Source organism: Paraburkholderia sp. IW21 (assembly GCF_041321145.1).
Classification (GTDB): Bacteria; Pseudomonadota; Gammaproteobacteria; order Burkholderiales; family Burkholderiaceae; genus Paraburkholderia.
The window spans coordinates 1-57,671 of record NZ_JBGGWA010000016.1 but is presented as its reverse complement, the minus strand read 5'-3'; the positions used below and the strand labels follow the sequence as shown (position 1 = coordinate 57,671).

At 62.6% G+C, this 57,671-nt stretch carries 46 protein-coding genes and 1 pseudogene (1 of these 47 running past the window's edge); 23 read left to right on the top strand and 24 right to left on the bottom strand.

The features are described from left to right. The 8 genes from ACAX43_RS29155 to ACAX43_RS29120 all read left to right on the top strand — a co-directional run. Positions 1–166 carry the 3' portion of a ribbon-helix-helix protein, CopG family gene (locus tag ACAX43_RS29155; protein WP_069263260.1) on the top strand. Its footprint begins 35 nt before the window's first position, so the window shows 166 of its 201 coding nt (coding positions 36–201); the start codon falls outside the window, past its left edge; it ends in the stop codon at positions 164–166. Positions 167–175: 9 nt separating this feature from the next. Next, positions 176–589, top strand: coding sequence for a very short patch repair endonuclease (locus ACAX43_RS29150; RefSeq protein WP_370711809.1), 414 nt, complete (start codon positions 176–178; stop codon positions 587–589). Next, on the top strand, positions 576–1,769 hold the full coding sequence (locus ACAX43_RS29145) for a DNA cytosine methyltransferase (RefSeq protein WP_370711808.1): 1,194 nt from the start codon (positions 576–578) through the stop codon (positions 1,767–1,769). Before ACAX43_RS29150 ends, ACAX43_RS29145 begins: the two co-directional genes overlap by 14 nt. 113 nt (positions 1,770–1,882) lie before the next feature. Beyond that, positions 1,883–4,255 carry an ATP-binding protein gene (locus tag ACAX43_RS29140; protein ID WP_370711807.1) on the top strand — a complete coding sequence of 791 codons (2,373 nt, stop codon included), beginning with the start codon at positions 1,883–1,885 and terminating at the stop codon, positions 4,253–4,255. Position 4,256: 1 nt separating this feature from the next. After that, positions 4,257–5,930 (top strand): DEAD/DEAH box helicase family protein, encoded by a 1,674-nt coding sequence (locus ACAX43_RS29135; protein ID WP_370711806.1) that lies wholly within the window; start codon positions 4,257–4,259, stop codon positions 5,928–5,930. Beyond that, on the top strand, positions 5,927–6,454 hold the full coding sequence (locus ACAX43_RS29130; protein WP_370711805.1) for a hypothetical protein: 528 nt from the start codon (positions 5,927–5,929) through the stop codon (positions 6,452–6,454). The genes ACAX43_RS29135 and ACAX43_RS29130 overlap by 4 nt, the downstream gene beginning before the upstream one ends. 21 nt (positions 6,455–6,475) lie before the next feature. Next, positions 6,476–7,600: a PIN domain-containing protein gene (locus ACAX43_RS29125; protein ID WP_370711804.1), complete on the top strand. Its 1,125-nt coding sequence runs from the start codon at positions 6,476–6,478 to the stop codon at positions 7,598–7,600. A gap of 230 nt (positions 7,601–7,830) precedes the next feature. Then, positions 7,831–8,598 carry a GIY-YIG nuclease family protein gene (locus ACAX43_RS29120; RefSeq protein ID WP_370711803.1) on the top strand — a complete coding sequence of 256 codons (768 nt, stop codon included), beginning with the start codon at positions 7,831–7,833 and terminating at the stop codon, positions 8,596–8,598. A gap of 814 nt (positions 8,599–9,412) precedes the next feature. Here the strand turns inward: ACAX43_RS29120 and ACAX43_RS29115 are convergent. Further along, complete coding sequence (locus tag ACAX43_RS29115; RefSeq protein WP_370711802.1) at positions 9,413–11,137, bottom strand: methyl-accepting chemotaxis protein; 1,725 nt, start codon at positions 11,135–11,137, stop codon at positions 9,413–9,415. Positions 11,138–11,599: 462 nt separating this feature from the next. On the opposite strand from ACAX43_RS29115, the gene ACAX43_RS29110 reads away from it, so the two are divergent. The 7 genes from ACAX43_RS29110 to ACAX43_RS29080 all read left to right on the top strand — a co-directional run bounded on the left by ACAX43_RS29110 (position 11,600) and on the right by ACAX43_RS29080 (position 20,693). Continuing rightward, complete coding sequence (locus ACAX43_RS29110) at positions 11,600–12,172, top strand: TetR/AcrR family transcriptional regulator (protein ID WP_370711801.1); 573 nt, start codon at positions 11,600–11,602, stop codon at positions 12,170–12,172. A gap of 347 nt (positions 12,173–12,519) precedes the next feature. Then, positions 12,520–14,031: a diguanylate cyclase gene (locus ACAX43_RS29105; protein WP_370711800.1), complete on the top strand. Its 1,512-nt coding sequence runs from the start codon at positions 12,520–12,522 to the stop codon at positions 14,029–14,031. Positions 14,032–14,177: 146 nt separating this feature from the next. Then, the gene (locus tag ACAX43_RS29100) at positions 14,178–14,792 is read left to right on the top strand and encodes a DUF2239 family protein (protein ID WP_370711799.1); all 615 of its coding nucleotides are present in this window, start codon (positions 14,178–14,180) and stop codon (positions 14,790–14,792) included. 408 nt (positions 14,793–15,200) lie between these two features. Then, a complete protein-coding gene (locus tag ACAX43_RS29095) occupies positions 15,201–16,766 on the top strand; it encodes a methyl-accepting chemotaxis protein (protein ID WP_370711798.1) in 1,566 nt (521 codons plus the stop codon). Positions 16,767–16,993: 227 nt separating this feature from the next. Continuing rightward, positions 16,994–18,301 (top strand): solute carrier family 23 protein, encoded by a 1,308-nt coding sequence (locus ACAX43_RS29090; RefSeq protein ID WP_370711797.1) that lies wholly within the window; start codon positions 16,994–16,996, stop codon positions 18,299–18,301. Between the two features lie 377 nt (positions 18,302–18,678). Next, positions 18,679–19,956 (top strand): EAL domain-containing protein, encoded by a 1,278-nt coding sequence (locus ACAX43_RS29085; protein WP_370711796.1) that lies wholly within the window; start codon positions 18,679–18,681, stop codon positions 19,954–19,956. A 35-nt stretch (positions 19,957–19,991) separates the two neighbouring features. After that, complete coding sequence (locus tag ACAX43_RS29080) at positions 19,992–20,693, top strand: copper homeostasis protein CutC (RefSeq protein ID WP_370711795.1); 702 nt, start codon at positions 19,992–19,994, stop codon at positions 20,691–20,693. 70 nt (positions 20,694–20,763) lie between these two features. Here ACAX43_RS29080 and ACAX43_RS29075 read toward each other — a convergent pair whose 3' ends face one another. From ACAX43_RS29075 to ACAX43_RS29035, 9 genes are all read right to left on the bottom strand, one after another. Beyond that, a complete protein-coding gene (locus tag ACAX43_RS29075) occupies positions 20,764–24,351 on the bottom strand; it encodes an indolepyruvate ferredoxin oxidoreductase family protein (RefSeq protein WP_370711794.1) in 3,588 nt (1,195 codons plus the stop codon). A gap of 298 nt (positions 24,352–24,649) precedes the next feature. Then, positions 24,650–25,639: an ion channel gene (locus ACAX43_RS29070; RefSeq protein WP_370711793.1), complete on the bottom strand. Its 990-nt coding sequence runs from the start codon at positions 25,637–25,639 to the stop codon at positions 24,650–24,652. 35 nt (positions 25,640–25,674) lie between these two features. Then, positions 25,675–25,920, bottom strand: a complete 246-nt coding sequence (locus tag ACAX43_RS29065; protein ID WP_370711792.1) for a hypothetical protein — start codon at positions 25,918–25,920, stop codon at positions 25,675–25,677. A 61-nt stretch (positions 25,921–25,981) separates the two neighbouring features. Continuing rightward, complete coding sequence (locus ACAX43_RS29060; RefSeq protein WP_370711791.1) at positions 25,982–26,212, bottom strand: hypothetical protein; 231 nt, start codon at positions 26,210–26,212, stop codon at positions 25,982–25,984. A 121-nt stretch (positions 26,213–26,333) separates the two neighbouring features. Beyond that, complete coding sequence (locus ACAX43_RS29055; RefSeq protein ID WP_370711790.1) at positions 26,334–27,242, bottom strand: carbohydrate kinase; 909 nt, start codon at positions 27,240–27,242, stop codon at positions 26,334–26,336. Next, entirely contained in the window at positions 27,239–28,525 is a 1,287-nt protein-coding gene (locus ACAX43_RS29050) for an AGE family epimerase/isomerase (protein WP_370711789.1), read from the bottom strand. The genes ACAX43_RS29055 and ACAX43_RS29050 overlap by 4 nt, the downstream gene beginning before the upstream one ends. Then, entirely contained in the window at positions 28,522–29,508 is a 987-nt protein-coding gene (locus ACAX43_RS29045) for a LacI family DNA-binding transcriptional regulator (protein ID WP_370711788.1), read from the bottom strand. Before ACAX43_RS29045 ends, ACAX43_RS29050 begins: the two co-directional genes overlap by 4 nt. 296 nt (positions 29,509–29,804) lie before the next feature. Further along, on the bottom strand, positions 29,805–31,655 hold the full coding sequence (locus ACAX43_RS29040; RefSeq protein WP_370711787.1) for an EAL domain-containing protein: 1,851 nt from the start codon (positions 31,653–31,655) through the stop codon (positions 29,805–29,807). Positions 31,656–31,936: 281 nt separating this feature from the next. Next, positions 31,937–32,962: a bile acid:sodium symporter family protein gene (locus ACAX43_RS29035; protein ID WP_370711786.1), complete on the bottom strand. Its 1,026-nt coding sequence runs from the start codon at positions 32,960–32,962 to the stop codon at positions 31,937–31,939. Positions 32,963–33,512: 550 nt separating this feature from the next. Between ACAX43_RS29035 and ACAX43_RS29030 the strand changes: the two genes are divergently transcribed. The 4 genes from ACAX43_RS29030 (at position 33,513) to ACAX43_RS29015 (ending at position 40,260) form a co-directional block, all read left to right on the top strand. Then, positions 33,513–33,851: a hypothetical protein gene (locus ACAX43_RS29030; RefSeq protein ID WP_370711785.1), complete on the top strand. Its 339-nt coding sequence runs from the start codon at positions 33,513–33,515 to the stop codon at positions 33,849–33,851. Between the two features lie 515 nt (positions 33,852–34,366). Next, the gene (locus ACAX43_RS29025; RefSeq protein ID WP_370711784.1) at positions 34,367–35,455 is read left to right on the top strand and encodes a porin; all 1,089 of its coding nucleotides are present in this window, start codon (positions 34,367–34,369) and stop codon (positions 35,453–35,455) included. Between the two features lie 187 nt (positions 35,456–35,642). Further along, positions 35,643–36,581, top strand: coding sequence for a LysR family transcriptional regulator (locus tag ACAX43_RS29020; protein ID WP_370711783.1), 939 nt, complete (start codon positions 35,643–35,645; stop codon positions 36,579–36,581). A gap of 64 nt (positions 36,582–36,645) precedes the next feature. After that, positions 36,646–40,260, top strand: coding sequence for a methylmalonyl-CoA mutase family protein (locus tag ACAX43_RS29015; protein WP_370711782.1), 3,615 nt, complete (start codon positions 36,646–36,648; stop codon positions 40,258–40,260). 61 nt (positions 40,261–40,321) lie between these two features. On the opposite strand, the gene ACAX43_RS29010 is transcribed toward ACAX43_RS29015, so the two are convergent. Next, complete coding sequence (locus ACAX43_RS29010) at positions 40,322–41,281, bottom strand: NAD(P)H-dependent flavin oxidoreductase (protein ID WP_370711781.1); 960 nt, start codon at positions 41,279–41,281, stop codon at positions 40,322–40,324. 326 nt (positions 41,282–41,607) lie between these two features. Here ACAX43_RS29010 and ACAX43_RS29005 point away from each other — a divergent pair, with 326 nt between their 5' ends. After that, positions 41,608–42,498, top strand: a complete 891-nt coding sequence (locus ACAX43_RS29005) for an alpha/beta fold hydrolase (RefSeq protein ID WP_370711780.1) — start codon at positions 41,608–41,610, stop codon at positions 42,496–42,498. 10 nt (positions 42,499–42,508) lie between these two features. Here the strand turns inward: ACAX43_RS29005 and ACAX43_RS29000 are convergent, their stop codons facing one another. Beyond that, positions 42,509–42,979 (bottom strand): Lrp/AsnC family transcriptional regulator, encoded by a 471-nt coding sequence (locus tag ACAX43_RS29000; protein WP_370711779.1) that lies wholly within the window; start codon positions 42,977–42,979, stop codon positions 42,509–42,511. Positions 42,980–43,093: 114 nt separating this feature from the next. Here ACAX43_RS29000 and ACAX43_RS28995 point away from each other — a divergent pair, with 114 nt between their 5' ends. Beyond that, positions 43,094–43,993, top strand: coding sequence for a DMT family transporter (locus tag ACAX43_RS28995; RefSeq protein WP_370711778.1), 900 nt, complete (start codon positions 43,094–43,096; stop codon positions 43,991–43,993). 312 nt (positions 43,994–44,305) lie between these two features. Here the strand turns inward: ACAX43_RS28995 and ACAX43_RS28990 are convergent, their stop codons facing one another. The 6 genes from ACAX43_RS28990 to ACAX43_RS28965 all read right to left on the bottom strand — a co-directional run bounded on the left by ACAX43_RS28990 (position 44,306) and on the right by ACAX43_RS28965 (position 48,460). After that, a complete protein-coding gene (locus ACAX43_RS28990) occupies positions 44,306–45,226 on the bottom strand; it encodes an MBL fold metallo-hydrolase (protein ID WP_370711777.1) in 921 nt (306 codons plus the stop codon). Further along, positions 45,223–45,714 (bottom strand): MaoC family dehydratase, encoded by a 492-nt coding sequence (locus ACAX43_RS28985; RefSeq protein WP_370711776.1) that lies wholly within the window; start codon positions 45,712–45,714, stop codon positions 45,223–45,225. Before ACAX43_RS28985 ends, ACAX43_RS28990 begins: the two co-directional genes overlap by 4 nt. Further along, a complete protein-coding gene (locus tag ACAX43_RS28980) occupies positions 45,711–45,947 on the bottom strand; it encodes a DUF1289 domain-containing protein (RefSeq protein WP_370711775.1) in 237 nt (78 codons plus the stop codon). Before ACAX43_RS28980 ends, ACAX43_RS28985 begins: the two co-directional genes overlap by 4 nt. Before the next feature lie 4 nt (positions 45,948–45,951). Next, positions 45,952–46,473 (bottom strand): YbaK/EbsC family protein, encoded by a 522-nt coding sequence (locus ACAX43_RS28975; protein ID WP_370711774.1) that lies wholly within the window; start codon positions 46,471–46,473, stop codon positions 45,952–45,954. Between the two features lie 52 nt (positions 46,474–46,525). Next, positions 46,526–47,452, bottom strand: coding sequence for a hydroxymethylglutaryl-CoA lyase (locus ACAX43_RS28970; RefSeq protein ID WP_370711773.1), 927 nt, complete (start codon positions 47,450–47,452; stop codon positions 46,526–46,528). 66 nt (positions 47,453–47,518) lie between these two features. Further along, positions 47,519–48,460, bottom strand: coding sequence for a 2-hydroxyacid dehydrogenase (locus ACAX43_RS28965; RefSeq protein WP_370711772.1), 942 nt, complete (start codon positions 48,458–48,460; stop codon positions 47,519–47,521). Between the two features lie 348 nt (positions 48,461–48,808). Between ACAX43_RS28965 and ACAX43_RS28960 the strand changes: the two genes are divergently transcribed. Both ACAX43_RS28960 and ACAX43_RS28955 read left to right on the top strand, forming a co-directional pair. Continuing rightward, positions 48,809–49,411 (top strand): RBBP9/YdeN family alpha/beta hydrolase, encoded by a 603-nt coding sequence (locus ACAX43_RS28960; protein ID WP_370711771.1) that lies wholly within the window; start codon positions 48,809–48,811, stop codon positions 49,409–49,411. 38 nt (positions 49,412–49,449) lie between these two features. Next, positions 49,450–49,572, top strand: a pseudogene (locus ACAX43_RS28955) (sulfate ABC transporter substrate-binding protein); the annotation flags it as partial. Between the two features lie 111 nt (positions 49,573–49,683). Here ACAX43_RS28955 and ACAX43_RS28950 read toward each other — a convergent pair. From ACAX43_RS28950 to bioA, 6 genes are all read right to left on the bottom strand, one after another. Next, positions 49,684–50,058 carry a hypothetical protein gene (locus ACAX43_RS28950; protein WP_370711770.1) on the bottom strand — a complete coding sequence of 125 codons (375 nt, stop codon included), beginning with the start codon at positions 50,056–50,058 and terminating at the stop codon, positions 49,684–49,686. 1 nt (position 50,059) lies between these two features. After that, positions 50,060–52,459 carry a DUF6531 domain-containing protein gene (locus tag ACAX43_RS28945; RefSeq protein ID WP_370711769.1) on the bottom strand — a complete coding sequence of 800 codons (2,400 nt, stop codon included), beginning with the start codon at positions 52,457–52,459 and terminating at the stop codon, positions 50,060–50,062. 443 nt (positions 52,460–52,902) lie between these two features. Next, on the bottom strand, positions 52,903–53,991 hold the full coding sequence (gene bioB / locus ACAX43_RS28940; protein WP_370711768.1) for a biotin synthase BioB: 1,089 nt from the start codon (positions 53,989–53,991) through the stop codon (positions 52,903–52,905). Positions 53,992–54,025: 34 nt separating this feature from the next. Continuing rightward, positions 54,026–54,745 carry a dethiobiotin synthase gene (bioD, locus tag ACAX43_RS28935; protein WP_370711767.1) on the bottom strand — a complete coding sequence of 240 codons (720 nt, stop codon included), beginning with the start codon at positions 54,743–54,745 and terminating at the stop codon, positions 54,026–54,028. After that, complete coding sequence (bioF, locus tag ACAX43_RS28930; protein ID WP_370711766.1) at positions 54,742–55,926, bottom strand: 8-amino-7-oxononanoate synthase; 1,185 nt, start codon at positions 55,924–55,926, stop codon at positions 54,742–54,744. The genes bioD and bioF overlap by 4 nt, the downstream gene beginning before the upstream one ends. Then, a complete protein-coding gene (bioA, locus tag ACAX43_RS28925; RefSeq protein ID WP_370711765.1) occupies positions 55,926–57,275 on the bottom strand; it encodes an adenosylmethionine--8-amino-7-oxononanoate transaminase in 1,350 nt (449 codons plus the stop codon). Before bioA ends, bioF begins: the two co-directional genes overlap by 1 nt. Positions 57,276–57,671 lie beyond the last annotated feature (396 nt).

Below are 57,671 nucleotides of genomic sequence, written 5' to 3'. Positions count from 1 at the left end.
AGTCGAGCCGAAAATGCCCCGGGCGTCGGTCAGTTTTCCGCCCGAGCTGTATGCGACGCTGGAGCGCATCGCCAAGGAAAAGAAGGTCTCGGTGGCCTGGGTAGTGCGCGAAGCCGCCGAAAAGTACGTCAGCGACCAGTGGCCCCTGTTGGCGGAGAAGGGTTAAGGCGGATGAATGGACACCCTCACCCCGGCAGAACGCTCGGCGCGCATGGCGCTCGTGCGCGCCAAAGACACCAAACCCGAACTGCTGGTGCGCCGCCTCGTGCATGGCATGGGCTACCGCTACCGGCTGCATCGGCGCGACCTGCCCGGCACGCCCGACTTAGTGTTCCCCGGCCGCAGCAAGGTGATCTTTATACATGGCTGCTTCTGGCACCGGCATGCGCGCTGCGCGCTCGCCAGGCTGCCGAAGTCACGCGGCGATTTTTGGTTGCCGAAGTTGACCGCGAACGCGGAACGCGACGCGCGCAACGTGCGCGCGCTGCGTCGGCTCGGATGGAGCGTCTTGACGATTTGGGAATGCCAGCTCGGCGACACCGCCAATTTGGCCAATAGAATTAGGAGGTTTCTTGATGCGCAGCGTTGAACTGTTCGCCGGGGCAGGCGGACTCGCGATGGGGATGGGAAGGGCTGGCTTCAATCACGCCGCCGTCGTCGAGTGGGACCACGATTCCTGCGAGACCTTCCGCTTCAATCAACAGAACCACGCGCATGACGTGGAGCGCTGGCCGGTGTTCGAGGGCGACGCGCGCGCATTCGACTACGGCACGATCGGCGGCGAGGTGATGGTGGTGTCCGGTGGACCACCCTGCCAACCCTTTTCGATGGGTGGCAAGGCGCGCGGCCATATGGACGAGCGCGACATGTTTCCGCAGGCGGTTCGCGCGGTGCGCGAGCTGAAGCCCAAGGCCTTCATTTTCGAGAACGTGAAGGGACTGCTGCGCCAGTCGTTCGCTTCGTACTTCGAGTACGTCCACCTGCAGCTTTCGCATCCCGAACTCATGCGCAAGAAAGGCGAGACCTGGGAGAAGCATCACGCGCGACTGGAACGCCACCACACGAGCAATCAAGGTGCCGCTCGATACAACGTGGTGTACCGACTGTTGAATGCCGCGAACTATGGAGTGCCACAACGGCGCGAGCGCGTGTTCCTGATCGGCTTCCGTTCCGATCTCGGCGTCGAGTGGTCATTCCCCGAGGCCACGCACTGCGAAGACGCGTTGCTGCGCGACCAATGGATCACGGGCGACTATTGGGAGCGCCACCGCGTAGCGAGGCGCAACCGGCCGACCATGTCGCCCAAGCTGGAGCGGCGTATCGCGCGGCTGCGCGACGGGGACATGTTCATGGGCCTGCCTTGGGTCACGGTGCGCGACGCGATTTCCGATCTGCCGGACCCCGAGAAGAACACAGGGAACGGCATTCCCAATCACGTCTTCAATCCCGGGGCGCGCAGCTATCCCGGGCACACGGGAAGTCCGTTGGATGAGCCGGCCAAGACTTTGAAGGCCGGCGACCACGGGGTGCCGGGCGGCGAAAACATGCTGCTGCGACCCGATGGCTCGATCCGCTATTTCACGGTGCGCGAAGCCGCGCGCCTGCAGACCTTCCCGGACGATTACATCTTCCGCGGTTCGTGGACCGAAACCATGCGCCAGCTCGGCAACGCCGTGCCGATTCGCCTGGGAGAAGTCATGGCGCGATCGGTGGCCGAAACCCTGAACGCTGCGGGACGGCCGCGGCGCACCATCGTGCGCGCGGCCTGACAGACGCCCGCCCGCGATCCAACGCATCATCAAGAAGGAACACGCGAAGCGCGAACGCGTAGGTAGCAGTTGCACCTCGCCACGCCCGGCGCGCCAAGCCTAGGGAACCGCACATGACAACAACCGCCGGCGCAACGACGGACTTCGACCTCACCCCCGACCCTCGGGTATTGCAGATGCTCGGCGAGATCAATCTCGCTCAGTGGCGCTGCCTCGCGGAACTCGTTGATAACAGCATTGACGGGTTCATGAGCGCGCAGCGACTGGGCAACGTCATCGCCAATCCCGAGGTCGTGATCACCGTGCCGCGGACGGACACGGCTGCCGCTCGGGTCTCCGTCCGCGACAACGGGCCGGGCATGTCGTCCGAAACGCTCGAACACGCGGTGCGGGCGGGCTGGTCCGGCAACAGCCCGATTGGAAGTCTGGGCCTGTTTGGCATGGGTTTCAACATCGCGACGGCCCGCCTCGGCCTGGTGACCGAGGTTTGGACATCGCGCGCTGGCGACCCCCACGAAATCGGCGTGCGCATCGATCTTGACGAGCTGAAGGCGCAGCGAAACTTCCGCGTGGCACGTCAGACCCGCCCCAAGGCCGATCACACCGCGCATGGCACCGAGATCGTCATCTCCAAGCTGAAGCCGGAGCAGCGCGGATGGCTGGCGCGCGGCCAGAACACGACGGCGATGCGCAAGCATCTCGCCAAAGCCTACTCGGCCTTGCTGTCGCCGGAGAGCGGTGATGCCGTTTTCCGTCTTGAACTCAACGGCACCCGGATTCAGGCGCGAAGGCATTGCACCTGGAGCGCCGAGCGCCATGTCGAAACCAGCAACGGCACGGTTCACGCCGTCGAGCGCTTCAACGTTGCACTGCCCGCGCGCCGCTACTGTGCCACCTGCATGCAGACATTGCCGGATGGCGAGACCGCCTGTCCCACGGGTAGCAGTTCCTGCCGCGTGGTCACGGACGACCGACGCGTGCGCGGTTGGGTGGGCATTCAGCGCTATCTGCACGACACCGATTTCGGCCTCGACATCATTCGCAACGGCCGCAAAATCGAGCTGGGCATCAAGGACCTGTTCGAGTGGAGGGAAGGCGATAGCTCGGAGATTGAGTACCCCACCGACGATCAGCGCAAACGAGGCCGGTTCGTCGGCGAGATCCATCTTGATCATTGCCGGGTGAGCTACACGAAGGATCGGTTCGAGCGAGACGATCCGGCGTGGGACGAAATGGTGCGCTTGGTGCGTGGCGATGGTCCGCTGCAACCACTCAAGGCCAAGACGCTGGGTTACGGCGCCAACAATAGCCCGTTGTTCCGGCTGTTCCAGGCGTTCCGGCGCACGTCGCCGCAAGGTAAAAACGGTCTGTGGTCGCGCATCCTCGTCGTGAAGAACAACGAGCGCGCGCTTGAAATGGCGGGCTTATTCGAGAACAACGAGCCGGACTACCTCGGTGACGAGCGCTGGTGGCAGCTAGTCGAGGAACAGGACGCCACGGCGCTCGGGGCACCGGCCCCCGTCCCGCCGGGCGGCGCGCCCGCCCCCGGCGACATTCCCCCGGGCTTCCTCGATGACGATTCCGGCGGCGGTGGCGCGGCGCCAACCCCGCCTCCGGTGCCGGGCACGACCATTTCACCGTCTCCGCCCGCGCCACCACCGGTGCCCGACCGCAAGCCCCTCTTCGAGTTGACGCGGAAATACATTCACCCGACCTATCGGGTTGAATACGATGTGCAGGGGTTCGCGGTCGATCGACGCGACCCTGATCTTGGAACTGGCCATCCCTGGGCTTTGCCACTCGTTGATGTCGCGACGCGCACCTACGCGTTCCTGACCGACACGACGCATGACCTGTACCGCTCGACCACGATGACACCACTCGACGCGTTGCTGATCGAGCTGTCGCATCGCACGATGGACTTCCTGCGGCAAACGGCCCCGGACGTGACCTTCGCTTCGATCTTGGCCGATTTCCGCCGGGAGTATTGCGCCGATTCGCGGCTCGACGCCGGGGAAATCATCGTCGAGGCGACGAACACGCTGGCGCAGATCGCGGCATCGCTGCAAGGCAAGCTCGCGGACGGCAAGGGGACGGCGCTGCACGACGCGCTGAGCGCGCCCGCTCGGGAAGCCATCGGACGCAGGATGGTCGCGCGCGGCGTGGCCGCGCCGCGCGACGCGATCGCCTCCGGCGCGTTTCTCACCTACGCCGATCCGCAAACAATAAGGGATTTCTTCGCCGCGCATCCGGAGCTATTCCTCGATGGCAAGTATTGGGACGATCTCTACGTCACGCTCGACTATGGTTCGCCCGACGTGAGCGAAGAAGCACGCCGTGTCGTGCGCGCGCGGTACGACGGCTACTTTGCGGACGCCGTCTGGCTCGCGAGCCAGTCCCCGATGGACCTGGAACGGACCGGGCGCGACGCCCTGATCCGGGCAAGCCTGTCCTTGAAGCTCCTCCGTCCCGACACAGAGGATTGAGATGGAGACCTTCCTCGACACGCGACGCCTTCTGAACGGACCGTGGCAAGCGTTCGAGCGCGACGTCGCGCGGCTGCTGGTGGCGAACGGGTTCGAGGACGTGCGCCTGGTCGGCGGCAGCGGCGACAAGGGCGCCGACGTGTTGGGTGTCAAGGCCGGCGAGCTTTGGGTATTCCAATGCAAGTTCGTGTCGAACCAATACCCGACGCCCGATGCCGTTGACGAGGTCGTGGAGGCGGCGCGGTTCTACGAGGCGGATCGCATGGTCGTCGCGGCGTCCCGAGCATTCGGGCCGGCGACGTTCGCCGCAGTGAAGAAGTGGGCCGCGCTCGGCATCAAGGTCGAGTTGCTGCCAGCCGCGACGCTGATCGAAATGGCGTGTCGCTCGCCGGAGTATCCTCGCGCGCGGCGCCAACTCCGGCCCTATCAGTCGGACGCGGCCGAACACTTCATGGGAGCGCTGCGCGAGACGGGCAAGGGGCAAGTAGTCCTTGCCACCGGGCTCGGCAAGACTGTCGTCATGGCGGAGGTGGTCTCGCAGCTCTATCGGGAACAAGCGATCCCCGAAGGCAAGGTTCTCGTGATGGCCGGCACACGCGAGTTGGTTGACCAGCTCCAACGGTCCTTCTGGGAGCAGTTGCCGAAGTCGGTTTCGACGCATCGCCTGATGGGCGGTGAAGAGCCCTCTTACTGGGACGGCATCACGTTCGCCACGGTGCAAAGCGTCGTGTCCCGCCTTGACGACCTGCCGCGATTTGGACTCGTCCTGGTGGACGAGGCTCACCACGTCGGGTCCGAGAGCTTTCGCACGGTCGTCAAGGCCCTGAACGCGCCAATGCTTGGCGGCGTGACGGCGACACCCTGGCGCGGCGACGGGTACGACATCGACCGGGTTCTCGGCCAGCCCGTGGTCCGCATGGGCATCGCCGAGGGCCTGCGCAGGGGCTTTCTGTGCGAAGCGGACTACCGCTTGCTCGCCGACAACGTGGACTGGGAATTCGTGCGCGAACGCTCCGTTCACAACTATTCCCTGCAGCAGCTCAACCGGAAGCTGCTTATCCCGACTCGGGACGAAGAGGCAGCGAAGATCATCCACGAATCCTTCACGGCCGAGGGGCGCCGTGCCGGCGTCGTCTTCTGCTCCACGGTGGTCCACGCGCGCGCCTTCGCGGCCATGCTGCGGTTGTTCGGTTTCCGCGCAGAGGCCATCACCGGCGACATGGCACCTCGGACACGCGACAAGACCATGGCGGCGTTCCGGCGGGGCAATCTCGACATCGTGACGACGCGCGATCTCTTCAACGAGGGTGTGGACGTTCCCGACGTTGACATGATCGCGTTCATGCGCGTGACTCATAGCCGCCGCATCTTCGTCCAGCAACTCGGCCGCGGGCTGCGGCTGAGCCCGGGAAAGGACAAGGTCGTCGTGCTGGACTTCGTCAGTGATCTGCGGCGCATCGCCGAAGTCATCGAGCTGGAGCGCGCCGCGAAGGGCGATGTCGAGTTACTGCGTCTCGGCGGCCGCCTCGTCCAGTTCCGCGATATCGGCGCGAGCAGCTTCATGCTGGATTGGATGAAAGACCAGGCGGACCTGTTCAATCGCGAAGGCGACCCGACGCTGGAACTGCCCGAGTTCGATTTTCCACCGACCGGTCCGCGAGGGAACGTCCAATGAAGCTGCCCGACGACGTGCGCGACCGCATCCGCGACCTTCTGTGGGAACGTGCGACCGATATGGGCTGGTCGGGACTGGCCGACACCGAGCGGTCGCGCTATTACGAGCAATGGACCCGGGAAATGGCGATCGGCGGCACGCTGGCGCACTACATGGACCCGCGCAAGGTCCGTGTGTATATCAAGGATTCGCTGCTGAAGCCCTACGAACGTGCCCGAGTGTCTGGCACGGAGCAGGACATCCTCGCCGTTCTGAACGTTGACCCGACCCTCGAAGTCGTGCATCGCTATATAAAGCCGCACGGCCTGCGCTTCATCGGTGGCCAGATCATCGCGTGGGGCAAGAGTCGGGACTGGAAGCTGATCCTGATGGCGATGTACGAGCGGACGACGCTGAACCATGGCGCCTCTTCCTTCGGCACGGTGTTGCTGGAAAGCGGCAACACGGCAGACGACAGCACGCGCATCCTGGTGCGGGGCGCGGCCACGCGGTTGGGCATAGCGCGTGTTGAATGGATCGACTGACGCGAGCTGGAGCGGATATCAATGAGAACAACATTCGTCGGCTGGTACACGAAATCGCCCGAGCAACTCGAGGCGCTCTGGGATGCGGCACTGATCGTCCCCGACACGAACATCCTTCTGCACCTACTTCGTCACTCCGTCGAGGTCCGTGGCCAGCTCATGGACGTTTTCGAGCGCAAAAAGGCGTCGCTGTGGATTCCGTATCAGGTAGGGATCGAGTTCCAGCGCCGCCGGCTGGATGTGCAGCAGCACGCGCTCGATGCCTATGACCGCCTTGGGACCGACCTGACCAAGTTCGTGAATCAGGCCAAGGACAGCATCAATCAATATCGCGCGCATCCGGTAATCGACGTCGAGCGCGAGCTGTCGGCGCTTGACCTGTACCAAGGCGATTTCCAGCAGCGCATCGCGGGGGCCAAGGCCCAGCACTCCGCAGAAGAATTCAACGCGAGCTTCACCAAGGTGACCGAGCTGTTCGCGGGCAAGGTGGGCGCGAAGCCGTCTGCCGAGCGCATCGCGGCGATCCACAAGGAAGGCAATGATCGGTACGCGAAAAAAATCCCGCCGGGCTTCGAGGACGCGAAGAAGGCGGCCGATGGCGGTGACAAGTTCGGCGATCTGGTGATCTGGATGGAAATGATCGAGAAGGCCAAGGCGGACAAGCGGCCGATCATCTTCGTCACCGACGACGGAAAGTCCGACTGGTGGCATATCCACCGCGGGAAAAAGATGGGGCCACACCCTGCGTTGATCGAGGAATTCCTAGCGATGACGGAGCAGGAGTTTCACATCTACGAGCTGCTCCAGTTCCTTCGCTATGCGGCCGGCACGGGATCACAGATCAAAGAAGCGTCCGTTCAGAAGATCGCCGACTCCATCGCTGCGGAGTCAGAGACCGAGACGCCCGGCTATGCTGCGGAACAAGCCAAGTCGCAGCGCGCCCTGCGGGCCGAGCTGCGCAGCAAGGAAACCGAGCTCGACGGGTTGATCAAGTCGCTCATCGACTTGCCGCCGACGCCGCAGCAAGCAGCGACCGCTGGCGAGGATGCCAAGCAGGTGCTGAAGGCCCGGATCAGCGAACTAACCGGCCTTGTGAACGCGATACGCGAGCAACTGGCCGCGCTGGAGGGCGATTCAGGCTCGTAGCCGCTGTTGGCGCGGCAGCTTCAATCGCAACGGCCAAGGATGGCAAGCCCCGACGAATCGGGGCATTGATAATCGTTTGTGTGTGTCCCAACCGGAGGAAGCCATTTGAGCCAAGAACCCTACAACGTGATGGCAAGAATCAGCTTTGGGGAAAGCGTCGGCGGAGTCTGCTCCGCGTACCGGTGCGGCTGGTCACGTGACCTGCGCGCTTTCGAAAGGGCTGGCGCGTGATGATTGGATTCAAGGAATTCGAGTTCGACCTTCCGCGCGCGCTCAAGGCTGAACTAATCAGCCTGCTCGATGGGATGGAAACCGGCCCGCTGCAGCCCGAGGTGACGGCGGAAGTCCCTGAGGCCCAAGGCGTCTACCAACTGTTCTACGAAGGCACGCTCGTTTACGTCGGCAAGACCGACGCGGAGGCAGGCCTGCGCACGAGGCTAACGCGCCACGCGCGCAAGATCATGCACCGTCCGACGCTGACCGGCGCGGTGCGGTTCAAGGCGGTGCGCATTATGGTGTTCACCGCTATGGACTTGGAAACCCAGCTCATCAAGTATTACCGCGCACTGAACACCGGCGCGGCGGCTTGGAACGGCAGCGGCTTCGGCTCCAACGACCCCGGGCGCGAACGCGAAACCACCAATCGCCAGCCTGAAGGCTTCGACGATCAGCACCCCATCAACATCGACTTGCCCGGCGACTATCTGGTGCCGGGCATCGTGCCCGTGGCGACGGCGCTGGCGGCTCTGAAAGCCATTCTGCCGTACACCTTGCGCTATGAGACCTTGCGCAACGAACGAGGCAGGGCGCAGCGTGGACAGCCGCATCCGGACTTGCTAGCCACCAACGTCACCATTCCGCCGACACCGCAAACGGTGCGTAGCTTGATGCGGACCATCGAGGTTGCTCTCGGGGTGGATTGGCAAGCGACGGCCTTCGCGAGCCATGTCATCCTGTACAAGGAAAATCGCCCATACCAATACGGAACGGTCCTCTAGCCGCTCAGCTTGGCGCACAGATTGGGGGCACTTCTGGAGGCGCGAGGCGAGTCGCAGACTGCTTCCGGCCTTCGCTGACGGGCGTAGCGCGGATCTAGTTCATTCCTGCAGCCCCAGCAAGTCGTCCTCACGCACGCATGACCACCACGGCGACGCGCTGTCTTCTGGGCTGACGATGTGGGGCTTGGCAAGACTATCGAGACCGCGCTGATTCTGCGCGCGCTCGCAAGTTGTGGCGAGCTCGAAGGCGCCTTGAGGTGGTTTCCACACCTTGGTCAACAATTGGCACCGTTTGTTGACCGCCTCATTGCGAACGTCGAGACATTTAAGCGCGAAGAGGGCGAAAATGTTTGAAGAGGGAGCCAAGTACTTGGTGGTGTTCGCGAAGCCACGGAGCCCACCACCTGACGGCGTTCAAGTCCGGCGGGAGTCCCTGCGGATCACGGTTTTGAACTGACCGCGCAACGGCGCCGGTTTAGACGCTTAGATGGTCGTTAGAGGTAATTCGACCGATTCCTATACCAGTTCCGAGACGTTGGGGGCAACTTTGGGGGCAACTCATATAAGAGTTTTCCCGCTATCGCAATATTGCAACGATCTTCGGGGTTAGTTTGATAGTCCTCCTCACCAAGAGGATTTTGTTTTACGTGAGAACCGGCTACGCGCCGGTTTTCGCGTTTCTGGCCTCGGCTTTTCCCGAACGGATCGGTAAGCGGCCTATTAGTGCAGCCCCATGCGGGGCAACACCAACAGACCGGCAAGAAAAAAGTCGATAAACGTCGCCCGCTCACGACGCGTTAGCAGAAGCCCTCGATCAGAACTTATCCCACCCGCTATCCGCGCCGGCGGCAGCCGTAGCAAGCACAGCAACCGGCGCCACCGCAGTAGCTCGCGCGCCAGGTTTAGCAGGAACGGCAACAGCAACCTCGCGCCGCGGCGTTTCCTTCCCGGCGGGAACGGCCGCTGCCGCAGGTGCACCATCCTTCAACTGAAAAAACGCCACGGCTTCGTTCAACTGCTGCCCCTGATCCTCCATGGACCGCGAAGCGGCCGCAGCCTCTTCCACCAAAGCCGCATTCTGCTGCGTGACATTGTCCATCTGGGTAATCGCAAGATTGACCTGCTCGATCCCGCGGCTTTGTTCGGTCGATGCCGCCGCGATCTCCGACATGATGCCGGTGACTCGCGCGACAGCCTGCGTCACTTCGGCCATCGTCTTACCCGCCTCGCCGGCAAGCGCCGACCCGTTGCGGATCTTATCCACGGAATTGGCGATCAGATCCTTGATCTCCTTGGCCGCGCTCGATGAGCGTTGAGCCAGGCTTCTGACTTCGCTCGCGACCACCGCGAAACCCCGCCCTTGTTCGCCGGCACGCGCGGCTTCGACGGCCGCGTTCAGCGCAAGAATGTTCGTCTGGAACGCAATGCCCTCGATGATGCCCGTGATGTCCGCGATCTTGGTCGAGCTGTCGCTGATGTCGTGCATGGTGTTCACCACCTGGCCGACGACCTCGCTACCCTTTTGCGCCACCGACGACGCATTCGCAGCCAGCGTGCTGCCTTGCTGCGCGTTGTCTGCGTTCTGCTTAACAGTGGAGGTGAGTTCCTCCATGCTGGAAGCGGTTTCCTGCAACGATGCAGCCTGCTGCTCAGTACGCTGGCTCAGGTCCATATTGCCCGCCGCGATCTGACGCGCCGCGCCGGCGATGCTGGTGCTGCTGTCGCGCACCCGTCCAACGATCGCTGTCAGCCGGTCGTTCATCTCGCGCAGCGCGGCGAGCAGCTTGCTGGTTTCGTCGCTGCCGTCGACGCTGATGCGCGTGCGCAGATCGCCTTCCGACACGGTGCGCGCGACATCGATCGCGAAACGCAGCGGTCCGGTCACCGCGCGCGTGATCACCACGCACGCGCTGACGGCGAGCGCCAACGCGATGAGGCAGATCGCAATCAGCAGATTGCGCTGGTTCTCGTAATGCGTGGCGTAGTCGTTGATCAGTTGTTCCTGGCGGGTGTGCGTGTAGTCGGCATAGGCGTCGGTCGCGCGAATCAGCGCGGCGAGCAGCGGCCGGCAATGATTGTCCATCTCGACGATTGCCTCGTCACGCTTGCCGGCAAGCGCGAGATTGACGATGTTGAGGGCGACGGGACCATACTCGGACTCGACCCGATTGATCTCGGCGACGAGGTTGCGCGCTTTCTCCGACGTATCGGTTGCATTCGCAGTCATGCCGTTGAGCTTTTTCAGATCGGCCTGTACATCCTCGTGCGCGCGCGTCACGTCGGCTTTCTCTATGTCGAGATCCTGAGGTTTGGTCACGAGCACAAGATTGCGCGCCGCGATTGCCCGGCGGTCGACTGCGGTTCGAACCTGCACCGCCATGTCGGCGCGCGCGTTGATGCCATGTACAAAGTTGGAAAAACCATCGGTGGAGTCGCTCAGCGCCTTCAAGGAAAGGCCCGAAACCGCGACGACGAGGAGAGACAGCATGCCGAAACCGGCAATGAGTTTGGTTTTAATGGTGAGATGCTTGAGTGTCACGATTTTTCTCCAATAACGAAACGTTAAAGCGTTCGTAATGGACTCTCAGGTCCGGGCATGGGAGCGTCTATGTGGCTGCTTATTGTCGAGGCTGCCCCGCGCTGTTTCCCCTCATGCCTGACTTGCGGCGCATTGCTAACTCCGCATCGAATGTCAGGCGCTAAATGGGTATCCCATTTACCGGTTATCGGATCGGGTTCTCGCGTACTTAAGGCATAGCTGGTATTTTTCGACAAAGCTTGCACGTGATGCACGTAAGACTGTCCGTTGTTCGAAAAATGGATATATTCGGGCGCATGATGCAAATACGCGTTTTCCGGTTGCTTTTCATTTGCGACTGCGCGTCGGACCCAAAAGGGTCGGGCGGCCCTTAAGCAGTAAACCGACTTGACGCCCAAGGGCCAAAGATATGATTGAGCAATCACTCATTTACTAGCGCCAATCAAACCCAACCGAATCCGCATGGCCCGTCCCAAGAGTGAAGACAAACGTAACGCCATCCTCGCCGCGGCAGCCGAGGTCATCGCCGAGCAGGGCCTCGGCGCGCCCACCGCACGCATAGCGAAGCTTGCGGGCGTGGCTGAAGGAACGCTGTTCACCTACTTCGATAATAAGGACGAGCTGCTGAATCAGCTCTACCTGGACATCAGGGCGGAGCTGCGCGAAGTGATGATGACGGCCTACCCGAAGCACGCCACCCTGCGGGAGCGCGCGCAGTACGTATGGAACAAGTTTGTCGACTGGGGCGTGGCACAACCACAGAAACGCCGGGCCATGGCGCAGTTGGCCGTGTCTGAACGCTTGACCGAACACACACGGGCGACCGGCATGCAGTCCCTCGCGGACATCAACGCGATGATTCAGGCGAGCGTGGCGAGCGGCGCGTTGCGTGATCATCCGCCGGCTTTTCTGTCGGCGATCATGGCGGCGCTGGCGGAAACCACCATGGATTTCATCGCTCGCGATCCGGCTGAAGCCGACCGCTATCGTAAGGCCGGCTTCGAGACGTTCTGGCACGCGATTGCCCAGAAGTAAATTTTTATCCGATTTTCGCGCTCGAACTGCAACGCCGCCCGCACTGATCTGATTGCCAACGGCCCGGGCGCCGACACGCGCGCTGGCCGGACGTCGCCATGGAGCAGGCGTCGTGAAGGTTCCGATATTCGGCGCGACGGGCAGGGTCGGATAAGGCGCCGCCGCGGTGGTCCCCTCGGTCCGAAGGGCGTCCTCACGAAATTCTGGCTCTAACCGCCAAAAACCTGTCTTTTCGAGCGTTTGATGCGCCGCAGCGTCTGGTAGGCTACCGGTTCACGGTACGCGCCTTCTGGACGCGGCCAATTTCTTCACGCGCGTGGGTCAGCGCATGCTCGAACGAAACGCCAATGGTGACGCGCCGACCGAACCTCGTGATTGTGATCAGTATCGTGCTCGCCAGCGCGATACTCGCGATTGCTATCTGGCTGCTCGCGCAGATGCACGAAGACGCGCTGCGGCGCGCACAGGATTCCGTCTCCAATGTCTCGCTGCTCGTCGAACGCGACGTGTCGCGTAATCTGGAGATCTACGATCTGTCGCTGCGGGCGGTGATCGAGGGGCTGAAACAACCCGGCGTGCTGAACTTGCCGCCCAAGATCCGTCAGATGGTGCTGTTCGACGGCTCGTCCAGCGCGAAAGACCTGGGCTCGATCCTGGTGATCGACGCAACCGGCAATATCGTGTTCGACTCGCAAGCATCCCCGCCGCGCCGCGTCAATCTCGCCGATCGCGATTACTTCCAGGTCCAACGCGACTCTCCCAATGTCGGGCTATATATCAGCCATCCGTTCACGCCCAAGGTGAGCAGCAGCAACGTAAGCATTGCGTTAAGCCGGCGCATCTCGCAGCCGGACGGCAGCTTCGGTGGCGTGGTGGTCGGCACGATGCGCCTCACCTACTTCCAGCGTCTGTTCGCCGGCATGAATCTGGGCGCGGGTGGCTCGATGGCGCTGATGCTGACCGACGGCACCATGCTGATGCGGCGCCCCTACGATCCGAAAATCATCGGTCGGAGTCTGACTGGCACCTCGAACTATTTACGTTTCCTCCAGCAGCCGAGTGGGAACTTCTTCGGCACGGCGGCGATTGATGGCGTCGAGCGCTGGTACGCGTTCCGCCATATCGACATGTATCCGCTGATTCTCGACGTCGCGCTGTCCTCGCGGGATATCTACATGGAATGGCGGCGGCGTGCGTGGATCATTGGCACGCTGATCGCCGCGCTCGACATCACCATCATCGCGCTCGCCGTCCTGTTCTCGCAGCAACTGCGGCAGCGCCGCGCGGCCGAAGAAGAGTTGCGCGTGCTGGCCCGCACGGACGGGCTGACCGGCCTGAATAATCGCCGCACCTTCGAGGAACATGCGGAAGAGGAATGGCACCGCGCGCAACGTAACGCGTGGCCGCTGTCGATGCTGCTGATCGACGTCGACAGTTTCAAGGGCTTCAACGATTTATATGGCCATTCGGCCGGCGACGATGCGCTCGTCGATGTGGCGCGCTGCATCGGGCAGAGCGTGCGACGCCCCGGCGATACCGCGGCGCGCTACGGCGGCGAAGAATTCGCTGTGCTGCTGCCGGATACCGACGAAGCCGGGGCGACGCGCATCGCCGAGCAGATTCGCTCCGCGATTCAGGCACTCGGGCTGCACCATGTCGCGAACTCGCACCATGTGCTGACTGTCAGCATCGGCATTGCTTGCACCAAAGGGCAGACATTCGCGACGAGCCGCGCATTGGTCAATGCAGCAGACGAGGCGCTCTACGAAGCCAAGGACGCGGGCCGCAATTGTGTGCTGTGCTATCCGGTGGCGGCGCGCGCCGAGCGCCGTAGTGTTGTGGGGCTGCCGGCGCGTTGAGGCAGGACAATCTCACAGGTGTATGGGATGTGATGGGGCAGGGCCTTCCGCGAGCATGACCGCCCCAAATAATTTACCCGGGTAATATATTGCCAATAAATTATACCCGGGTATAATTGGACAAATTCTTCCTTTTGGAGTTTGTCATGACCCCCCATCTTGCAACCTGCACCGCTTTCGAAGGCCACCGCTGTATTGCCTCAGGCACGCTATCGGAGGTGGCGCTGGCGGTACGAGAGGTGCTGGCGCGCGGCGAGCAGGCGCCGGTACTGATTTTCGACGACATCAGCGGCCGCCCGGTCGAGTTCGATTTACGGGGCACGCCTGAGGAGATTCTGGCGCGGCTGCCGGGCCAGGAGCCCGGCGAGCAACCCACGCCAACCGCTGACACCGCGCAAGACGATACCCCGCGTGGCCGTGGCCGGCCCAAACTTGGCGTGGTGGCCAGAGAGGTGACGTTACTGCCGCGTCATTGGGATTGGCTCAACGGCCAATCGGGCGGCGCATCCGTCGCGCTGCGCAAACTGGTGGAAGCGGCACGGCTTGCCGGCGAGGACAAGGATCGCAAACGTGCGGCGCAAGAGACGGTGTACCGCTTCATGACTGCGCTGGCCGGTAATCTGCCTGATTATGAAGATGCAACGCGCGCGCTCTACGCTGGCGATCGAGCACGTTTTGACGAGATCGTGGGGAAGTGGCCCGAAGACGTGCGCCATCACACGCTCCGGCTTGCTGCCGCGGCTTTCGTCACGCGTTCATGAGTTCGAAAGGACACTTGGGAGCGCGCGCAGCGAAACGTACGGACGAAAAAAAACCGCTCACGCCGGGGAGCGTGAGCGGGAAGTCGGAGAGTTACAACATCGCGTGCGCTTACTCATGGGGGTGAACGCAGCAAAGAAAGTCTAAGAGTTCGTCTCGTCTCCATATATCAGACAAATCCCAATCGCCTCGCCCATGCGCAATCCACATTGAGCCGCGCGATCTGGCCCCCTCCCATAAGGATTGCTTACATCATCCTGTCCCGGTTATGTCCGTCATTTATCGCTTCAAGTCTCCGCTATCGCCGCCGTAAAAGAGGTGGGAGCGTTGCTACGTATCTGAAAAATCGCGAAATGTTTCGCGGTGGCGTAAGCGCGAGCGTCCCGTCAGGACTTGTGAAGGATGGTGAAATGAAGTGGTTCGACCGCATGACCGTATTCAAGAAGCTGCTGCTGGCGTTTGCCGTGGTGATCGGGTTCTGCGTTGTGATTGGCGGGACTTCGCTGACCACGCTGTCGTCGATGCACGACATCACCGACGCCATCTGCGATCAGCACATGAACGGCCTCTACTGGATGGAAGAGGCGAACCGCCACAAGATCGACTCCGATCTTGCCGCGGCGAATCTCGGCTACGCAGCCGACGACGCCGGCCGTCAAAAGTTGAAGGACAACATCGTTGCGTCGCTCAAGGAGATGCACGGCGCCTATGACCAGTACCGCGCGACGATCGCGACCAGCAAGGGTCAGGAGATGTTCGACGAAGTGCTGCGCAAGTCGGCGGTGTGGGAAGGCATCGTGCATCAGCAGATCGGTCTCGAACCGATTCCGGCCGGCGTCGACAACAACGAACTCGTGCGCCGCGCGATTGCGTCGAGCGAGACGCTGCGCGATCGCATCACGGCGCTGATCGACTATCGCCGCCAGCAAGCCACTGAAGCCCAGCAGGAAGCGAGCGCCGACTATCAGCACATGCGCATCGTGATGCTCGCGCTGGTGCTGGGCGCGATCGCGGCGGGCATGCTGCTCGCGACCGTGATTGCGCGGCGGCTTGCGCGTCAACTCGGCGGCGAACCGGATTACGCGATGCACATCGCCAACCGGATCGCCGGCGGCGACCTGAGCGTGCGGGTGGAAACCCGTGCGGGCGACGCCAACAGCATGCTGTTCGCACTGCGCAACATGCGTGAGCGGCTGGCCGGCATCGTGTCCGGCATCAGCGAGTCGAGCGAGTCGATCCTGCTGGCCTCGGGCGAGATCGCGCAGGGCAACACCGATTTGTCGCAACGCACCGAAGAGCAGGCTGCCGCCTTGCAGGAAACCGCGTCGAGCATGCAGGAATTGACCTCCACGGTGAAGATGAATGCCGAGAACGCGCAGCAGGCGGGCGGTGTCGCGCATGGCGCGTCTGAGGTGGCGGCGCGCGGCAGCAGCCTGGTCGGCGATGTGGTCGAAACGATGCGCGAGTTGGCGGCCGGTTCGAAGCGCATGACCGACATCATCGCGGTAATCGAGGGGATTGCGTTCCAGACCAACATCCTCGCGCTGAATGCCGCCGTGGAAGCGGCGCGTGCCGGCGAGCAGGGACGCGGCTTTGCGGTAGTCGCCGGCGAAGTACGTTCGCTGGCGCAGCGCAGCGCGGTGTCGGCCAAGGAGATCAAGGAGTTGATCGAAAGCTCGACGGCGCGCGTGGGCAGTGGTGCTGAACTGGCCGAGCGCGCCGGTCAGACGATGGCCGAAGTCACGCACGCGGTCAAACGCGTGACCGACATCATGGGCGAGATTTCGTCGGCCTCGCAGGAGCAAAGCACCGGTATCGAAGAAGTGAACCGCGCGGTCGCGCAGATGGACGATGTGACCCAGCAGAACGCAGCGCTGGTCGAGCAGGCGGCGGCTGCGGCGGCATCGATGGCGGACCAGGCAAGGCAGTTGCAGGCGGCCGTCACGGTGTTCTCGCTGGAAGCGCGGCGCGGCTGATGCATCGGTGATATGGAGGACGCGGCTGATTGCGTCCGCAATCGTCATGGGCGTGATGTTCGCCTCGCCTTCGAGCGCGGTTTCGCTACGCCCTTCGGCGCGGCTTTCGCCGCGCTTTTCTCTGCCCTTGCCAGGGCCATTGGCACTCCGTACACTCGCGCGTAATTCACAGACAGCGCAGTTCCCGGCGCCGTCCACCATCATGCCGACAGAGGAGAACCCCCGCCATGGCCGATTCCTATTTCCCCCGCTGGCGCGCTCAGCCGGACGCAGCCGAAGGCCGCATCGTCGGCACCGACGAGCGGCTCGCGTGGCCGCAGATGTTCGCGATGGGCGTGCAGCACGTCGTCGCGATGTTCGGTTCGACCGTGCTCGCGCCGTTGCTGATGGGCTTCGATCCGAATCTGTGCATCTTCATGTCGGGGATCGGCACGCTGCTGTTCTTCGTGCTGGTGGGCGGGCGCGTACCGAGCTACCTCGGTTCGAGCTTCGCGTTCATCGGTCTGGTGATCGCGGTGACGGGATATGGCGGCCACGGCCCGAACCTGAACATTCCGGTGGCGTTGGGCGGGATCATCGCGTGCGGGGTGGTGTACGCGATCATTGGCCTGATCGTGTCGGCGGTCGGCACCAAATGGATTGAAACGTTGATGCCGCCGGTCGTGACCGGGGCGATCGTCTGCGTGATCGGGCTGAATCTTGCACCGATCGCGGTGCACGGCGTGAGCGGCAGCAACTTCGATTCGTGGATGGCGCTGGTGACGGTGCTGTGTGTCGGCGCGGTCGCGGTGTTTGCGCGCGGCATGCTGCAGCGTTTGCTGATTCTCGTTGGTTTGCTGATGGCGTATGTGATTTACGCGATCGTCACGAACGGCCTCGGCATGGGTAAGCCGGTCGACTTCGCGATTGTGGCGAATGCCGCGTGGTTCGGTATGCCGCATTTCACGGCGCCTGTTTTCAACATGCAGGCGATGACCTTGCTCGCGCCGATTGCGGTGATTCTTGTCGCTGAGAACCTTGGGCATATCAAGGCGGTGAGCGCGATGACCGGTCAGAACCTCGACCGATATGTCGGCCGTGCATTTCTCGGCGATGGACTCGCGACCATCGTTTCCGGTTTCGCTGGCGGCACAGGGGTGACGACGTATGCCGAAAACATCGGTGTGATGGCCGTGACCAAGATTTATTCGACGCTGGTGTTTGTGATCGCTGCCGTGATTGCGCTGGTTTTGGGCTTTTCGCCGAAGTTCGGCGCGGTGATTCAGACCATCCCGGGGCCGGTGCTCGGTGGTGTATCGATCGTCGTGTTCGGCTTGATTGCCGTGACCGGCGCGCGCATCTGGGTCGTCAATAAAGTCGATTTCTCGGACAACCGGAATCTGATCGTAGCGGCAGTCACCCTTGTGCTGGGCGCTGGCGATTTCTCGTTGAAGCTCGGTGGATTCGGGCTTGGCGGGATCGGTACGGCTACCTTCGGCGCGATCATTCTTTACGCGCTCCTGAGAAGGAAGCCGGCTCAGGGGCCGGTGGCCTGATTTGCCTGCGGCGTGGGTCGTTTCTTTTTTGCGATCACCGACGATGTCGCCGCATATCAGTTACGAAGGATACAAACGGCACAAGCCGAAGCTTGGCCCGATGACGCACCGCGCTATCCTCAGTCCGCCAACGCTTCCTTAAAAGCAGCCAGCAAACGCCCCGGCAGAACGACGCACCTGAACGGTGCGTGTCGCGCCCACGCGTGGCGCATCCGCCCTTTCGCCGGTGCAAGCTTCATGCAAATTTCATGGGAATGTGCGCCAGCGTGCGCATGGAGCTTGCTTAAGCAATACCGATGACGCACATTTTGAAAAACGGTGCCGAGGTTGTTCGCTTCCGCGTTCGGACCGGCCCGGCGCTCGCGTGAGAGGATTGCATGACGATTGCGCAACAGGAAAGAACGGCTGGCATGCCGCATGGCTTCGATGTCGAAGTGACGTCGGGGCTCGAGCGTTTTTCGGCGCAGCATGGCGAGCTGACGCTGACTAGCGTGTTTCAACCGATTTTCAGCCTGTCGCACATGCGGGCGGTCGGCTACGAGGGGCTGCTGCGGGCGCACGACGCGCTCGACCGGCCCGTGTCGCCGCTTGACGTGTTCGGCGAGGCGGCGCGCCTGGGCGACGTCTTGCAGGTCGACCGGCTCGCCCAGACGCTGCATCTGGAGAACTTCAAGATACTCGGCGCCGAGCGCGAATGGTTGTTTCTGAACGTCCATCCCGGCGCGCTCACCGATCCCTATCTCGCCGCTGCTTTGCTGGCCACGCTTAAGCGGCTCGATCTGCCGCCGCGGCGCATCGTGCTGGAGGTACTCGAACAGCGCGCGGAAGATCTCGAACGTCTCGCCGATGCGGTGCGCCAATTTCGCGAGCGCGGGTTCCTGATCGCGCTCGACGACTTCGGCGCGGGCCACTCGAACGTCGAACGGATCTGGCAGTTGAATCCCGATATCGTGAAGCTTGATCGCATCATGCTGTCGCACGCCACGCATCGCGCCGATATGGCGACGATTCTGCCGGGACTGGTGGCACTGCTGCACGAAGCGGGCAAGCTGGTGCTGATCGAAGGCGTCGAAACCGAGCATGAAGCGCAGATGGCGCTCGCTTGCGACGCGGACTTCGTGCAGGGTTTTTTCTTCGGCCGACCGAATCCCGGCGCGGTCGATGCGGCGCACGCCACGGCTTGCATCAGCGAGGTTACCGACCGCTATCGCGATCAGGCTGAAGCGCGAGAGCGCCGTGATGCAAGCCGTCTTGCGCCGTACTTGCGGGCGTTCGAACGGGCCGCGGAGCGGCTCGCGGCCGGCGAGCCGCTTGAGGAAGTGTGCTGGAATTTTCTCGCGCTCGATCATGCCGCACGCTGTTTCCTGCTCGACGCGAAGGGCAAGCAGGCCGGCCGCAACGTCGTGTTGCGTGCCGATCGCGCGGCTCATGAAACGCGCTTTCTGCCGCTTGCCGACGCGCAAGGCGCGAACTGGCTGCGTCGACCGTATTTCCGTGCGGCGATCAGCGCGCCGGAACGCGTGCATGTGACGCGTCCGTATCTGTCGATCAACGAGGCGTTGCCGTGCGTCACGCTTTCGGTGGCGACACGCGTCGGCGAGCAGACTTGCGTGCTGTGCGGCGATATCGATTGGGAGGATGCCGAGCGGTTCTGAGATCATGTCGTTTTTAACGACACTCAGCCGCGCTTATGTCCGTACTACTTGAAGTCATCGCCACGACCGTTGCCGACGCCCGGCTTGCCGCGCAAGCGGGCGCGAACCGTCTCGAACTCGTCACCGCGATGGGCGAGGGCGGCCTGACGCCGAGCCTGGGGTTGATCGAAGCCGTGGTTGCGGCGGTCGAGATTCCTGTGAACGTGATCGTGCGGCCGCACAGTCGCTCGTTTGTGTATGACGCCGACGACCATGCCGTGATGCTGCGCGACGTGCGTGCAGTCAAAGCGGCCGGTGCGAACGGCGTGGTGATCGGCATGCTGACCGCCGAGGGCGAGATCGACCGCGAAGGCCTCGCGCGGGCGATCGATGCCGCCGATGGGCTGGCGATCACCTTCCATCGTGCGTTCGACGAAACGCATGATCTGCAAAATGCGCTCGACGTGTTGCTCGGTTTCGATGCGATCAAAAGCGTGCTGACCTCGGGTGGCAAGCCTTCGGTACTGCAGGCGGAAGCCACGATAGGCGACCTGGTCAGGCAAGCGTCCGGCTCACATTGCACGGTGCTGGCGGGCGCGGGTTTGACCGTCGATGCGGTCGCCGGCTTCGTGAACAGGACGCGGGTCGAGGCGGTGCACTTCGGCTCCGGCGTGCGCGTCGGCGGCAATGGCCTCGCGCCGGTCGAGGCGGCAAAAGTCACGCAAGTGCGAGCGTCACTCGACGCAGCGCGTAGCTAAATCATCGCGCAAAAAAATGTCGCTTCGAGGTTCAATTCGAAGCGACATTTTTCATCCACGTGCGAAAGAACTACTTCGCGACAACCACCGGAATGCCGCGCAACTGCCCGGCGCCTTTCACCTCTTCCAGCGACTTCTTCACCGACGCGCTCGTCGCCGCTTCGATCTGCAAGCGCGCGGCGAGATCACGTTCGCCGCGCTTCACACCGGCCAGATTCGCCAGCTTCACGTGACCATAACCGCGCACGCGAGCATGCAGGTCGGCTAGCTTCGCGACATCGTCCAGATTGGTCGCGTTGAGCTTCGCGAACGCGCGCTGCAACGTGATTTCGTAATCGTCGGCGAGTTCGCGCTCCATCTTGCGCTCGAGCGTGCGGCCGAACGGATCGAGCATCGTGCCACGCAGGCCGCTGAATTTCGCCATCACGCCGAGCACTGGCCACATCCATTGGCCGAAGGTTTTCTTGGTCGGATTGACACCTGGCTTCGGGCGCGTGAGGGTCGGCGGCGCGAGGTTGAACTTGATGCCAAAGTCCTTGCCCGCCACGCCTTCGAACTGCGTTTCGAGTGCTTCACGGAACGCGCTGTCCGTATGCAGACGCGCCACTTCGTATTCGTCCTTCACCGCCAGCAGACGATAGAACGTTGTCGCCACGGCGCGTGTGATGCGCTCGCTCCTGGCATCGACCGAGAATTCCGCGCGGCGCGCCGCCTCGACCAGCGCGCGATAACGCTTCACATAATTCGCCCCGCCGTAGGTCTGGAGACGGCCTTCGCGATGCGCGATCAGTTCATCGAGTGTATCGACGCGTACCGCCTGCTTCGCCAGATGCCGCGCTTGCCACAGTGATTCGAGCGCCGCCGGATCTTCCGCCGCCACACGGCCAATCGAAAACGCCAGCTGATTCATCGGCACGGCGACGTTGTTCAGTTCGATCGCGCGCATCATTGCCGCGAACGACACCGGCACGAGCCCGAGTTGCCAGGCATAACCGAGCATCAGAATGTTCGCGCCGATGGTGTCGCCGAGAAAACGCGTGGCGAGCGCCTGGGCGTCGCACGTCGACATGCGATCTTCGCCCGCCGCGTGACGCATCTTGTCGATCAAAGCATCGGCATGCAGCGTCGCATCTGGATTCTGCACAAAGGTCGCATTCGGAATCGCATGCGTGTTGACGACGATGCGCGTGCGGCCATGACGCACCGTTTGCAGCGCATCGGCGCTGGCGCCCACCACCATGTCGCAGGCGAGCAGCACGTCGGCTTGTTGCGTGTCGATCCGGACCTGATTGAGCCATTCGTCGCGTGCGGCGAAGCGGACGAACGACAGCACCGCGCCGCCCTTTTGCGCAAAGCCCATGAAGTCGAGCACCGACGCGCTCTTGCCTTCCAGATGCGCAGCCATGCTGATCAAGGCGCCGACCGTCACGACGCCTGTGCCGCCCACGCCTGTCACCAGAATGTCGTACGGCGCGGCATCGAGATGCGTGGCGGGAACCGGCAATGCCTCGACGCGTGCAGCAAGGGCCGCCGGATCGAACGCAGCGCCAGCGGCTTTCTTCAGCTTGCCGCCTTCCACCGTGACGAAGCTCGGGCAGAAGCCGTTCACACACGAGTAGTCTTTATTGCACGACGATTGATCGATGCGGCGCTTGCGCCCCAACGCGGTCTCGACCGGTTCCACCGACAAACAATTCGACTGCACACCGCAATCGCCGCAGCCTTCGCACACTTCCTCGTTGATGAAGAGGCGCTTGTCCGGATCGGGAAACTCGCCTTTCTTCCGGCGCCGCCGCTTTTCAGCCGCACAGGTCTGGTCGTAGATCAGCACGGTCACGCCGTCGGTATCGCGCAACTCGCGCTGGACCGTATCCATTTCGCTGCGATGGTGGAACGTCGTGCCCTTCGGGAAAAGGTCGTGATGGCCGTCGTATTTCTCCGGCTCGTCGCTCACCACGACAAAGCGCGACACACCTTCGGCTTCCACCTGCCGCGCGATCTGCGGCACCGAGATGCTGCCGTCCACCGGCTGGCCGCCCGTCATCGCGACCGCATCGTTATAGAGAATCTTGTACGTGATGGTCGCTTTCGCGGCCACGGCCTGACGGATCGCGAGAATGCCAGAGTGAAAGTAGGTACCGTCGCCGAGATTCTGGAATACGTGGCGCGTTTTCGTGAACATCGAATGCGATGCCCAGTCGACGCCTTCGCCGCCCATCTGGATCAGCCCGGTGGTATCGCGCTCCATCCACGACGCCATGAAGTGACAGCCGATCCCCGCTTGCGCGATCGAACCTTCAGGCACCTTGGTCGATGTATTGTGCGGACAGCCCGAGCAGAAATACGGCGTACGCTTCACGCTATCCGCGGCGTTCGAGAGAATTTGCGGCGCGACCAGATCGACCACACGCTCGCGGCGGTCGAGCGCCGGCTTGTGCTTCGCGAGCCAGTCTGCAAACACGGGCAAGATGCGCGACGGCCGCAATTCACCCAGCGACGACAGCAGCATCGTGCCGTCCGCGGCGTTCTTGCCGATCACGATCGGACGCGTGCCTTGCGTGCGGTTGTAGAGATAGTCTTTGATCTGTTGTTCGATGACCGGGCCTTTCTCCTCGATCACCAGCACTTCGGACAAACCGGAAACGAACGCATCGATGCGCGTCATTTCCAGCGGGAACGACAAACCGACCTTGTAGATCCGCACGCCGGCGATTTCCAGATCGGCGACGGTCAGATCGAGCCGGCGCAGCGTTTCCATCAAGTCGAGATGCGCCTTGCCGCACGTGACGATACCGACGTTCGCATGCGGGCTCGGCGCGATCCATTTGTCGATGCTGTTGGCGCGCGCGAAATGGCGCACGGCGTCGAGCTTCGCGTGCATCCGCGATTCGATCGTCAGGCTCGGCAGATCGGGCCAGCGGTTGTGCAGGCCGCCAGCGGGAGCTTCGAAATCCTGTGGAATTGTCCAGTCGGTTTGCAGCGCGTCGAGGTCCACCGTCGAACCGGATTCGACCGTTTCCGAAATGGCCTTGTAGCCGACCCACGCGCCCGAAAAACGCGACAACGCCCAGCCATACAGGCCGAATTCGAGCATGTCGGCAATGTTCGACGGATTCACCACCGGCATGTGCCAGGCCATTAAGGCGAAGTCGCTCTGATGCGGCATCGACGACGACACGCAGCCGTGGTCGTCGCCCGCCACCACCAGCACGCCGCCGTGCGGCGAGGAGCCATACGCGTTGCCGTGCTTCAGCGCGTCGCCCGCGCGATCCACGCCTGGACCCTTGCCGTACCACATCGCGAACACGCCTTCGACGGTGCGTTCCGGATCCGACTCCACCCGCTGCGTGCCGAGCACGGCGGTGCCGCCGAGTTCCTCGTTGATCGCGGGCAGAAAGCGGATATCGCTTGCCGTGAGCAGCTTCTTCGCTTTCCACAACTGCTGGTCGACCATGCCGAGCGGCGAGCCGCGATAGCCGCTGACGAAGCCGGCAGTATTCATGCCTTGCGCCTTGTCCAGCGCGCGCTGCATCAGCACGAGGCGCACCAGCGCCTGCGTGCCGGTCAGGAAGATCCGGCCGCGCGTCGCGGTGAGGTTATCCGACAGCTTGTAGTCGGCGAGAGCGGGCGTGCCGTCGATGGGCAGGCGAGCGGTCATGGGTGAGTCTCCATTGTCGGTCGGAGTTAGCGCTTTAGCGCTTACTCCGATCCCATGCAAGATGATTGCGGTTTTGCATCCGCGCGCCGAGGTGTGGGACCACAAAAAGCGACGCAGCGAAAGAGACTCTATTTTTTAGCGCCGGTTGGAGTAGATTTTTTCTACTTGATCTCGCGAATAGCGAATGCGCGCGACGGGTCGCGCGTTTTAATGGAGTTTTGAGATGTATCTGCCAGGCGGCGGGCGGGTACGGGTATGCCCTGGGCGTGTGCGGAAGGTGTCAGGCGCGACTTTCGCCTCAGGAATCCGTGGCCGGTTCCACCGCCGTGGGGGACTGCACCATACTCGCGCCGTGCGCTGGGTCGAGCGGCACAACCTCGTTGAAATGCGAGTAGTCGATGTGACTCACGCCGTCTTCCTCGCGCATGACATCGACGTATTTGTGCTGCCAGTAGATCTGATCGCACGACCACATGTGTCGCGCTTGCATCGTCTGCGAGGTCGATTCGTCGATCCCTTCAAGCGTGAGCAGCAGCGACGCGTCGCGGCCTTTGAGCGTTTCCGCGGTTTCGCCGAAGAGCGGGCTGTTTTCGTCGATGACGTGCATCAGGCTCCAGCCCAGTTTGAACACCGGATGCTGGTCGCGCACCAGCGCCAGGTCGTAGAGCTTGCGCAGCGTATAGCCTTCGATGGTGGTCTCCAGCCGCATGATGCGCAGCTTCGCGCGTGCTTCCGCGATCACGTTCTGACGTGCGTTGGCGGCGCGCACCATCAGCGTCATGCGGCCTTCGAGCGGCCGGACGATCGCGTAGCGGGCAAACATGATCTTGGCGTGCGGACGCGAAAAGCGCGCGAAGATCAGCCCCGTCGCCAAGGCGATGCTGGACATGCCGACAAAGATTTCCAGCGTCGCGATCCAGTGGGCATAGACGGTTTGCGGATGCATGTCGCCGTAGCCGACCGTCGCGAGCGTTTCGACGCTGAAGAAAAATGCGCCGCCGAAGCCCGATGGAAACTGATTCGCGATCGGCGCATTGCCGAGCATATAGAGCGTGGCAAACACGGTATTGAGCAGCAGGAACAAAACCGCGAGCGACACGAAAAACATCGGCCAGCGGACGACGAGTGCCCGGTGATAGAGATCCTGCCAGAGCGGCGTCGGCATGCCGTGCGCGATGACCACGCGGTCGTCCAGACGCATTTCGCGGCTGCCGCGCGCGCGGCGTTTTTGCGCACGCGCTTCGTCGTTGCCGATGCTGGACAAGCGGTCTGACTGTTCGATAGCCATCGCGTGCTCGTGGAGAAGAGGCGCGCGCCGCGGGCCTAAGGAAATGCTCGCGGCTTTGGAATGCCGGCGCCGTGTTCGATGTCGTCGACGGCCTGCTGATGCGCTGCGGCGACGGCTTCGGCTTCGTCTGCATAGCCGTTGTCGCCGCCAATGGTGGTCCACGGCCGGACGGCTTTTTCACGATGCCGGATTTCGTATTCCGCGTCCCAGCGTGCGCCGTTGAGTCCCAGTGGGCGGACGTGAATCGAGTACACGCCGTAGAGGAAGAGCTGCTCAGCCATGATCGCCTCCAGCCGGTTGGTTCAGAGGTGGCGCGGTGCGACGGGCGCGGCGCCGGGTTGCCTAGAGTTCGATTTCCCCGAGGATGCGGTGGGCGAGGGCTTTGGCTTCCTCAAGGGCTTCTTCTGGTGTCGACGAAGTGGCTTCGACTTCGTAGACCGTGGTCTCCTGGTCGGCGCTTGCTTCACCTTCGTCGCGCGAAAGGGTGACGAGGCCCTGCCACGTGTCCCTTTGTATTTCTCTTATCGAGGCGGTGGCCGAGTAGATGCCTTTGGTGTAGGTGATGTCCTCCATGGCGACGCTCCTTGTTCCAAAGGGGTGGGTTTTTTCATCCTAGCACGATGATGGAGGTTCGGCTTTTTGCCTGCGCGGCGCTCCATGTCCGTGACACTACGCGCCGCGCAAGTCAGAAAAACTACAACAGCGCTACGACTTCATCCAACGAAGGCGCGTGGGCACCGGCGTGCCGGCAAGCCGCCGCGCCGGCGGCCAACGAAAAGGCGAGGTGCTCCGGCCACGCCCTTTGCGGCGCGGTCATCAAGCTGAACAGCAAACCACCGATCGACGCATCCCCCGCACCAACGGTATCGACCACTTCAACCCGCGGCGGCCGAGCTTCCACGATCATCGCGCCATCGATCAACACCGCGGTTTCCGGCCCACGCGTCACCAGCACGGTGGCAGCAGGATTCATCGCCCGCAACCGCGCAAGTGCTCCGGCCTCGTCGTCGGTCTTGAACAGCATCCGCAAATCCTCATCCGACACCTTGATCAGATCCGCCAGCGCAGCCATCTTCCGCAGCGTCGGCTCGTACCCATGCTCCATCAGGTTCCGGTAATTCGGATCAAAACTGATTTTCACGCCGTGCGAGCGCAACTCGGCGGCCAACGCCGCTAACGTGTCGCCAAGCGGTTGCCGCACGAGGCTGATGCAGCCAAAGTGCGCCCACTTCACCTGCCCGATCCAGCCCGCCGGCAAGCGCGCCGGATCGAAGGCCAGATCGGCGCCGTTCTCACCCATGAAAAAGTACGCCGGCGGATGCGTCTGGTGAACGATCGCCAGCAAGGGCGGGCGCTCCACCCGCTGCATGAAGCGCATGTCGAGACCCGCGGCGACACTCGCGTTCCACAGTTCGTCGGAGAAATTGTCGACGCCCAGCGACCCGGCACACGCCGTCGGCAAACCGAGCCGGGCTACGCAGCGCGCGACGTTCCAGCCAGCGCCGCCGGGGCGCGAGAGCCATTGCGAGGCGCCGGTCCGCACGAGATCGGTAAGGATGTCGCCGGCGGAAACGAACAGGGGCAATTCAGTGGTTGCGCTCATTTTGTCTCCTCCATGGATTCAGCCGCTGCGGCCTCGCCCGAAGGCAGCGCGTGCGTCAGCACCTCGTAGCACGCGCCCATCGTGTGATAGTCGGTCTTGCCGGCAGGACTCTTTTCGTCGCTGTACTTACGGTTGTCGCACGTGAGGATGCGATACCATGCGCCATATTTGTGATCGACGAAATGCGCCCAGCTGTAGCGCCAGATTTCGTCGTACCAATCCCAGAAGCGTTCGTTGCCGGTACGCTTGCCGAGTAGCGCGGCCGTCGCAAAGGTCTCGGCCTGGACCCAGAAATACTTGTCGTGGTCGCATACGGTGCCGTCCGGGCCGAAGCCGTAATACAGACCACCGTGATCCTCGTCCCATGCGTGGGTCATCGCGGCGTCGAATAGCTCGATCGCGCGCGGCAGCAGCCACGGCAACGGGCGATAGCGCTCCAGAATCAGCAGCAGCTTCGCCCACTCGGTCTGATGCCCCGGCTGGAAGCCCCACGGACGGAAGATGTTCGAGCTGTCTTCCTCGTTGTAATGCCAGTCCACCGACCAGTCCGCATGAAAGTGCTCCCACACCAAGCCCTGCGACAGCTTCGCCTGACGCAGCGTGATATTCGACGCTACCCGTTCCGCGCGATCGAGATAGACGAGGTGGCCGGTCGCCTCGTGCGCGGTCAGCAGCGCCTCCGTGGTGTGCATGTTCGCGTTCTGGCCACGGTAGGAACTGACGTGCCATTCGGGCGACGCTTCGTCGGCGTAGAGGCCGGCGGCGGCGTCCCAGAAGCGGTGCTCCATCAACTCGAAGGTTGCGCCGATCATCGGCTTCGCTTCTTCGATGCCGGCCATCGCCGCATGCGAATACGCGAGCAGCACGAACGCGAGGCCGTAGCAGTGGCGCGTCGCGTCGAGCGTGCGCTTCTTGCCGTCGTGCCATTCGAGTTCCCAGTCGTAGCCTTCGTGCTGCGCGTCCCAATGCGCTTCGCGCAGGAAGCGCAAACCGTGGCGCGCGTACTCGAGATGCTGCGGGTCGCCGAACTGGCGATACGCCATCGCATAGTTGAAGACGTAGCGGCAACTGCTCACCAGATGCCGCGTGGTCTTGTCGTAGACCGAACCGTCGTCGCGGAAGAAATGGAAAAAGCCGCCGCTCGGATCGAGTACGTTCGGCGCGTAAAAATGCAGCGTGTCCTGCACATGCGAAAGCAGAAAGTCGCGGCTGCGGAAACTGTCGACGGACGGCACCGCCGGGGCGGCGCCGTTCGTGGTTTGAAGCGGATCGGATTGCGTCATGGCGTTTTCACCAAAGTACTGGCACGGGCAATGAGATGGACGGGCAAGCGGACTTCAAGTTCGGCAGGTGAGTCTTCAAGCAGCAGTTCCACGCCGCGCCGGCCGAGCGCTTCCTTGTCGACCGAAATGGTGGACAGCGGCGGCGTGGCATGAGCGGCGGCGGGAATGTCGTCGAAGCCGATGATCGCGATGTCCTCGGGCACGCGGATGCCGCGCGCGAGGCACGCGCGCAGCGCGGCGAGCGCGGCGGCGTCGTTGTAGGCGAATACGGCATCGGGCCGTGGGCCGGGCGCGTCGAGCAACTGGTGCATGGCGCGCGCGGCGCCGCTGCCAGGGTCGAGGCCGGCGTCGATGGTGACTTCGAGCGACGGGTCGAACAGCAGTCCCGCTTCGAAAAACGCGCGCCGGTAGCCGAGCGCGCGCTGGGCGATGCTGAAGTGCGCGAGCGAGCCGCCGATGAAGGCAACGCGCTTGCGTTGCCGCTCGAACAGATGCTGCATGGCGAGCGTGGCGCCGGCGGCGTTGTCGAGATTCACCGAGCGCAGGCCCGGCGCCCACAGGTCGATCAATACGAGCGGGCGCTGCATCGCCACCAGCGTGGTCAATGTTTCAGGTTCGACGAAACCGGCGATCGCCACCGCATCGGGCGCATGCAGGCGCATCTGCTGGATCACGTCTTCGGTCGGACCGGCGGTCAGCACCGAAGGCACGATACCGCGTTCGCGGCACGCGTCTTCCACGCCGTGCAGCACGTGCGAAAAAAACGGGCTTACCGCGAAGTTGTTGTGCTGACGGTGCAACAGGAAAGTGAGGCGGCGGATGCGCGGGCGCAATTGGGCGGCGTCATAGCCGAGTTGCCGCGCCGCTTCGACGACGCGTACGCGGGTGGCCTCGGAAAGGCCCGGCTGGTTCTTCAGCGCGCGCGAGACGGTGCCGATCGACACGCTGGCCGCGCGGGCGACGTCGCGGATGGTTGTGGCCATCGAATGAAGCGGCCACGAGAAGGGTGGCCGCGCAGTGTTTGGGTTCGGGCGATTGTATAGTAAAACGTGGGTAAAACAGCCCGGATGACGCCCGAACCACACCCGGAAATACCCGTACGTGTTGAACTTGGCCCGAAATGTGTTGTTTAGTAAAAAACGCTAAACAAGGTATTTGCTCTGGCGCCTGACACCCGCCACCCGCCACGCGCCACGCGCCACGCGCCACGCGCCACCCGCCACGCGCCACCCGCCACGCGCCACGCGCCACCCGCCACCCGCCACCCGCCACCGCGCACTCAGTCGAAACGCATCGCCACCACGTCCGCCTGCCCACGCAGCAGCGCCACGCTCTCATCCGCATCGATCAGCACGAAACCGCTTGTCTCATGTTTCGCGCGCCGCTTCGCCACTGCCGCGACGGACGCAATATCCTCGCTGCTGTAAAACGACGGGCCGCCGTCCGACTCGACGCGCACGCAGCCGATCGCCATCGTCACGAAACCGAAGAAGGTCGGATTGCCGCGCCGGTCCTCACCGTGGATGCCCTCGGCCAGCCGGTCGGCGGGCGCGTAGAAGCGCTGCGCGCCCTCGTTGAACACGTGGATCGCGCGCAGTACGCGGTCCTGCCAGTCCTCGCTCTGGAACAGGATCAGGAAGTCGTCGCCGCCGACATGACCCAGAAAATCCCGGGTCGGTTCGCAGACGTCGGCGAGCACGGCGGCGGCGAATTTCAGCACTTCGTCGCCTTGCCAGTAGCCGTACTGATCGTTGAAGGGCTTGAAGTGGTTCAGGTCGACGTAACCCGCGTGGAAACCGGCGTCGTTGCCGAGCAGACGGGCAATGTGCGAACTGATCGGGATGTTGCCCGGCAAGAAGGTCAGCGGGTTCGCGTAGCGCGCGGCTTCGATGCGCACTTCGGTCACCGCGCGTACCAGGTTCTCGCCCGTGCCGAGGCCGACATATTTGCCGTTGTCGGTGATGACGAAGCCGTCGGCGAGATAGCGCTGGTCGTCGCTCGCGAGAAGCCTGGCCATCTGCTCGACGGTCATCGACTTCTCGATGATCACCGGCGACGCGTTCGCAAACAGCAGGCACGGCCGCTTGCCGAACAGCTCACGGTGATACGGCAGCGCGTAGCGGTCCATGAAGCTGCGCCGGTTGATCAGCGCGACCGGCTCGTCCTGCTCGACCACCGCGACCGCATGCAGACCGGGCAGGCGGTTGAACAGTTCGAGCACGTCGTTATTGGTCGCGTGGCGCGGCAGCGCGGGCGCATGCACCAGCATCTTGGCCGACGCCATGCCGCCCGACGGCGAGGCGCTGCTCACCGTGCGGGTGGTCTCCGGGAACACGGCGATGTGACCGGCACGCAGTGCGTCGCGGGCGTCGTCGGTGACGCTGCGGGCCGGCTGGGCATGCGGCCGGCCGAAAAAGTAACCCTGACCGCAGCCGATCCCCATGTCGCGCACCACGATCAGATCCGCCTCGTCCTCGATGCCTTCGGCCACCAGCCGCGCGCCGCTCGCGCTCGCGAAGTGCTGCATCGCGCGCACGGCTTCGAATTTGAGCGAATCGCTGGAGATGCCGTGGATAAAAAAGCGGTCGATCTTCACGACGTCCGGCTGCAAGCGCACCCATAGATTCATGCTGGCATTCGCGGTGCCGTAGTCGTCGAGCGCGAATTGCGCGCCGCCCATCCGCAGCGCCGAGATCACCGGCAAGAAGCTGCCGACATCGAGAATCGTGCTTTGCTCGGTCAACTCGATCACGATTCGTTGCGGATCGACGCCACGATGGCGCAGCAACGCGAGCGTGTTGTCGCGCGCTTCTGCCAGCTGACGGATCGCGCCCGCGCTGAAATTGAGAAACAGCTTGCCGTCGAAATCGAGCTTTGAGAAGGCGTCGATGCAGGTGCGTGCGGCGGCCTGCTCGAGTTCGATCGCGCAACCTTCGGCAAGCGCCTGCGAAAACAACGCGAACGGCGCCTCGAGCGACGTTCCCGCCGGGCCGCGGATCAGACCTTCATAGCCGAGGATCGCGCCGTCGTCGAAATCGATGATTGGCTGGAACACGGCGGACAAATCACGCCGGGCGATCAACTCCTCGATGCGCGGCGTAGCGGATCGGGAGGGCGAACGAAGGTACATGGCAGGTAGGCGTAGCGATCGACTTTCGGCTTATCGGCCCGCCCTGTCTGAAATTAAGTGAACTTTTAGTGAACCGTTGCACCGGGATGGTGCGGTTGGTCGTGCCTGTGACGGCCTGGCGGCCGGTTTCGCCATTGCCAGGACGTTGCCTATGCCATCCGGCCGAGGCGACAGCGCCCGCTTTTCAGCGTGAAATAACAAAAAAGCCGCACGGGGCGGCTTTCTTCAAATGACGCTCAGGGAGGGCGCTTATGAATGTCCTGTTTGCATTGCGCGCGTATTCAACGGCGTGCGACGGCGGCGGCGGGCCGCTCGCGCGAGGCAGCGTGGGCTTCGCCGCTGGTGTCGCGTGCACCCCAACGCTGCGCGAGCGCGGCGCACACCATCAGCTGGATCTGGTGGAACAGCATCAGCGGCAAGACCACGGCGCCCACCGCATGCGAGGCGAAAATCACCTTGGCCATCGGCACGCCGGCGGCGAGGCTTTTCTTCGAGCCGCAGAAGATGATCGTGATCTGGTCGGCGCGGTTAAAACCGAGCCGCTTGCTGACGAAAATCGTTACGGCCAGCGCGAGCGCGAGCAGCACGACGCTGATCAGCAGCAGGCCGCCGAGCGCGGACAGCGGAATCTGATGCCACAGGCCTTCGGTGACGGCTTCGCTGAACGCGCCGTACACCACCAGCAGGATCGAACCCTGATCGACGAACTTCAGCACGCCGCGATTGCGCTCGATCCACTTGCCGATCAGCGGGCGCAGCAACTGCCCGGCCACGAACGGCACCAGCAGTTGCAGCACGATGTTGCCCACCGTATGCCACGCCGAACTGCCGCCCGCAGCCTGATTGGTGACGACGAGGCTGACGAGTGCGGGAGTGATGAAGATGCCGAGCAGGCTCGAGGCCGACGCGCTGCATACGGCAGCCGGCACATTGCCCTTGGCAATCGACGTGAACGCGATCGACGACTGAACCGTCGACGGCAGCGTGCAGAGGAAGAGGACCCCCGCATAGAGCGCCGGCGTGACAAGTGGCGAAAGGAGCGGCTTAAGCGCGAGGCCGAGCAGCGGAAACAGCGCGAACGTGCTGAGCAGCACTACCAGGTGCAGACGCCAGTGCGTCGCGCCCGCAATGATCGCTTCGCGTGAAAGCTTGGCGCCGTGCAGGAAAAACAGTAGGCCGACCGCGACGTTCGTCACCCAGTTGAAGCCGACGGCGGCCTGCCCGTGAACGGGCAGGAAGCTCGCAAAGATCACAGTGCCCACGAGGCACAAGGTGAAATTGTCGGGAAGCAGTTTCGGGCGAGCCATGTCGGAATCTCAATTCGGTGATGCGGAAAGCACCCGGGGCGAATGCACGAATGCGCCCGCCTGAGGCTATGGAAAACGCCTATTGTTGTTGAAAACCGATTGAATATGCAAATTCATTTGCCGAATCGATTAATGATCTTTGTGCATTAAATTGCCGCTTCGCGAGTCTCTAGTCGAGCCCGGTGGGTAGTTCCAGTATTGGCGACCGTCTTTGTTTGGTCTACTGCCGATTCGACAAAACCGTCAAAAACTCTGCCTGCGATTCGTCCTGCGCGAGATGTCCACCGGTCTCGATATAGCCGCTCAATCAAGCTGTTTCAAGGCTTTCGCGCAAGGGCTGTGTCGCAGAAAAACGTCGCAGTAACAAGGTGTTACAACAGCGGTCGAGGCCTAACACTTTTTGGCTCGACACCCTTTGCCCGCGCCCATAAATTACTGCTCAAAGGCCATCGGGATGCCCCGTGCCGCGACAGAATCGCGGCGCTCGCGCCGGTCCCAGAACAAGTCCATCGCAGCTCGAACGGTGGGCTTCAGGCAGGTCTTCGGGCATGTGAGTCACGTGGTGGACGGGTTGTCGAGAACGAAGCACTGGGCGTGGGGCGCGGTTATCGTTGCGCTGTGTTCGTTCGCCTATGCAAAAGTGCCGGGCGTGGCGCACGGCGGCGGCGATCCGGCCGCTGGCCGCGGCGGCATGCAGTACGCCGGCTACCTCACGCCGGTGAGCGCCGAGTCACGCGCGGTGCCGCGTCCGCCGGCTAATGCGCCGGTTCGCACCGGATCGATTCGCGCCGATGTCGCCCGCTACAACGAAGAACGGGGTTCATCGCGCGCAATGCAGCGCCAGGGGGAAGACCCACGCCAGCAGGAAGGCTCGCCTTACCGCAACTAAAAACCCGCTCACTCGTCCCGCCGAATTCCTCTTCCTCGCTCCTCCGAGCCCGCTTTCCCGGCTTTCAAACCGGTTAGCTGCGGCTTCCCGCATTGCCTTCAGCCAAGCGCCCCTGTCAATGTGACGTTTCGACGCCACACTTTTTTGAAAACGCTCGGCAATAAACCACCTCATGTCGTCAAATTTGTTCGTTTCTGCGGCAATGCGTCATCCGTCTGTCATTTGAACCGTTATCACTGGGTCGGGTGCAATGTCAGTAACGCTTTGCGCGTTACCGCGAGGTTCGCGGCGACGCGGTGAACCTCGCCTGCGGTCGTCGCATTATCAGGCCCATAAGCGACAAAACTAACCAGACCGATATACCCGCAATAACCAACGATATTTTTGTCCATAAAAATGGTCCGCAAAGATGGTCCCGCCCAGATTGGCTCGATGACCGAACGGACAACAACAATGGTTCGAGCGAGCGCCCCCTTTCGCACAGCCACACCCCTTTGACAAAGACAGGAGAACCCATGAAAACAAGCATCAGCGGTGCGTTGAAGACCGCCCTTAAGGCAACCGCGTGCGCCGCTCTGCTGGCCAGTGCATCGTCTGCTTTCGCGCAATCGAGCGTGCAACTCTACGGGCAGGTCGACGAATGGGTCGGCGCGCAGAAATTCCCGGGTGGCAAGACCGCGGTTCAGGTGTCCGGCGGCGGTATGTCGACGTCGTACTGGGGTTTGAAGGGGGCGGAGGATCTGGGCAACGGCTACAAGGCGGTCTTCGCGCTGGAAGGCTTCTTCCTCGCCCAGAATGGCCAGTACGGCCGTTTCAAGGGCGACACGATGTTCTCGCGTAACGCCTACGTCGGGATCGAATCGCCGTACGGCACGGTGACGGCAGGCCGTCTGACCACCCCGCTGTTCGTGTCGACGATTCTGTTCAACCCGTTCATCGACTCGTATGTGTTCTCGCCGATGGTCACTCATACGTATCTGGGTCTCGGCACGTTCCCGACCTACTCGACCGATCAGGGTGTGACCGGCGATTCGGGCTGGAGCAACGCGGTGTCGTACGCATCGCCGAACTTCAACGGGCTGTCCGCGACGGCGATGTACGCGCTCGGCAACACGGCGGGTCAGAACGGCGCGAAGAAGTGGAGCGGCCAGGTGCTGTATTTCCACGGCCCGTTCGCGGCGACCGCGGTGTACCAGTACGTGAACTTCAACAACGTGCCGGGCGACCTCGGCAGCTTCAGCACGTCGGGCGTACCCGGCCTGAAGAGCCAGAGCGTGGCGCAAGCCGGCGTCTCGTACGACCTGAAGTTCGTGAAGTTCTTTGGGCAGTACATGTACACGTACAACCAGCAGACCGTTTCGAGCTGGCACGTGAATACGGCGCAGGGCGGCGTCTCGGTACCGGCCGGCCCGGGCACGGTGATGGCGTCGTACGCCTACTCGCGCGACGGCGGCGGCTTCGACCAGACCCGTCAGACGGCTGCGGTAGGCTACGACTATCCGCTGTCCAAGCGCACGGATATCTACGCGGCCTATATGTACGACAAGATCAGCAGCCAGTCGAGCGGCAACACCTACGGCGTCGGCCTGCGCGCGAAGTTCTAAGCGTCCGAGGCCAGGCGGGGCGCCTGCCAAGCGCCGCGCGCTCCGGAACAGGCAACACCGTCAAAGCCCGCCTTCCCTGGAAGGCGGGCTTTGACGCTTCTGGCGTCCGCTTACGTCCGATTTACCGCCTGATTTTTGATAAACCCTGCAAAATGGCGTCGATTGATTCCTGAAGCGAGCGATTCAGATGGACACCCTCGTCAGCATGAAAGTGTTCCGCCACGTGGTCGAAGTCGGCAGCTTTGTCGGCGCGGCCGACCGGATGGAGATGTCGGCGGCGATGGCGAGCAAGCACGTCATGCACCTCGAACAGCAACTCGGTGCCCGCTTGCTGAACCGCACCACGCGGCGTGTCGCGCCGACCGAGGCGGGCCGCGAGTACTACGAGCGCCTGAGTCAGGTGCTCACCGAACTCGAAGAAGCCGAGCAGGCGGTCGGCGCGGCAAGTGTCGTGCCGCAAGGGCGCTTGCGGGTATCGTCGCTGTCGGCGTTCGGCTTGAGCCACGTGATGGCCGCGGTGGCCGACTACGCCGCACAGTATCCGCAGGTCACCGTCGACATCACGCTGTCCGACCGCGTGGTCGAACTGATCGACGAAGGCTTCGACGTCGCGATCCGGGCCTCGCCGAGCGGCCTGAAGTCGTCTTCGCTGATCGCGCGGCAGATTGCGACCGCCCATCTGGTGCTGTGCGCGTCGCCTGCCTATCTGCGCCGGCACGGCACGCCGAAGACCGTCGCCGAGCTGGCGCGCCACAACTATCTGCAATACGCCGGCGTGTCCCCGCTTGAAATCGCGACCGCAGCCGGCGATGCTTCGCCCCGCATGCGTCTGTCAGGCAATCTGATCGTCAACCACCTGGAGGCGCAGCGCGTGATCGTGCTGCAGGGCGCCGGCATCGCGATGCTCGGCACCGAGGTGATCGGCGATGATCTGGCCGCGGGGCGGCTCGTGCCGCTGCTGGTGGACGACGTGCCGCCGCGCGAGTTGCCGATCCATGTGGTCTATGCGAGCCGCCGGCATCTGTCGGCCAAGGTCCGTTCGTTTGTCGACTTCCTCGCCGAGCGGTTTGCGAACGAATCGCTGTGGCCTTCGCTTGAACAGATCAAGGCGATGGCGGTGCGCTAAGCGCCTCACCCTGTTTCGCTATACTGGTTGGCAGCACCCATACGCGTAACGATCCGGGGGAAACATGACCGATCTCTCCACGCCGCAGCGCGCCGGTAGCCACAAGCTGCCAGCGGGCCGGCGCCTGCGCTTCGTCACCGCCGCGGCATTGTTCGACGGCCACGATGCGTCGATCAACATCATGCGGCGCATCTTGCAAGCGAGCGGCGTCGAGGTGATCCATCTCGGCCACAACCGCTCGGTCGATGAAGTCGCCACCGCCGCGCTGAACGAAGACGCCGACGGCGTCGCCGTGTCCAGTTATCAAGGCGGCCACAACGAATACTTCCGCTACCTCGTCGACCTGCTGCGCGTGCGCGGCGGCGAGCGTATCAAAGTGTTCGGCGGCGGCGGGGGCGTGATCGTCCCCGAAGAAATCGCCGCGCTCGAACGCTATGGAGTCGAAAAGATCTATTCGCCGCATGACGGCCAGCGGCTCGGTCTGCAGGGCATGATCGACGACATGATCGCGCGCTGTGCAGAAGTGGCGCGCGCTGCTGCCGCCGTGCGGGAGAGTCCGGTTGCCGAGTGGGTGGCTGGTCTGTCGGCTTGCGGGCTGCCGCGCTTCGAACCGCTCGCGGCGTTGCATACCGACACGCGTACCGGGCCGGGCACGAAGCCGCGTGCCGGCGATCCGTCCGTCAAAGCGCGTCAAACAGGCGAAGCGAGCCACGGCAACCAGACTGCCAACACGGTGGACATCGCCCACACCGCCGAACATCCAGACCCTGCAGCCTTCACCTTCCGCCGCCTTGCACAACTGATCAGCGCGTACGAAGCGGGCCGCGTCAAATCGGCCGAGCAGGAAATACTTTCGGTTCTCGCTGAAGCAATCGAGGTTCCCGTCCTCGGTATCACCGGTACCGGGGGCGCCGGCAAATCCTCCCTCACCGACGAACTGATCCGCCGCTTTCGCCTCGACTATGGCGACGCCCTCACCATCGCCGTGCTGGCGATCGACCCGTCGCGCCGCAAATCCGGCGGCGCGCTGCTCGGCGACCGCATCCGCATGAACGCGATCGGCGACTGGGGCGGTGGTGCGCGCGTGTATATGCGCTCGATGGCGACGCGCGACGCATTGAGCGAAATCACCGACTCGCTGCCAGACGTGCTCACGCTGTGCAAGGCGGCGGGCTTCGATCTGATCATCGTCGAGACGTCCGGGATCGGGCAGGGCAATGCGGCGATCGTGCCGTTCGTCGACGAATCCTTGTATGTGATGACACCCGAATTCGGCGCGGCCAGCCAGTTGGAGAAGATCGACATGCTCGACTTCGCCGGCTTCGTTGCGATCAACAAATTCGATCGCAAGGGTGCGGCGGACGCGTTGCGTGACGTGGCGAAGCAGGTGCAGCGCAATCGCGGCGACTTCGCGAAGGCGCCCGGCGCGATGCCGGTGTTCGGCACGATCGCCTCGCGCTTTAACGACGACGGCGTGACCGCGCTTTATCAGCACGTTGCCGAGGCGTTACGCGCGCATGGTTTGCGCGCCGGCGGCGGCCGCTTGCCGGCCCGCGACGACGTGCGCTTTTCGAGTGGCCGCAACGCCATCGTACCGCCGGCACGTGTGCGCTATCTGGCGGATGTCGCGCAGACTGTCCACGTGTACCGCGAGCGCGCCGATGCGCAGGCGCGCGTGGCGCGCGAGCGCTGGCAACTTACCGAAGCGCGCCGGATGCTCGGCGAAGCAAACGCGAGCTTAGGCGCCGGTGCGAGCACGGGCGAAGAAGCAGGCGATAACGGAAACCCAGGCGCGGTTGCACTGGCAGCGGGCCCAGATGTCGCCGGCGAGGCGGCAGTTCACGATGCAGAGCCGACGATACACACGCTAACACCACTCGACGCACTCATCGCCCAACGCACTGCCGCCCTCGGCGAACACGAACGCAAGCTGCTCGAAGCGTGGCCGCGAACGGTCGCCGCCTATTCCGGCGACGAACACGTCGTCCGCATTCGCGAGCGCGAGGTTCGCACGGCGCTCACCGTCACGACCCTGTCCGGTTCACAGGTCCGCAAAGTCGCATTGCCGAAATTCGTCGACCACGGCGAAATTCTGCGCTGGCTGATGCTCGACAATCTTCCCGGCTACTTTCCGTTCACCGCCGGCGTGTTCCCGTTCCGTCGCGAGAACGAGGATCCGACGCGTATGTTCGCCGGCGAAGGCGACCCGTTCCGCACCAACCGCCGTTTCAAATTGCTCTCCGAAGACATGCCGGCCAAACGTCTTTCAACGGCGTTCGATTCGGTCACGCTCTACGGCGAAGAGCCGCACGAACGCCCGGACATCTACGGCAAGGTGGGCAACTCAGGTGTCTCCGTCGCGACGCTCGACGACATGACAACGCTCTACGACGGCTTCGATCTGTGCGCGCCGGAGACCTCGGTGTCGATGACGATCAACGGCCCGGCGCCGACCCTCCTCGCGATGTTTTTCAACGTCGCGATCGATCAGCAGATCGCTCGCATGGAGCAGCAGCAAGGGCGCCCGCTCACGGAAGGCGAACTGGGCAAAGCTCGCCGTCATGCACTGGAAAATGTGCGCGGCACGGTACAGGCCGACATCCTGAAGGAGGACCAAGGACAGAACACCTGCATCTTCTCGACCGAGTTCAGCCTGAAAGTGATGGGCGACATTCAGGCGTACTTTGTGGAGCACGGCGTGCGGAATTTCTATTCCGTGTCGATCTCCGGCTATCACATTGCCGAGGCCGGCGCGAATCCGATCTCGCAGTTGGCTTATACGCTCGCGAATGGCTTTACCTACGTCGAGGCCTATCTCGCGCGCGGCATGTCGATCGACGATTTCGCGCCGAATCTGTCATTCTTCTTTTCGAATGGCATGGACCCGGAGTACACGGTGCTGGGCCGCGTCGCGCGACGCATCTGGGCCATTGCGATGCGCGAACGCTACGGCGCGAACGAGCGCAGCCAGAAGCTCAAATATCACGTGCAGACCTCGGGCCGCAGCCTGCACGCGCAGGAAATCGACTTCAACGATATCCGCACCACGCTGCAGGCGCTGATCGCGATCTACGACAACTGCAACTCACTGCACACCAACGCATTCGACGAAGCGATCACCACGCCCACCGAAGATTCCGTGCGCCGTGCGGTGGCGATTCAGTTGATCATCAACCGTGAATGGGGCCTGGCGAAGAATCAGAATCCGAATCAGGGCAGCTTCGTGATCGAGGAACTGACCGATCTGGTGGAGGAGGCAGTGCTGGCCGAGTTCGACCGTCTGACCGAGCGCGGCGGCGTGCTCGGCGCGATGGAAACCGGCTATCAACGCGGGCGCATTCAGGACGAATCGATGCTGTACGAGCATCGCAAGCACGATGGTTCGTATCCGATCGTCGGCGTGAACACGTTTTTGAGCGCGCATCCGCATGAGGCACCGCAGCCGATCGCACTGGCCCGCTCCACCGACGCAGAAAAACAGAGTCAGTTGACGCGACTGCGCGATTTCCAGGCACGTCATCATGACGACGCACCCGCGGCGCTTGAACGCTTAAAGCGCGCGGTGATCGACGATGAAAACGTGTTCGCGGTGCTGATGGACGTCGTGCGCCTATGCTCGCTTGGGCAAATCACGCACGCGTTGTTTGAAGTGGGCGGACAGTACCGCCGCAATATGTGAGGCCTGGGCATGCTGCGGCTTCAGAAGTGAGCCGCAGCAAAATCCGCTCCAACCTGGCGCCTTACCGCGCAATCCCCAGCCGCGTCTTGGCGTCGTTATATTCGCGCGTCAGACGAGTGACCAGTTCGCCGACGCTCGGCACATCGTCCATCAAGCCGACACCTTGGCCTGCGCCCCAGATGTCTTTCCACGCCTTCGCCTTGTCGCTGCCGAAGTTCATCGCGGTCTTGTCCGATTCCGGCAGCGCGTCCGGGTCCAGCCCCGCGTTCAGGATACTTTCGCGGATGTAGTTGCCGTGCACGCCGGTGAACAGGTTCGTGTAAATGATGTCCGACGCCGTGGAATTGACGATCGCCTGCTTGTAGCTGTCGACCGCGTGCGCTTCCCTAGTCGCGATGAAACGCGTGCCCATGTACGCGAGGTCCGCGCCCATGGCCTGAGCGGCGAGAATCGAGCCGCCATTGGCGATCGACCCCGACAGCACGATCGGGCCGTCGAACATGCGCCGCACTTCGCCGACCAGCGCGAATGGTGAGGTCGTGCCCGCATGACCGCCGGCACCGGACGCCACCAGGATCAACCCGTCGACACCCGCTTCCAGCGCTTTCTGCGCATGGCGAAGGTTGATCACGTCGTGCAGCACGATGCCGCCGTAGCTATGCACCGCGTCGACGATCTCCCGCGCCGGCGCGCGCAGGCTGGTGATGAAAATCGGCACCTTGTGTTCGACGCACACGCGCACGTCGTGTTCGAGCCGCGTATTCGACTGATGGACGATCTGGTTGACGGCAATCGGCCCGATGACCGCATCGGGATGGGCCGCCTTGTGCTCGGCGAGCTGAGCCTGAATCTGTGTGAGCCATTCGTCTAGCAATTCGGCCGGGCGCGCATTCAGCGCCGGGAACGAGCCGACGATGCCAGCCTTACACTGAGCCAACACGAGTTCGGGGTAGCTGACGATAAACATCGGCGAGGCGACGACGGGCAGCGCAAGTTTTTGCAGGACGGCGGGCAATGCCATGATGCGAGTCTCCAGATTGAGCGGACCGGTGCGACGGTGGGCGTCCGGCGATTATGAGTTTAGCGGCACATGGCCGGCAATGCGTTCAGGCTGACGAGCAGTAGTGCTGCCGCCGCAATCTCGCCGAATGCCGGGCACAGGGTCGCTGGAAAAAATTTAAGAACGATCGTTCTATTATAGGCGAAGCGACTCGGTCGCGGTCGGCCGGTTCGTTTAGAACAGTTGGAGGGAGAGTTCAGGTTCTACGCTTGCGTGGGCAATCCCACCTCTTGTCGACATATTGCGCTCCTACAATGCATTGACTCCCAAACGACAAGAGACCCCCTATGGCCTTCGAGGATTTCATGCCCTTTCGCGTCGCCGTGGGCGACGTCGATATTTTCGGAGTGAAGGGCGGAGCAGGGCCGCCGCTTCTGTTGCTGCATGGTCATCCGCAGTCGCATCTGATCTGGCAGCAGTGCGTGGCGCAGCTGGCCGAACACTTCACCGTCGTCGCCACCGACTTGCGCGGCTACGGCGCATCGGGCAAACCGCCGAGCGACGCCGAACACACGCCGTATTCCAAACGCGCGATGGCGGCCGATCAGGTCGCCGTGATGCGCCACTTCGGTTTCGAACGTTTTCTGGTTTGCGCACATGATCGCGGCGCCCGCGTCGCGCACCGGATGGCGCTCGATCATGCCGACGCTGTCGAGCGTTTGATGCTGCTGGACATCGCGCCGACGCTCGCGATGTACGAAGCCACCGACCGCGCCTTCGCGACACATTACTTCCACTGGTTCTTCCTGATCCAGCCGGAGCCGCTTCCCGAAACGCTGATCGGCGCAAACCCGGCCGCTTATGTCGATGCGGTGATGGGCGGCCGTCACGCGGGCCTCGCGCCCTTCGCGCCGGACGCCCTCGAAGCCTATCGCACCGCGCTGGCGCAACCCGGCGCCGTGCATGCGATGTGCGAGGACTACCGGGCGTCGGCGAGCATCGATCTTGAACACGACCGCGCCGACATCGAGCGCGGCCACAAGATTGGTTGCCCGTTGCGCGTGCTGTGGGGCGAGAAGGGCGTGATCGAGAAGTGCTTCGACGCGCTGACGGAGTGGCGTCATGTCGCGCGTGACGTGAGCGGGCGTTCATTGCCGTGCGGGCATTACATTCCTGAAGAGGCGTCGCAAGAACTGGTCGTCGAAATGCTGGCGTTTTTTGAAGCGGTCGAACAGTAAGCCGCTTCGTTCAACCGAGCGGCGGCAAGCGGCGCGCGACTGGCGTCGACTTGACGATCGCCGTGCTGGTCTCCGCGCGCTCGGTGACTTTCGACAGAATCTCATCGAGCTGTTCGATCGAATGCAGATACAGGCGGCAGATGAAGCAATCGTCGCCCGTCACCTTGTCGCATTCGACAAATTCCGGAATCCGCCGGATCACCTCTTCCACCAGATGCAATTGCCCGGGCAACGGCTTCACGCGCACGATCGCCTGCAACGTGAAGCCGAGCGCGCGCGGATCGATCTGCACGGTGAAGCGCTCGATCACGCCTTGCGCTTCGAGCCTTCGGACGCGTTCCGCCGTACTCGGCGCCGAGAGGCCGACTAAACGCGCCAGTTCGCTGACCGGCTGACGGGCATCTGCCGCCAGCGCGGCGAGTAGCGCGCGGTCGGTATCGTCGAGTGTCGCGGGCGGGGCGGGAGCAAGGCGTTTGGTCATGATTGCCTTCGATTATTAGGTTCCATCGCAGGAAGGCTTCAGTTTAGCCATGTATTCGCGCGATCGGATTAATTACACTGCTTCTCACGCAGGAATCAATTCGAGGATCGAATCATGGCGTCAAATGAAATTCGCCGCGGCGCGGCGGAAATGACCATGGCCATGCTGATGTCCGGCACCATCGGCTGGCTGGTGGTGTCGTCGCAGCAGAGCCCGTTCAATGTGGTGTTCTTCCGCTGCATCTTCGGCGGCGCGACCCTGGCGCTCGTGTGCGCCGTGCTCGGCCTGTTCAGGCGCAAGCTCTTCTCGTGGAAGATGTTCGGCCTCACGCTGCTTGGCGGCGCGGCCATTGTCATCAACTGGGTGCTGCTGTTCGCGGCGTATTCGCGCGCCTCCATCTCGATGGCGACCGCCGTCTACAACACGCAGCCTTTCATGCTGGTCGCGCTCGGCGCGCTGGTGTTTCGCGAGCGCATCAGTGCGTCGACGGTGGCGTGGCTGGTGGTCGCGTTCATCGGCCTCGTGTTCGTCGTGAAGGTCGAGCCGGCGGTGTTGGCGGTGCCGGGCCAGTATCTGGCCGGGGTCGCCTATGCAGTTGGCGCAGCGGCGATGTACGCGGTCTCGTCGATCATTACCAAGCGCCTCAAGGGCACGCCGCCGCATCTGATAGCGCTGATTCAGGTGTCGCTCGGCGTCGTGATGCTCGCGCCGTTCGTGCGCTTCGATGCGTTGCCCACCAGCGGTGTGCAGTGGCTCGAATTGATCGTACTCGGCATCGTCAATACGGGGCTCATGTATGTGCTGCTTTACGGCGCGATCCAGAAGCTGCCCACCTCGATGACCGGGGCGTTGTCGTTCATCTATCCGGTGGTAGCGATCATCGTCGACCGGGTTGCGTTCGGCCAGACGCTCGCGTGGATTCAGATACTCGGCGCGGTGCTGATTCTGGTGGCGGCCGCCGGCGTGAATCTCGGTTGGCGGATCGTGCCGCAGAGACGTCTCTCCTCGAACTGACGAGCGCGGCGCTCATTCGGAAACTGGGAATGCTACCGATTCCGGCGTAACTGGACGGCCGAACGGTTCATATTGACGGACTAATGCTCTTTAACTCGTGCAACTACGAGGCTTCGTAACGTTACCCCTAGGCGGGTTTAAAAAGCGGTGTCAAGACTTTGTAGGGAAATCACTGATGCGGTCAAAAAATCGGCACGCGTATCATTCGGATCGACGCTGATCACGTCCGACAGAATTTCCGCCGCTCGCCTTGATGGTCGAGCGGCTTCTTTTTGTGGCGACGGTTTGGGTGTTCCGCTTGCCTCGCTCGTATCAGGCCTCGCGCGCGACGATCCGCGTGCCGTCGATTTCAAGCGGCCCATTCCTGGCCGCCAGTTCCTCGACAATCGTGTGCACCAGCGTGGGCCATTCGCCGCGTGGTTTGAGCATTGCCGCGGCGGCGCGCATCGCGGCGGCGGCGTCGAGCATCTGCAGCAACGTGTCGAAGCTCATCGCGCGGACTTCGAGCAGTTTGAACACGATCAGCACCTTCAGTGCGTTCTTCGCATTGCGCGCCGGATCGGCACGCAACCACGCGACCCGCGAAAACGCCCGCTCGAGCGCCTGTTCGACATTCGTGAAGGGCGCGCCATGGCCGGGAATCACGAGCCGCACGTCGAGTTTCGCAATGGCTTCGAGTACCGCCTGTTCTTCGGCGAAACCGCTTTCACCTTCCAGTTCGGGAAAGATCACCCCAAAGCCGTTTTCCCACAGCGCGTCCGCGCTGATCAGGACACGTTCGTCCGCGCAGTACAGCATCAGCGAGTGCGGATCGTGGCCGGGCGCGCCCAGCACTTGCCAATCGAGCGCCCCGAGCCGCAGTGGCTCGCCGGGCGCGATCGTCTCGGTGAAGCTGAAGCGTTCACAGGTCTGGCCGGTGGCGCGAAACGTCAGGCGGGTTTCGTCCCAAACGCGCACCGCTTCGGCTTCACATGCTGGGATGGCGGTGCGGCAGCGCCACGTGGACTGCAATAGCGCGTTGCCGCCGCAGTGATCCGAATGCAGATGCGTGTTGATGATCAGATCGAGCGGCCGCGCGCCGAGCGTTTGCTGCACCAGGGCGACGGTTTGCGGCGCGTGCGTCGCGTAGCCGGTGTCGACGAGCGCGGCAGACGCGTCGTCGATCAGCAGCACGTTGTTCGACGAAAGCCAGCCGCGTTCGAAGACCCGGATCGATTCCGGTAGCCTGGTCATGGTGCGTTTGTGCCCCCGTTTGTCTCTGCGGTCGCGTTCGAACTCGCGGAGGCTTCGGGTTTCGGCATCACCAGAATCGTCGACGTGCCGATCAACATGGTTTCGCCGCGCTGGTTCACCACGGTTCCTTCCAGATGCGTCAGATCGCCGTTCAGGCTCGGCTTCCAGTAAGCGTCGCGCACGCGCCAGGTGATCGTCAGCGTGTCGTTCGCGTGGACCGCCTTCTTCAGCTTGATATCGAATTCGAGGCCGAGCGGCTGCGCGTACGATGAAAAATGCGTTGCCAGCAGCGCCATGAAATGCGCGGTGGGTTGCGTGCCGGACGCGATCAACCCGCCGAAGCGGCTTTGCGCGGCATACGCGTCGTCGTGATGCAGCGGGTTGAAGTCGTTGACGAGCGTGGCGAACGATTTCACCGATTCCGCCGATAGTTCGAGCCGCGAGTGGAACGTCTCGCCGATCGTCACGATGCGCGGTGCGGCGTTCATCGTTGCGCCTTCGCCGGTTTTGCCTGATTAGCCATGAACGCCGCGTGGCGTTCTTCGATTGCGTCCCAGACCGCGCGCTTCGCATCGTTGTCGAATGACGACCAGCCGGCGATCTCGTCGATCGTGCGCAGACACCCTTCGCACCAACCGGTCGACGCATCCATCTTGCACACGCTGATGCAGGGCGATGGCACGGCAGCCTCGTCGTCTTCGGTGTCAATGCCTGCTGTCATATCGTCAGGCCGTCTCGCGCAGCGCCACGTCGAGCACCGGCGCACCTGTCAATGCAATCAACTCCGGCGCTGTCAGATTGAACACTGCATGCGGATGCCCCGCGGCGGCCCACAGGCTGTCGAGTTCCAGCAGATCGGCATCGATCAGCGTGACGGGTTCGGTGGCGTGGCCTATCGGGCACACGCCGCCGATCGCATAACCGGTTTTCTCGCGGACAAACTTCGCATCCGCACGGCCGATCGCGCCGACTTGCGCCGCGACCTTCTTTTCGTCGACGCGATTCGCGCCGCTCGCGACCACCAGCACCGGTGCGTCGTCTTCGCGGCGGCGAAACAGGATCGACTTGGCGATCTGCGCAACCGAGCAGCCGAGGCCGGCGGCGGCTTCGGCGGAAGTTTTGCCGGTTTCCGGCAGCATCACGATCCGGCCCGGGTGACCGCGTTCGCGCAACAACAGTGCGACGCGGCGCGCCGAGTCGGGCAACGCGGCGAGATCGTCGGAATCGAGAGAGGCGTGGTCCGTCATCGTTTCAGGTCCTGAGTGAATGGCGAAATGCGTGGCGAATGCGTGGCGCGAGTCAAACACAGTTGCCCTGTTCGCTGCGCGATTTGGCGAGCAACGCCTTGCCGGCACGCGAAACATTAGGCCGGCCAATCGACGTCGAAATGAAATCGCCGATCGCAACCACCTGCGCGAGATCGATGCCGGTCTCGATGCCGAGGCCGTTCATCAGATACAGCACGTCTTCGGTCGCGACGTTGCCGGTCGCGCCCTTCGCGTACGGACAGCCGCCGAGCCCTGCGACCGACGCGTGATAAATCTCAATGCCTTCCTGTAACGCCGCATAGATGTTCGCGAGTGCCTGACCGTACGTGTCGTGGAAGTGGCCCGACAGACGTTCGCGCGCAAACACCTGGGTGACCGCTTCGAATACCTCGCGCGTGCGCTTCGGCGTGCCGACGCCGATCGTATCCGCGATATCGATCTCATCGCAGCCGAGCGCCGCGAAACGTTCGACCACATCGACCACGGATGCCACCGGCACCTCACCCTGATACGGACAGCCGAGCGCACACGACACGCTGCCGCGAATCCTCAGACCGTGTTCCTTGGCCGCCTGCACAACCGGCGCGAATCGATCGATGCTTTCCGCGATGCTGCAATTGATGTTCTTCTGCGAGAACGCTTCGCTGGCGGCGCCGAAGATCACGATCTCGTCGGCGCGAGCGGCGAGCGCGCCTTCGAAGCCGCGCAAGTTCGGCGTCAACACCGAGTAGATCGTGCCGGGGCGACGCGCGATGCCGGCCATCACGTCGGCGCCGTCGGCCATCTGCGGCACCCATTTTGGCGATACGAACGAGGCTGCCTCGACGTTGCGAAGCCCCGCAGCCGACAAGCGATTGATCAACTCGATCTTGATCGCGGTGGGGACGAATTCTTTCTCGTTCTGCAGTCCGTCACGCGGACCGACTTCGACGATTTTGACGTGTTGGGGCAAGGCCATGATGTGTCTCCTGCCGCGTTCGGCGGCGTTCCTTCAGTTGGATTCGGTCGGGTTCAAAACCCGAGTTCAATATCCGCGTTCGATATTCACCACGCCGCTCACCGTTTCGCCGCGCATCAACGCGATCATTTTCCGCGCGACCTGCGCGACACTCTCTTCGCGCAATGTGAGCGCGGACATATGCGGCGTGATCGTGATGCGCGGTTCCTGCCAGAACGGATGATCCGCCGGCAACGGTTCTTCGCGGAACACGTCGAGCGTCGCGGCGGCGAGCTGGCCGCTTCCGAGCGCTTCCAGCAGATCTTGTTCGACCAGATGGCCGCCGCGTGCGACGTTGATCAGATACGCGCCTTTCGCGAGCTTCGCGAAGGTGCGCCTGTTCAGCACGTCGCCCGTATCAGGCGTGTGCGGCAGCAGATTCACGAGCACTTTCACGCCGCTGAGAAACGCGTCGAACTGGGCTTCGCCGGCGAAGGTCGTGATGCCGTCGATTTGCCGCGCACTGCGGCTGTACCCGCGCACCGGCATGCCGAACGCCGCGACCGCCTGCGCAACATGTGCACCGAGCACCCCCAGGCCGAGCACGCCGACCGTGAACGTCTCGCGCGGATGGGCGTCGAGCACTTGCCAGCGGCGCTCGGTTTGCAGGGTCTGATATTCGTTGAAGCGACGCATGTAGCGCAGCACGGCGTGCGTCACATACTCCGCCATTTGCGGCGCCATGCCGGTGTCTTCGAGCCGGATCAACTGCGCGTTACGCGGCAACGTACCGGGTTGCTCATGTTCGAGCGCGAGAATCGCATCGACGCCCGCGCCGAGATTGAAGATCGCGCGCAGATCGTCGCGGCCGGCCAGCATCTCGCGCGGCGGGCGCCACACGACCGCGAAGTCGGCAGGTTTGGTGTCGCCCGTCTGCCATTCGCGCAGATCGGCTTCAGGCAGCACGCGTGCGAAGTCGTGAAGCCACGCGGCGGCGTCGGCATGCGGCATGTAGAAGAGGATTTTCATACGGTTCGGAAGGCGCGTGCGTGGTCGAGTCGGGTGGCGGGAAAGGCCCGATAGCGCAGCTGCAACGCCCGCGGCTCTTCAGACGACGCTTGCGGCATGGGGCCTCCTCCTTTTATGGGTAGGCTTCATTCTACTTTTTCAACGCGAATCGCGCGCGTTTGTGTACGGGCGTGCGGTTTGGGCTGCATGCTCCGGCACGGCACACGGCAGGGGCGGGAGCAAGGGCGAGGAAACGCCGGTCGCATTCGCCCGCGCATTTGCCCCATAAACAAAGCAGAAAAACTTGGTTCGCCCTTGCAACACGCGGCGGGACAATACCTTCCCGGATTCCGGCAGCGAGGGATAGACATGCTTTCATGCACCAAATCGCCATGGCCGCCACGACTCGTCACCGTTCCCGGCCTGCACGGCAGCGAGGGCGCGCACTGGCAAACATGGCTCGAACGGCAATTCGCGCGCTCACTGCGCGTCGAACAGGCCGACTGGGACGCACCGGATGTCGCCGTCTGGGCGAAGTCGCTGCGCGATCTGCTCGCGTGCGAACGCGGGCCGTTCGTGCTGGCCGCGCATAGCTTCGGTTGCCTTGCGACCGCCTATGCGTTGCAGCAGGCGTCGTATGCGAACGACGTGGTCGGCGTGCTGTTGGTCGCGCCCGCGAGCCCGGAGAAATTCGCTTTCGCCGGACCGTTCGACGCGCGGCGCCTCGGTGTGCCGTCGATCCTGATCGGCAGCGAAACCGATCCGTGGATGCCGCTCGCCGGTTCGCGCGATCTCGCGCAGCGTTTCGGCAGCGCATTCGTCAATCTCGGCGACGCGGGGCATATCAACACCGCGGCGGGATTCGGCCCGTGGCCGCGCGCCAAATATTTCGTCGATACGCTGGTGCATTGCGCGGCTCCGCTGCGCTTTCGCGAAGAGGCGTTCGAGGCCGCACCGCACGCGTTTGTTTGAGTGCTTCGCCTGGCGTTTTGGCATTGATCGCCGGGCCGGCTGAGTTCAAGCCGATCACGACCTTCACCGTCGAAGAGATGTTCGGCAGCTGGCAGAAGGCGCAGCAAACGCATTTCTCCGACGGTGGGACGTCCGATCAGATCATCGTGGACAAGAAGTAAGTTTGTAGCAAAGAAAAAGGCGCGATTGCTGAACTGCACCTCACAAGTATGGACTGGTATCCGACTTTTTGGGTGCAGTTCAAATCGCGCCTTCCTTGTTAAGCAAATGCTTTAGGTTTTTTGCAGCGGAGGTGGTTTAGGGACTATCCGCAGGGTGGTCCAGTCAGGCCCCAGCAAATCTCCGCCTTCCCACCTGACAAGCTCCATTTCATAGAGCCTGTTCGCAGCGTCTGTGAACAAAAGCACATCCAAATTCGTGCCGTCCAAATCAGACATTACCCCCTCGAACGGATACAGTTCCTGCCCGCCAGTCGCAGGACGAGAATAACCTTCAAGGTGGAAACGTATGATCGACTCATCCGGCAAGGTTGGTTGAGCTTGAGCAATGGCTAAGTCAGACAGCAATCGTGTACCTTCGTCGGGTGCAAGATTGCGTGCAACTTCGGCAATGAAAGCGCGTTCGTGCTCGGTCACGTTTCGCAACATGTCAGGGCTTCCCCTTTACAGGAAATATTGTTCCGACGTTTATTTCGCCGTTCGACTTCACATATAGCCGGAACTCTACAACAATGCCGTCAATCGTCATTCGCCCCCACGCGTTCGATCCTTTCTCCAGATTCGGAATCATCGTTTGTACTTCCTGTGCGATGCTGCTTTCTACACGGGCGGGCTCCAATCCCTCTGCTTTGAGCCGCGACTCGTAGTGGCGAGTCTGAAAGTTGATGACGGCGCTGTTGTCTAATCCCGACGATTTGCATAGGTTGGATGCAACCTTAGCAATGCCCTTGATCACCCCGAGGCCTGGGATAAACCAAAGTGTATCTGTGTTGTCGGATGACATCGACCATGCTAGACCCAGTGGCGAGCGACTCATAAGCCAGCATTCAATGCATACAGGCGTGGTCGCTCTGTCCGTTTGCCAATCCGCTGTCAGTCTTGTCCATCCGAGCAATCCCGCCGGAGGTCCGACTGGGTCAATGCCACCTTCGTAGTTATCTAGCCACCGGTCAATCTCAACGCCGCCGAGGATAGCGGGAGACCTATCGTTCTGCGTGATGGTCCCAGTGCGAGTGATATTTTGGCCATTTGCAGAGTAGGCATAGTTCACCGCAATTGCGCGGTGGAGACCACCGGTCAGCGGGGTGGCGGCTTCATCGTAGTTGAAACGAGTAACGCGTCCTCTCGCGTCGTATCCGATGCGCGCCTCACGATAGTTGCCCGTCTGCCATGTCACGCGATGCGCGGCATCCCGATCCTGATTGCCGAAAAGCCAATGGGATACGAGATTCTGCGCCGTGTTGAGATTCCCTGTGCTGTCGTAAAAGTAGACCCACTCGGCTGACTTTGCGCCATTGTCAAAAACTACTGCGCCGGTCATTCGATTCAACTCATCGTACCGAGCACCGATGGTTCGCTGATCCCGACCATCCCACACCGCATCAAAGCCGCTTGCGCCGGTCGGATCGTTAGTTTTCCGCTCGCTATAGCCAGTCAGATTGCCCTTTGTGTCATAGACAAACGCGCGCAACTTTCCCGGTGATGCGACCATTGACGGACTTAGCGCCGTAGCTTCGGCGTAGCGGGTGGAAATGTAGGTTGTGCCAGACGCGTTGCGCGTCGTTACTCTACTGGGACGACCAGCGCTGTCATAGCTGTACTCCACGGCACTACCCGTAGCGGTCGTGTCCGTTAGCAAGCGCCCCGAAGCGTCCCACGTTGAACTGGTCGAACCGGACGAAGAACGACTTCCAGTCGGCCGCAGCATGCCGCCGATCGATGAGAAGTTGAGTGTCGTCGTGCGTTGACTATCGGTGACGGCCGTCGATTCGCTGCCATACGCAAACTGCACATTGCGTGTTGTATCCGGGTGGCTGACCGACGCAGCGCGGCCGAGCGCGTCGTAGCTCCACGTTGCGATGCGCGTACCCGTTTCATCGATCTCACCGGTTATCGTATTCCTGAACCGCGTATCGTCATAGACATACCGCCGCACATTGCCATCGGGCCACATGACCGCAACGAGATTACTGTTCGCGTCATAGCCGTACTGCGTCAAACCGTTCGCGGGATCAGTCAACCGAACAAGCCGACCTTTATCGTCGTAGTCGAGGCGAAGCGTCAGGTCGAATTTGGCGATTGCATCGTCACCGTGCTGGCTGATTGCGGTGAGCCGACCCGAGCCGTCATAGGTCAGTGTCCTGACGAAACCGGTCTTGGTACGCTCCGAAAGGAAGATGCCCTGTGCGGAATAGGTCTCGGTGATGGCGGTCGAAAGGTCGGTAAGCGTCCAGCCTGCTCCATTCTGCGTCAGCTCCAAACCGCTAAACGCCGCCGTGCGCCAAGTGCCGGCTGACCAGTTGAATGTCAAAGGCTCGCCGTTCTCGCGATACGCAAGAACCTTAGACGAACTTCCGCTGTTCGCATTCGCCAGCCCTAACTGGCGCTGCCAGTTATGGAACCAGACCGGCCCCATCGCAGTAGTGGACGCTCCAAGGGGCGTTGAGCGATAGGTGCGTGAAAACACCATCGGCATGTCGTCGCCGCTGACGAAATCCGTACTGCTGAGTGTGACGGTACCGCTACCCGGATACACCGGATCGGCGACCGGACAGGATTTTTCGGGTTGGAGGTCCGTTCCGGCGCACCAGGGAATAATCAGATCGGCCCTGCCCACGCAGTCGTAGGTGCCGAGCCCGATGGGGGTATTGCTTGAAACGTCGAGGGGACACGACTGGGTACCCCGGATCGCATGTGACTTCGGATAAAGTGCAAGGCACTCCTCGTCGGTTCCCGCGCGCGCCCCGAAAGCCACCAGCAACAACAGAAATGCGGTCAGCCGTTGAAACAGAATTCCTGTTGAGCTCGCTCCTAAATTCTTATCGTTCATTTCGCTCCCGTAATTGTTAGTTTCGCCAAAAGAGGCGTAAGTACTTTTAATGGGATTGAAATATTTTTGAAATCCGATAATTCCGAAAAATCTGATTGCACTGCTACTTCACAGGTCTTTATTGCGCAACTATCTTCTGGCGCGCAGTCAGAACCCTCGGAAAGACAAGGCATCCTGCTTGTGCTACGTCAAGGCCCCGATGAACGGGCATTTCCCTGATGGGACAGCAATGAAGATGACTGTCAGCAGCGATGGTGAACTCCGGCGTGTGTGAAGGCCGGGTGGCGCAATGTCGCGTCCGCGAAGGGGGCGGCGCGTGGCGGGAAAGATGCGCGGTCGGTTGCGATGCAGTGTCAACCAGCAGCAGTGGCAGACTTATCGCAATAAAAAAGGCCGCCTCGGAAAAACGAGAAGACCTTTTTTGCTGCTAGAACTTTAGATGCTTAGTTCGACGCAGCATGTCTATCGCAGCCATGCTCGCAGCCGCTCTGATCCAACGGCATTTGCTGCGCCGCTTCCGCTCGAATGCCGAGGCGTTCGAGCAGCTTGCGGTCCGCTTCGGCTTGCGGATTGCTGGTAGTCAGCAATTGATCGCCGTAGAAAATCGAATTCGCACCCGCGAGGAAGCACATGGCCTGCAACGCTTCGTTCATCTGCTCGCGGCCGGCCGACAGACGCACCATCGCGCGCGGCATGGTGATACGTGCAATCGCGATCGTACGGACGAATTCGAACGGATCGATCGCTTCCGTGCCGGTCAGCGGCGTGCCTTCCACTTGCACCAGGTTGTTGATGGGCACCGACTCCGGATACGGCTCCATGTTCGCCAGTTGCGCAATCAGGCCGGCGCGCTCACGGCGCGACTCGCCCAAACCGACAATGCCGCCGCAGCACACGTTGATGCCCGCATCGCGCACGCGCTCCAGCGTGTCGAGACGATCCTGATACGTGCGCGTCGAGATGATCTGGCCGTAGAACTCCGGCGACGTATCGAGGTTGTGGTTGTAGTAGTCGAGGCCCGCTTCGCGCAGACCTTGCGCCTGATGCGTTTCCAGCATGCCGAGCGTCACGCAGGTTTCGAGGCCCATCGCCTTGACGCCGCGGATCATGTCCTTGATCGGCTCGAGGTGACGGTCCTTCGGATTGCGCCATGCGGCGCCCATGCAGAAACGCGTCGCGCCGTTATCCTTGGCGACCTTTGCGGCGGCCAGCACTTCATCGACCGGCATCAGCTTGTCGGCTTGCAGGCCCGTATCGTGATGCACCGACTGCGGACAGTACGCGCAGTCTTCTTCGCAGCCGCCGGTCTTGATCGACAGCAGTGTCGAGAGTTGCACGGTGTTCGCGTCGAAGTGTTCGCGATGGGTTTGTTGCGCGCGGAACATCAGGTCGTTGAACGGCAGCTCGTACAGCGCGACGATGTCGGCAATGCGCCAGCGGGCGACTTGCTTCGCGCCTTCTGCTGCGTTGTTGCTGTTGTTGTTCGCAGCGGCCGTGTCGGCTGGCGCCGGAGCGATGTTCAGTTGCGTCATGTCGTCAATCCTCATGGATGGATGTGATGGGGTTTTAGCGCTGCGCGTGACGCAGCGTCTGCAGGAGCCGGTTGATGTCGAGTTGCTGCGCCGCGAGCTCGGGCGAAGCCGGGCTCAAATGCGGCACGATACCGAGCAACGGTGCGTCGTGTTCACGCGCGAGATGCTCGTGGATCGAGGCGATGTTTTCGTCGGGAAACGTCATGTCCGGATCGACGCGATTCGCCACCCAGCCGGCGAGCGTCAGCCCGCGTGCGGCGATCACTTCGGCGGTAAGCAACGCATGGTTGATGCATCCGAGGCGCATGCCGACCACCAGCACGACCGGCAGCTTCAGCGCGACGGCGAGATCGGCGGTGTCCTGCGTCGCGGTCAACGGCACGCGAAAACCGCCGACGCCTTCCACGACGACGATCTCCGCGCGCTTCAAAGCCTGCGCGTGGCAATCGACGATATGGGCGATATCAAACGTGACGTTCTCCAGCGCAGCGGCAATGTGCGGCGCGGCAGGTTCTTTCAGCAGATACGGCGTGCGAATCTCCGGCGGCAGCAGGACGCTTGAGGCGGCGTCGAGTTGATCGGCGTCTTCGTTATGCAGCACGCCGTTTACTTCGAATGCGCCTGCGGCGATCGGCTTCATCGCGGCCGCTTGCAGGCCTTCGCGAACGAAACCTCGCAACAGCGCCGAGGACACGAAGGTCTTGCCGATTTCCGTATCGGTGCCGGTGACGAAGAGGGACAACGCTGGTCTCATGCCGCTTTCACCCCGAGTTGTTGCAGACCCGCTTCGAGCCGGTCCAGATCCGCTTGCGAGTGCGCGGCGGAAAGCGAAATACGCAAACGCGAGGTACCCGTCGGCACGGTCGGCGGACGGATCGCCGGCACCCAGAGACCGGCGCGATCGAGCGTAGCCGCGATATCGAGCGTGGCATCGTTCGCGCCGATGATCAGCGGCTGCACGGCGGTGTGCGAATCGACCGGCAGCCACGGCGTCGCCTTCAGCATTGCGCGCGTGCGCTCGATCAGTTGCTGAAGATGCGCGCGCCGCGCATCCCCTTCTTCGCCGCCGATGATGCGCAAACTTGCCGACACTGCGTGCGCCGCAGCGGGGACCGATGCGGTCGTGAAGATGTACGGACGCGCGCGCTGCACGAGCCATTCGATCACGGTCTCATGCGCGACGACGAACGCGCCCGACACACCAGCGGCCTTGCCGAGCGTACCGATCGAAATCAGATTCGGCGAGCGCAACGCGGCTTCTGCGATTGCGCCTCGGCCTTGCGGACCGAGCACGCCGAAACCATGCGCATCGTCGACGATCAGCCATGCGCCGTACTGTTCGGCGAGTTCGAGCAGACGCGGCAGCGGAGCAATATCGCCGTCCATGCTGAACACCGTATCGGAGACGATCACTTTGACGTCGGCGTCCGACGCATCGAGCATCGCGCTCAGTGCTTCCGTATCGCAGTGCGGATAGATCTGCACTTCAGCGCGGGACAAACGCGCGCCATCGATCAGCGATGCGTGATTCAGGGCATCGGAGAAGAGCGTCGTGCCGCGGCCCGCGAGCGCGGTGAGCGTCGCGAGATTCGCCATGTAGCCGGTGCTGAAGTAGAGCGCACGCGCATTGTCGACGAAGCCGCCGGCGAATTCAGCGAGATCGTCTTCGAGTTGCGCATGCGCGCGCGAGTGGCCGCCGAGCAGATGCGACCCTCCGCTGCCCGCACCATAGCGCTGTGCACCTTCTGCAATGGCTGCGATCAATAGCGGATGGGCCGCGAGGCCGAGATAGTCGTTACTGGCGAAGCCGATGATCTCGCGGCCGTCGACCGTCATGTGCGCGGCGCACGGCGTGTCGGCGGTGCGGCGTCGACGGCGCAGGCCGCGCGCGTCGATTTCCTTGAGCCCTTCTGCGAGCGTGTCGAGCAAATGCATTAGCGGACCTCCGCGAGCGTTGCTTCGAAGGTCTCGCGCGTGCGAGAAGCGAGCAGCGCGAGTTCTTCGTCGTCGAGGATGTATGGCGGCATCAGATACACCGTAGTCGAAATCGGGCGCAGCAGCAGTTCGCGCTGTAGGGCGTTTTCGAAGAAGCGGCGCGAGAATGTTCTGGCTTGCTGAGCGTCGTCGATGACTGCATCGAATGCGAAGATCGTGCCGCACTGACGCAGATTGCGCACGTGCTGATGGTCGGCGAGCGGCGCGAGCGCGGCCTTGAGTTTTGCGGACTTCTGCGCGTTGACGGCGAGTACGTTGTCGCTCGCGAACAGATCGAGCGTGGCGAGCGCCGCGCGGCACGCGAGCGGATTGCCCGTGTACGAGTGCGAGTGCAGAAAGCCGCGTGCGGTGTCGTCGTGATAGAAAGCTTCGAAAATTTCATCGCGCGACAGCACGATCGAGAGCGGTAGATATCCGCCGCTAATGCCTTTCGACAGACATAAGAAGTCCGGCCAGATACCGGCTTGTTCGCAGGCGAAGAAGGTACCGGTGCGTCCGCAACCGACGGCGATTTCATCGGCGATCAGATGCACGCCGTATTGATCGCAGAGCGCGCGCAAGCCGGCGATATACGACGCGTCGTGCATCGCCATGCCGGCTGCGCATTGCACGAGCGGTTCGACGATCAGCGCGGAGATTTTCGCGGCGCGTGCTTCGAACAACGAGCGAACCTGATCGAGCGCGCGGCGGGCGACGTCGGCTGCGCTTTCACCGGTTTGCGCGAGGCGGGCATCGGGCGACGCGACGACGTGCGCGTTGCGGATCAATGGATCGTAGGCGTCTTTGAAGAGCGCGACATCGGTGACGCCGAGCGCGCCGATGGTTTCGCCGTGATAGCTGTTGGCGATGCAGACGAATTCCTGCTTGTCCGCGAAGCCGCGATTGCGCCACGAGTGGAAACTCATCTTCAGCGCGATTTCGACGGCCGACGCGCCATCGGACGCGAAGAACGCGTGGCCGAGCGAGTTGTGAGTGAGCGTGCCGAGGCGTTCCGCGAGTTCGATTGCGGGTTCGTGCGTGCAACCGGCGAGCATCGCGTGTTCTAGCGTGTCGAGCTGATCTTTGAGTGCCGCGTTGATGCGCGGGTTGGCGTGGCCGAACAGGTTGACCCACCAGGAGCTGATCGCGTCCAGATACCGGTTGTCCGCGCGGTCGTAGAGCCACGCGCCTTGACCTCGCGACACGGGCACGAGTGGCAGGCGCTCGTGATGCTTCATCTGGGTGCAGGGGTGCCAGACGGCACGCAGGCTGCGGGTGATCCAGTCTTCAGGAGGGGCTGATTTTTCCAAAGGGTACTCCGAGGTGCTTTTTTCGCCGCTGCACGGCTGGCTTTTTTAGGGCCTTTTCAGTCGCGCTGCGGTTTTTTTCTTGCGCTGCGCGCAGCCTTGGGAAGGCGTGCGGGGTCGAGATTAGCGGTTTATTTCGCGCTGCGCACCAGGGGCGGGAGGTGGGGTTTTGCCTGCGGCGCCGGGGTTTGGCGATGTTCGCTGCAGGTGGTTTTGGTTTCGTTCCGAAGGTCGCTAATCGACGGAGTTAACGACGGCAAAGTAGTTGGAACTTATGGGCGGGAATTTGGGGTTTAGGTGGGGGTTTGGGTTTTGCTGCTTGCCTGCGGCGGGGTTTTTTTGGGGTTGCCGTCGCGGCGGTTGTTGGCTGTTTGCCTGTGGTGTTGGGCTTTCCTTGGT

What these genes read in the sequence shown, in the direction of transcription:
- ACAX43_RS29040 (WP_370711787.1), bottom strand. Translation starts at nt 31,655, where the DNA reads ATGTACCTTCGTTCGCCCTCCCGATCCGCTACGCCGCGCATCGAGGAG.
- ACAX43_RS29010 (WP_370711781.1), bottom strand. Translation starts at nt 41,281, where the DNA reads ATGGCATTGCCCGCCGTCCTGCAAAAACTTGCGCTGCCCGTCGTCGCC.
- ACAX43_RS29055 (WP_370711790.1), bottom strand. Translation starts at nt 27,242, where the DNA reads ATGAGCGCAACCACTGAATTGCCCCTGTTCGTTTCCGCCGGCGACATC.
- ACAX43_RS29140 (WP_370711807.1), top strand. Translation starts at nt 1,883, where the DNA reads ATGACAACAACCGCCGGCGCAACGACGGACTTCGACCTCACCCCCGAC.
- ACAX43_RS29110 (WP_370711801.1), top strand. Translation starts at nt 11,600, where the DNA reads ATGGCCCGTCCCAAGAGTGAAGACAAACGTAACGCCATCCTCGCCGCG.
- ACAX43_RS28980 (WP_370711775.1), bottom strand. Translation starts at nt 45,947, where the DNA reads ATGACAGCAGGCATTGACACCGAAGACGACGAGGCTGCCGTGCCATCG.
- ACAX43_RS29105 (WP_370711800.1), top strand. Translation starts at nt 12,520, where the DNA reads ATGGTGACGCGCCGACCGAACCTCGTGATTGTGATCAGTATCGTGCTC.
- ACAX43_RS29145 (WP_370711808.1), top strand. Translation starts at nt 576, where the DNA reads ATGCGCAGCGTTGAACTGTTCGCCGGGGCAGGCGGACTCGCGATGGGG.
- bioF (WP_370711766.1), bottom strand. Translation starts at nt 55,926, where the DNA reads ATGCATTTGCTCGACACGCTCGCAGAAGGGCTCAAGGAAATCGACGCG.
- ACAX43_RS28975 (WP_370711774.1), bottom strand. Translation starts at nt 46,473, where the DNA reads ATGACGGACCACGCCTCTCTCGATTCCGACGATCTCGCCGCGTTGCCC.
- ACAX43_RS28960 (WP_370711771.1), top strand. Translation starts at nt 48,809, where the DNA reads ATGCTTTCATGCACCAAATCGCCATGGCCGCCACGACTCGTCACCGTT.
- ACAX43_RS28945 (WP_370711769.1), bottom strand. Translation starts at nt 52,459, where the DNA reads ATGAACGATAAGAATTTAGGAGCGAGCTCAACAGGAATTCTGTTTCAA.
- ACAX43_RS29100 (WP_370711799.1), top strand. Translation starts at nt 14,178, where the DNA reads ATGACCCCCCATCTTGCAACCTGCACCGCTTTCGAAGGCCACCGCTGT.
- ACAX43_RS28985 (WP_370711776.1), bottom strand. Translation starts at nt 45,714, where the DNA reads ATGAACGCCGCACCGCGCATCGTGACGATCGGCGAGACGTTCCACTCG.
- ACAX43_RS29080 (WP_370711795.1), top strand. Translation starts at nt 19,992, where the DNA reads ATGTCCGTACTACTTGAAGTCATCGCCACGACCGTTGCCGACGCCCGG.
- ACAX43_RS29120 (WP_370711803.1), top strand. Translation starts at nt 7,831, where the DNA reads ATGATTGGATTCAAGGAATTCGAGTTCGACCTTCCGCGCGCGCTCAAG.
- ACAX43_RS29135 (WP_370711806.1), top strand. Translation starts at nt 4,257, where the DNA reads ATGGAGACCTTCCTCGACACGCGACGCCTTCTGAACGGACCGTGGCAA.
- ACAX43_RS29075 (WP_370711794.1), bottom strand. Translation starts at nt 24,351, where the DNA reads ATGACCGCTCGCCTGCCCATCGACGGCACGCCCGCTCTCGCCGACTAC.
- ACAX43_RS29020 (WP_370711783.1), top strand. Translation starts at nt 35,643, where the DNA reads ATGGACACCCTCGTCAGCATGAAAGTGTTCCGCCACGTGGTCGAAGTC.
- ACAX43_RS29130 (WP_370711805.1), top strand. Translation starts at nt 5,927, where the DNA reads ATGAAGCTGCCCGACGACGTGCGCGACCGCATCCGCGACCTTCTGTGG.
- ACAX43_RS29045 (WP_370711788.1), bottom strand. Translation starts at nt 29,508, where the DNA reads ATGGCCACAACCATCCGCGACGTCGCCCGCGCGGCCAGCGTGTCGATC.
- ACAX43_RS29060 (WP_370711791.1), bottom strand. Translation starts at nt 26,212, where the DNA reads ATGGAGGACATCACCTACACCAAAGGCATCTACTCGGCCACCGCCTCG.
- ACAX43_RS29000 (WP_370711779.1), bottom strand. Translation starts at nt 42,979, where the DNA reads ATGACCAAACGCCTTGCTCCCGCCCCGCCCGCGACACTCGACGATACC.
- ACAX43_RS28995 (WP_370711778.1), top strand. Translation starts at nt 43,094, where the DNA reads ATGGCGTCAAATGAAATTCGCCGCGGCGCGGCGGAAATGACCATGGCC.
- ACAX43_RS28965 (WP_370711772.1), bottom strand. Translation starts at nt 48,460, where the DNA reads ATGAAAATCCTCTTCTACATGCCGCATGCCGACGCCGCCGCGTGGCTT.
- ACAX43_RS28970 (WP_370711773.1), bottom strand. Translation starts at nt 47,452, where the DNA reads ATGGCCTTGCCCCAACACGTCAAAATCGTCGAAGTCGGTCCGCGTGAC.
- ACAX43_RS29090 (WP_370711797.1), top strand. Translation starts at nt 16,994, where the DNA reads ATGGCCGATTCCTATTTCCCCCGCTGGCGCGCTCAGCCGGACGCAGCC.
- bioB (WP_370711768.1), bottom strand. Translation starts at nt 53,991, where the DNA reads ATGACGCAACTGAACATCGCTCCGGCGCCAGCCGACACGGCCGCTGCG.
- ACAX43_RS29015 (WP_370711782.1), top strand. Translation starts at nt 36,646, where the DNA reads ATGACCGATCTCTCCACGCCGCAGCGCGCCGGTAGCCACAAGCTGCCA.
- ACAX43_RS28950 (WP_370711770.1), bottom strand. Translation starts at nt 50,058, where the DNA reads ATGTTGCGAAACGTGACCGAGCACGAACGCGCTTTCATTGCCGAAGTT.
- bioD (WP_370711767.1), bottom strand. Translation starts at nt 54,745, where the DNA reads ATGAGACCAGCGTTGTCCCTCTTCGTCACCGGCACCGATACGGAAATC.
- ACAX43_RS29125 (WP_370711804.1), top strand. Translation starts at nt 6,476, where the DNA reads ATGAGAACAACATTCGTCGGCTGGTACACGAAATCGCCCGAGCAACTC.
- ACAX43_RS29050 (WP_370711789.1), bottom strand. Translation starts at nt 28,525, where the DNA reads ATGACGCAATCCGATCCGCTTCAAACCACGAACGGCGCCGCCCCGGCG.
- ACAX43_RS29070 (WP_370711793.1), bottom strand. Translation starts at nt 25,639, where the DNA reads ATGGCTATCGAACAGTCAGACCGCTTGTCCAGCATCGGCAACGACGAA.
- ACAX43_RS29025 (WP_370711784.1), top strand. Translation starts at nt 34,367, where the DNA reads ATGAAAACAAGCATCAGCGGTGCGTTGAAGACCGCCCTTAAGGCAACC.
- ACAX43_RS29005 (WP_370711780.1), top strand. Translation starts at nt 41,608, where the DNA reads ATGGCCTTCGAGGATTTCATGCCCTTTCGCGTCGCCGTGGGCGACGTC.
- ACAX43_RS29085 (WP_370711796.1), top strand. Translation starts at nt 18,679, where the DNA reads ATGACGATTGCGCAACAGGAAAGAACGGCTGGCATGCCGCATGGCTTC.
- ACAX43_RS29035 (WP_370711786.1), bottom strand. Translation starts at nt 32,962, where the DNA reads ATGGCTCGCCCGAAACTGCTTCCCGACAATTTCACCTTGTGCCTCGTG.
- ACAX43_RS29150 (WP_370711809.1), top strand. Translation starts at nt 176, where the DNA reads ATGGACACCCTCACCCCGGCAGAACGCTCGGCGCGCATGGCGCTCGTG.
- ACAX43_RS29095 (WP_370711798.1), top strand. Translation starts at nt 15,201, where the DNA reads ATGAAGTGGTTCGACCGCATGACCGTATTCAAGAAGCTGCTGCTGGCG.
- ACAX43_RS29065 (WP_370711792.1), bottom strand. Translation starts at nt 25,920, where the DNA reads ATGGCTGAGCAGCTCTTCCTCTACGGCGTGTACTCGATTCACGTCCGC.
- ACAX43_RS28990 (WP_370711777.1), bottom strand. Translation starts at nt 45,226, where the DNA reads ATGACCAGGCTACCGGAATCGATCCGGGTCTTCGAACGCGGCTGGCTT.